Raw genomic sequence first — 57671 nt, forward strand, 5'->3', positions numbered from 1 at the left:
TCGCCAAAGCGTTCAGCGAGCCCCTGGGCTGGTAGGGGTGCGGGCATCCGCAGCGCAGCAGCGCAGCAGGCAGTCCCCCAGGCTGAGGCTCCGATGCGTCTAGCTCTGGTCGGCGGTGGGCCTGCGCCTTTACGGTCATCCGCATGGGACTAAGGGATCTGGGGCCATCAGGACCGATCGGCAATCCGTACTACGGGGCCGAGAGGTCCCCGCTGGACGGGCCCGAACCGGAGTTCCTCCCGGGCGGGGACTTCGGATCGGGGCGCGAGGACGCGCTGGATGATGGGTGGCGCACGCATTTCGGCCCCGAGCAGCATGCGCCCGAGCCACTGTTGCCCTCCTTCGATCGGACGATCAAAGGGCCAGGAGAGTGTCCTGGAGGCGCATCTTCTCCGTGATCCGCACGGTGCGCGCGCTGACACGTCGATGACGGTCACGGAGCAACGACGGACCGCGCTGCGAAAGGTCCAGGCATGACGCCGAACGACGACCGGGAGGTCGACAGCGACCGCGCGACGGACGGCCACTGGGAGGCCGACGACGACCGGAAGATCGATCACGACACCCCCGCGGACGACGACGCCCCCACGGACGACGACACGCATTGGCGGTCCCACTTCGTCGAGGCCGATGCCCCTGCCACAGTCCCCGAGCCGGGCGGATTCACGACGTGGACGAAGGTCAAGGTGGGGTTCGCCTTCGGCATGATCTTCCTTTTGGCGGCTGCTGGGGCCTACGTGCTTATCGATGAGTACCGCCCGTACGGGGGCCAGACGGACACCTTCCGCAAACTGGTCGTCGCTGAACTCTGCATCGTTGTAGGTACCGTCATCGCCCTGATCATGTGGATCCGCCAGAATCGGTCCCGTTGTCGGCCATGACCTGCGGACCCGTCGGTACTGTGGGGTACGGGTCATGCGGGCGTACGGGTCACGCGAGGCGGTAACGACCGCCGTCGGGCGAGCGCTCCAGGACACCCGAGTCCACCGCATCCCGCCGCACCAGCGCCGGGTCCGGCGCGATCATCGAGATCCCTGCGTTCAGCTCCGCCTCGCTGAGTGCACCGTCGGCTCCGAGTCGCTCGAACACCATGCGGGCGATGCGGCCCGAGGCTGCGATCCGGTCGACCTCCCGTGGAGGGAGGGATTCCAGCCGGGGCACCTCCAGGATGGCGTCCGAGGAGCGCATCAGGCTGAGGGCATCGACCACCTCGCGCAGCAGCGGGGCATCCACCTGCCCGTCCGCCTGCAGCCAGTCGATGCGGGCCAGGGGCCCGTCGGGGCGGCTGTCCTGTGTTCCGACAGGATTCTCCGTCCCGGCGGGACGTTCCCCTCCCGTGAGGCGCTCGCCGAGGGCAGCGCGCAGCTTCGGGGACGACAGCATCGAGAACAGCATCCTGGCGCGGCCCAGGGCGGCGTCGAGATCCATGGCGGGGGCAGGGGTCATGGCATCAGCCTTCCAGCTCCAGCACCCGGATGGCGAGCTGGACCCGGTTGGTGACCTGCAGCTTGTCGAACAGCCGTCCCAGGTGGGTCTTCACGGTGGCGAGGCTCAGGTACAGCTCCTCGCAAATCTCCTGGTTGGTCATGCCGCGGGCCACCAGGCGTCCCACCTGCCACTCGCGCTCGGTGATGCCCGGGGGAGCAGGCGCGGGCCGGCCCGATGCGTCGTCGGCATGGGCGCCGCCGTCGCCGGCGCCCGGCCCTGCGGACGCCAGCCGCACCAGACGCGCCAGCACCTCGGGGGAGAAGCGGGCCCGGTCATGGGCGGCGTCGAGCACCGCGGCGACCACCTGCTCCGGCGGGGTGTCCTTCAGCAGGAACGACACGGCTCCGGCGCGCAGCGCATCCAGCAGGAACTCGTCGGTGTCGAAGGCGGTCAGCATCACCACTCGGGCCGTGGAACCCTGCTCGCGCAGAGCCCGCACCGCCTCGATGCCGTCCATACGCGGCATCCGCACATCCATCAGGATCACGTCAGGCTGCAGGTCGCGGGCCTGGCCGAGGCCCTCCTGGCCGTCGGATGCCTCGCCCACCACCTCGATGCCCTCGGCACCGTCGATCATCAGCCGGAGGCCGGCACGCATCAGTGCCTCGTCGTCCACCAGCAGCACGCGGGTACGAGAGGGACCCTCCGGTGGGCGGGGTTCATGGTCGCTGAGGCGCTCGTGGTCCCCCGGGTGTTCGCGTCTCTGTGAGCCGTCCGCGGGGGGAGGGGTGTCGTCGCTGGTCACCATGGCATCCATGCTTCCACGCGGAACGTGGTCCCGTCGTCCTCGATGCGGACGTCGCCACCCAGCAGGCGTGCCCGTTCCTGGAGCCCGATCAGCCCATGCCCGGTGGACAGCACGGGGCCGGCTAAGTCATCGGCAGCATCGGCCGGTGCCGTCGAGTCGGTCGACGGGTGAGGGTTCACCGCGGTCATGACGAGCCGGTCCTCGCGCCGGTGAAGGAGGACCGTCAACGGCGCGCCGGGAGCGTGCTTGGCCGCGTTGGTGATCATCTCTGTGAGGACGCGGGAGAGGGCGACGACGGTGGACCGGCCCCGTCGGTCCAGCGCCTCCGCGTCGACGTCCTTCCAGGTCAGCGTCACCGGCTGACCCCGCAGTCGGGCCCGGTCGACGATGTCCTGCAGCGCCGGAGCGGTGGCCAGTGGCTGGGATCCCTCGTCGGAGCGCAGCGCCACCAGCACCTCCCGCAGCTCGGCATTGGCCTGCTGGGCCGCATCGCGCACGGTCGTGGCGATGGACCGCAGCTGCTCCGGCGGGAGGTCCGTGCGGTAGCTCATGGCCCCGGCATGCATGGCGATCGTCGCCAGGTGATGGGAGACGCTGTCGTGCATGTCGCGGGCGATGGCCGTGCGCTCCTCCGCTCGCATCTGCGCCTCAGCCGATGCCCGGGCCCGCTCCATCGAGGCGCGAGCCTGCTCGGCCGATGCCCGGGCGTGCTCTGCCGCCTCCCGGGCCTGCTCGGCGGCGATGCGCTCCCGCTCCGCGGCCTCGGCCTGCTGTCGAAGTGATGCCACCAGTGCCGCCCGGGTCCCGGAGAGTCTTCCCAGCACCAGCGCGGTCACCGCGATCGCGATGCTGATGATCACCGTGATGCTCCAGGTGCCGTCCGCCCCGGTGCCGCGCGCCATCGAGTCCAGCGACAGCAGCCCCAGCGTCGCCGCGAGGAGCAGCGCGATCGCGCACAGGTCCAGCCACAGCCGGCGCTTCCGGCCCAGGCGGTACAGCGCGATCAGGCCGGCCGGCAGGCCGGCCAGGCTGAACCCTGACAGGGTGACCGCCAGGAGGTGCAGGGCAGTGCCGGTGCGGGTGTGCGCCAGGAATCGCAGCGGCCCGATCAGCACCCCGATGAGCAGGCCGATCAGCAGATCACCGAGGTGCAGGGCCACCAGCCCGTCAGGCGGGTTGTCGGCGAACTCCGCGAGCACGGTCCCGAAGGAGAGCAGCAGCAGGAGAGTGCCGAACAGTACGGCACCGAGGGACTCGGCAACGGCCACCAGCCAAGGACGCAGTCGTCGCGGGTCAGGGTGGGTGCTGGCGGTGAGGGGGCCGTCGCGCCTGTCGGTGTGCGCGCCGAGGCATCGGCGGGCGGAGGCACAGGAGTGCTCGCGACAGGGGAATCGGGCATGCACCACAGCCTACGGAGACCTATGTCGTGGGGGATCGACCATCTGGCTGATGGCGACGCGAGCCGATCGGGTCCCCGGTCCAGTCCATCCGGTCGATCCGGGCCAGGGTGTGTGCGCGGGAGGGTGGAGTCATCGCAGACCGCGAACCCTTTCGATCAAGGAGGCCCCGATGAGCACCTCGACCACCGTGCGCACCGCTGATGCCGTGACCACCCCTGGCGTGCGCACCGCTGATGCCGTGCGCACCGCTGATGCCTTGCCCACCGCTGATGCCGTGACCACCCCCTACGCCGACCCCGTCCCGACCGCCCCGCGCATGGCGCAGCCGTTCCACCGCGCCGCCCGCGCGATCCCGCGTCCGCATTACTGGTGGCGTCCATTGGTGGCGCTGGCGGTGTTCGCCGTCTCCTACGTGCTCATGGTGCTGGTGCCGGTCATCGGCGTGTTCCTCCTGACCCTTGCGCAGCCGTCCCTGGCATTCAGCGAGTCGATGGGTGATCCCCGCAACCCCATGGACATGGTCGTCGGCCTTGGCGTCATCGCACTGATGATGCCCGCGGTGCTGCTGGCCACCCGCGTCGCCTACGGTCGCGTGGGGATGGCGAACTCCGTGCGTGGGCGCTTCCGCTGGGCACTGCTGGGCAGAGCGGCCATGGTGATCGTGCCGCTGTACCTGCTGCTGAACGTGGGAGGCACCGTGGTGATGGGCACCACGCCCCTGGAGATGCCGGCTCTCACCGCGCCAGTCATCGCCGCCGCCGTGATCATCGTGCTGGTGGTGCCGCTGCAGGCCGCCGGCGAGGAGTACGCCTTCCGCGCCCTGCCGCTCCAGGTGTTCGGCACCTGGCTGCGCTCTCCGGTGTGGGGGATCCTGATCCCGGTGCCGCTGTTCATGGTCAGCCACGGCTACGACTGGGTCGGTCAGATCGACATCGCCCTGTTCGCCATCACGATGGGCCTGCTGGCCTGGAAGACGGGTGGCCTGGAGCTGCCGATCCTGCTGCACGTGGCCAACAACTGGACGCTGTTCCTGCTCGCCCCGTTCATGTCCGAACCGCTCGCGCAGGGCGCGGTGCCGCCCATCGCGCTGCTGTTCTTCACCGTGCCGATGCTGCTGATGACCGCTGGTCTGTGGTGGTGGTACTCCCGCCGCGAGGGCCTGCGGATCTGGGAGCCGACGCGGGGCACCCTGCACCGGCACGGGTCCCGGTCGGCTGGTGTGGCGCCGGCTCCCGCCGCCGATCAGCACCGGTCCCCGGAGCATCGCGAATCGGCAGTGGTCCCCGTCGGCTGAGTGCTCAGTCGCTGGGACCTGGAAGGGCCGGGAGGGTGACTGTCAGCGTGAGACGGTCACCCTCCTGGTGTGCTGCCACCTCGCCGTTCAACTGGCTGGTCAGCACCTTCACGATCGACAGGCCCAGTCCGCTGGTGCGGCCGGACCGGGAACGATCGGCGGTGTAGAACCGCTCGAACAGTCGCTGGGTGTCCAGCTCGGTGCCCGGTACCACCCGGTTCGACACCTCCAGTGCGACAGCACCTCCCATGCCCTGCTCCGCGACCGGGACCAGCCGCACCTCGAGCACCTCCCGGCCGTGCTGGACCGCATTGCGCAGCAGGTTCTGCACGATCCGCGTCAGCAGCGCCTGGTCTGTGCGCAGCAGCAGGGCCGACGGCGGCTCGAACCGCACATCGAGGCCGGCCCCCTCCAGCTCGGCCGCCATGCGCAGCAGGTACTCGCCGACCAGGACCCCCACGTCCAGATCGACCGGCTCCACAGGAGCCTCCTCCTCCAGCAGATAGGTGTACTCGTACAGCCGCTCCACCAGCGCCCCCAGCTCGGCGGCATTTCGTCGTGCCCGCTCCAGCTGCTCGCGCTGCGCGGGGTCGAGGTCGGCGCGGGCGATCAGCTGCAGGTGCCCCTGGACCGTGGTCAACGGCGTGCGCAGGTCATGGGACACATCGGCGATGAAGGAGCGGAACCGGCGCTCCTCGCGCAGGGCCCGCGTGGAGGCCTCCTCCGACCGGCGCACGGTGTCGTTGATGCGGGAGACCAGCTGCTCGAGGTCCCGGTTGACCAGCGCGAGCGTCACCGCGCCGTGCCGCTCGTCGACCAGACGATGCCCCAGCTGGTCCGAGACCGCACGGATCTGCCGGACCAGCACCACCAGGTAGGCGGTCACCACCACCAGCAGCACCGCGAGCACCACGACGAGGGCGATCACCACGGGTGCTCCCTCCGACGCTGCGTGGGCCTCACTTTATGTCGGCCCGGCGCAGTACCAGCCACGAGGCGAGACCCATCAGCGCCAGGAACACCAGCGACACCGCGACCGCCGCCAGCATCTCCCCGCCCGTGGACCCCGGCGCCGGGGTGTGCTCGGAGGAGAACGGGGTCAGGCGCACCAGGACGTCAAGGCCGGCGACGTCGGCCGCCGCCCCGCCTAGCAGGTCCGCCACGAAGCCCCAGGCGAACCCTGCCGCCATCACCACCAGCGGGCGCTTGAGCCAGAACGCCAGCGGCAGGCACACCGACAGCTTCGCCGCCGTCAGCACCGCGCTGGTCAGGGTCACGGTGATGATCGCGCCCACCTCGGAGCCCGTCAGCTCGCCCGTCTGCGCTGCCAACGCGGAGAACGGTGTGGGGACCGCGGGGGTGAAGTCCTCCCCGGTCGCGCGGGCCAGCAGCGCCGCCAATCCGTAGGGGAGGGACAGGGCGGTCACGGACAGCGCCGCGATGACCGTGGTCGCCGTGACGACCGTGGCGCGGTCCGCCGCCAGCAGCGCGTTGTGCACCGACCGCGTCTCGAAGGGCAGGGAGACCACCGCCCCGTAGATCAGGGACCCCAGCAGCGACACGAACATGACGTCGCTGAGACCGGCCACCCCGTTGGCCTCCGCCGGCCCCAGGGACCCGGTGGCCAGCTGATGCTGCAGCACCATGTAGAAGGCCGCCGCGACGGCGCAGGCCAACAGGCACAGCGGCACGGTCAGGCCGTGGCGGACCATGTAGAGCTGGGCACGAAGCTGGTTGATCATGACCGGTCACCTCCGATGACGGACAGGAAGAAGGACTCGAGGCTCTCGCCCTCGCGGGCCAGGCGGGTGGGCCACACGTCGGCGGCCACCAGGGTGCGCAGCACCTGATCGGGGTGCTCGGTACGGTCGTGCAGGCGCACCGTGCGGTCCGGCATCACCGTGAACGGGACCTCCGGCAGATCCCGTTCCAGCACGGTGACCAGGTGCTCGGTGTCCTCGGCGGCGATCTCGAGGGACCGCTGGGTCTGCTGCTCGAGCTCCTCCAGCGTCAGGGTGCGCTTCACCCGGCCGCCGTCGACGATGATGTAGTCGCTCGCCGTCTGGAACAGCTCGGGCAAGTTGTGGCTGGAGATCAGCACGGTGATGCCGCGCTCCGCGGCGAGGTCACGGATCAGGCGGCGCACCTCCACCACCCCCTGCGGGTCCAGACCGTTGACCGGTTCGTCCAGCACCAGCAGCTCCGGCTCCGCGATCAGCGCCAGCGCGATGCCCAGACGCTGACGCATCCCCAGCGAGAAGTTCTTGACCTTCTTCCGGCCGGTGTCGGCCAGGCCCACCTGCGCGAGCAGACGCTCCTCCACGGCGCTGTCCGGCACACCGCGCAGCAACCGGTGGATCCGCATGTTCTGCTGCGCCGTCATCCCGCCGTGCAGCGGCGGGGACTCGATCAGCGACCCCATGCGGGCCAGGTCCTCCTGCCGGGGCGCACCAGCACCGGAGCCGAACAGCTCGATGCTGCCGGCAGTGGGGATGCTGAGCCCCGTGACCAGACGCATCAACGTGGTCTTGCCGGCGCCGTTGCGGCCGATCAGTCCGTACACGCGGCCTCGACGCAGCCGCAGATCGACCGACGAGACGGCCTCGTGATCGCCGTAGCGCTTCGTCAGGCCGCGAGTGACCAGTACGTCCTCGCTCATGCGTCCTCCTCCTCGGGTGGGCAGGGCCCGTGGTGGCGGGCCGATGCGTCGAACCTACGAGGACGAGGTCAGGTGGCCGTCGGGACCGGGCACCAAGAGGTCAGGATTGCGTGAAGATCCGCGTCGTGCATCCCGGGGCCAGAACCTGAGCCAGCACCCCGGACCCCTGGGCGGTCGCGGTGCTCAGGCGCCCGTCGGCAGTGCGCGCATCCGGTAGCCCAGGCCCCACACCGTCTCGATCGGGTCCTCGTCCGGCCCGACGGCGCGCAGCTTGGTGCGCAGGTTCGACAGGTGCGTCTTGACCGCGGCGTCGTCGGCGACGAACGGCTCCTCCCAGACCGCCTCGTAGATCGTCGGCCGCGACAGCACCCGGCCGGGCTGCGTCATCAGCAGCTCGAGGATCCGGAACTCGGTCGCCGTCAGCTCCAGCTCCCGGTCGCCCCGGGTCGCCCGGGCGTGCTGAGGGTCCACGACCAGGTCACCGTGGACCAGCCGGGGTGCGGGGCGGTCCGGGGGAGCGGAGCGGCGCAGCAGCACCTCCACACGAGCGGTCAGCTCCTCCAGGTCGAAGGGCTTGGTCACGTAGTCGTCGGCCCCCAGGCGCAGCACGTCCACCTTCGTGTACACGGCGTCCTTCGCGCTGAGCACCAGCACCGGCAGGTCCGAGTGCCGACGGAACTCGGCCAGCAGCACCGACCCGTCGACGTGCGGGAGCATCAGGTCCAGCACCACCAGGTCGAACGGCGGGGCGTGTGCCGTCGCGACCGTCGGGGGCACGGCAGTTCTCGGCCCCGCCGCTGCGGGCGATCCGGCGGCGAGCACCTCGCGTGCCTGCAGGCCGTCGTGCACACCGTGCACCTGGTGGCCCTCGGCGCTCAGGGTGTCGACCAGCAGGCGGTGCACGTCGGGGCTGTCCTCCACGACGAGGATCCGTGCCATTGGGGGACCTCCCGGGTCGGTGATGCGCCGATGATCAGAAGTCCGGCGTCGTGTTCATCCTAGGGAGCGGACCTCCGCAGGCCTGCCCTCGACCAAGGGAGCGGGGCTCCGAGGGCCTGCCCTCGACCAAGGGAGCGGGGCTCCGAGGGCCTGCCCTCGACCAAGGGAGCGGGGCTCCGAGGGCCTGCCCTCGACCAAGGGAGCGGGGCTCCGAGGGCCTGCCCTCGACCCTTACCCCTCGGCCGTCGCTCCACGTGCGGTGAGCACCAGGCGACCCCGGTCGGTCTCCGGGAAGTGGTCGATCATGGCGCGCAGGGCGACGGCATCGATGTTCGCCCCGAACGCCTCCGCATAGGGCTGCAGGCGCACCCCCTCGGCGAGCGGGCCGATCACCAGGGGATCGAAGCCTAGCTCGTCGATGAACTCCGCGACGATCTCGGCGTGCGGGGAGGGACCGGCGATGGCGATCGCTGCCCTGGGCTCGGTGTCCTGCCCGGTCGCGGTGGCCCTCGCCCCCTCGGCCCTCGTGGGGGCTGCACCGGCCGCGACACCGTCGGTCCCCGAGGTGTCCGCGCCCGCTGTGGCCCCGTCGACCCCCGAACCCTGCCGCGGCCGAGCCAGGTCCTCCAGGTCGTGGTAGCCCATGTGGTTCAGCGCCTTCACCACGGTGGCGCCGGGCAGCTTCTCCTGGATGAACTCGCTGGTGGAGGCCGACGGGTCGGAGAACTCCTCGTTCTCGCCGTCGGTCTCCCACCAGTAGTTCATGGCGTCGATGACGAGCTTGCCGTCCAGGGCGTCGGCCGGGATCGAGGCGTACTTGCCCAGCGGCAGAGCCAGGATCACGATGTCGGCCTGCTCGGCGGCCTCGCGTGCAGTGACCGCACGCGCACCGGGAGCAAGGATCTGCACGATCAGCTCGATCTTCCCGGGGTCGCCGGAGCCTGCGATCAGGACGTCGTGGCCTGCGGCGACGGCCAGGCGCGCCAGGACGGTGCCCACCTTCCCTGCGCCCAGGATGCCGATGGTCCGGTGGATTCTCTCGCTCACGATCACCACCCAACGCCGACGAAGGCCAGGATCTTCCCCGCTCTGCCCTGCCCTGCCCCGCCCTGCCCTTCCTGCCCTGCCCCGCCCTTCCGCCGAGCCGTCGTTTTTGGGGCGTATCCCAGCGTCATTCACCGCAAACGACGCGGCTCGATCTCCCAACACCGTGGAGCTGTGGGGCCGTAGGGCTCAGGGTCGTAATCTCCCAGCAACGGGGAGCTGCGGGGCCGCAGGGCTCTGGGTCTTTCGGCGCGGACCCTGCGACGACGCTTCACCCTTGCGATATGACGCAGCTTCACCCGTGCGATATCTGGTGCACCTCACCCCTCCACCCCTGCCGACGCAGAGCCACGGCCACTCGACACACCGCCTCCCAGCAGCCATCCCTTAGGTCGCCGGCGGTGGTGCGCACCTCGATCCAACCGTGATCACGGCGCAGGTCGCCTCGGCGGATGTCCTTGGCCAGCTGTCTGCGGTCCAGGTGGCCAGGACCTTCATGTTCGAGAGCAACTCGCCACTGTGGCCAGTGAAGATCGGGTTCGCCCAGGTCCATCGTCCCTTCGTAGGCCCGCACATTCGCCAGCGGCTCCGGCAGGCCGGCACGAACCAGCGCCAGGCGCAGGCGCGTCTCTGCTGGAGAGTCGCTGCCCACCCGCATCAGCTCTACGGCCTCGCGCAACGTCCTTGCGCCACGACCGGACGAGGCGCTCGCCAGGTCACGCAGCTGGCCGAGCGTGGCGTAGGGACTCCTGCGTTTCTCCGCCCAGTACCGAGGACGCCGAACCAGGTGATCCCCGATCTGGACAAGGAGGTCACGCCGAAGAACCGCCGCCAGGTCCACAAGGGTGCGCGTGTGGGTCGTGAGGCGGAGATCGCCGATCGCGACGATGTCCTCATCCTCCCGCCTGTGTTCACCCCATCGCACGAGGGCATTGCTGGTGCGCCGACGATCGGGCGCAGCGAGGTGGAGTCGACGATCCGGTGGCGGCGCTGCATCGGAAATCTCGGCCGGAAGAGCGTTCGTGGGCGAGGCCGACTTCGTCATGGGCGGCCTGTCCAAGGGGTAGGTGGAAGGCTTCGCCGGGGCGAGAGCAGTCTGGAGATTCTGCGGGAGCGGGAGGCCCCAGTAGCGCGCCGCGCTGAGTCCATGGGCGAAGACTTCGGGATCGGCGCGGCAGTACGCGGACAGGATGTCGACCTCGGTGTGCAGTTCGTCGCGCTGCCCGTACAGCCCCCGCGCGATCGCGATGAGGTCACTGGCGTTCAGCCGGTCACGAGTCACGCCGTGCCGGACGGCCTCAGTGGCAGTGAATACGGGGTACTCGAGCGACGGGGGGAGTGGAGTCGGGTGGCGGGGCATGGCGCCATCGTCGAACAAGGCCCAATCCGGTATGCCGAGTAGTCCCCAGTGCCCTGGTCAGAAGGTCATCGTAGGGTTCCTCCCCATGGTGAGGTCGCCGCACCCCGCCTGGCCCCACCGTGTGGAGACAACCCCTTCTCACCCAGCCTGGTCCCACCGAGCCGTTGATCTTGGGGGGTATGGGCTCGAATAGGCCCTAAAATACGCGTCTCGGTGCGAGGGGTGCCGCGGAGGCGTGGGGCGCGAGGGGCCGCGGGGGCGTGGGACGTGTGGCCCAACGGTGCGAGGGGGTGCGAGGAATACCCTGGAGCGCCTCCCTGCACCTCGCACCTGCCCCCACGTGACCTGCGAGTCAGAATGCCCCGCCAGTAACCGTGCTCACTGCGGTCCCAGCGCCCGCCACCTACAGTGGACGCCGACATGTGCCGACTCTTCGCTCTCCACGCCGACCAGCCCGTCACCGCCCAGATGTGGCTGACGGATGCCCCCTACTCCCTGGTGAACCAGTCCCGCTTCAACGCGGACGGCACCGGCCTCGCCTGGGTGGACGAGGCAACGGGGCAGGTGCAGGTCAGGAAGCGACCCATCGCCGCCTACGCGTCCGAGCGCTTCGGCCGGATCGCGCAGCAGGTGCGCACCCGCTCGATGATCGCGCACGTGCGACTGTCCAGCGGCACCCAGCACACCACTGAGAACACCCACCCCTTCGTGCAGGACGGCATCGTCACCGCCCACAACGGGGTCCTCGAGGTCACCCCCGGCATGAAGCAGCGCGTGCGGCAGCTGGGCACGGCCCACCACGTGCACGGCACCACCGACAGCGAATGGATGGCCGCCCTGGTCACCGGCGAGGTCGCCGCCCACGGCGACGACCTGCACGACGGGGTGGTGGCAGCGCTGGACTGGATCTGCCGCAACGTGCCCGTGTACTCCGTGAACCTGCTCGCCATGCGCGGGGACGAACTGATCGCCGTGCGGCTTCCCGCCACCAACGAGCTGTGGGTGCTGGAGCGCTCCGCCACCGCGGCTGATCCCCGAGAGCCCCTCGAGCAGTCCTCCGACTCCCTGCGCGTGGACAGCGAGGACCTGCAGGACGTGCGCTCCGTGGTGATCGCCAGCGAGCCGATGGACGACGACGCAGGCTGGCGCCTGATGGACCCGGGAGAGCTGATCCACGTCGGCCCCGGCGCGACCATGACCAGCGAGCGTCCCTTCGGACCCCTGGCCAAGGCGCTCACCATCGATGACCTCGGCCTGTCGGCTGCGGCCTCCCAGGCGCACGCCGCCCAGGCCCGTGAGCACGAGCAGCGCCGCCAGCGTCTCGCATCGCGGCGCGCAGCATGACCGCGTACCACCGCATGGCCACCCTGCGCGAGCCCTGGTCGGCATGGTCCAAGCCTTTGCTGACCGTGTTCGCCGCCTTCGCGTCGTACGTGATCATGGCGTCCGCGCTGCTGGTCACCGTGGTGCTGCTGCTGGCCCTGGTGCCCGGGGTCAACGTCGCCCTGGGCGTGACCAGCGGCGACCCCGCCAGCCCGCTGGACGTGGGCCTCGCTCTGGCGATGGGTGCGCTGTGGCTGCCGGCCGGTCTGATCGGCGTGCGCGCGGGCGGGTGGCGTCCCATCGGCACCGCGTTCTCGGTGGCCGCCCAGCGCCGCAGCGTCCTTTCGACCCCTGCAGCGCTGGCCGTCATCGCCGGCGGCGTGATCACGGTGGGCGTGGCCGCGCTGGCCGGATCCTTCGTACCGGTGGAGGCGGGCCCTGACGCGCCCGGCCCGTCGACCGGTGCCGTGCTCGCACTGGTACTGGTCACCGCCGTGCTCGCGCCCCTACAGGTGGCGGGCCTGGAACTGACGATGCGCGGACTGGTGATGCAGGCCCTCGGCACCTGGCTGCGCAGCCCCGTCCTCCCGATCCTCGCGGCGATGGGCATCGTGCTGATCGGGCGTGAATGGAGCGCCGCCGTGCTGATTCCCGCCCTCACCCTGGCCGCCTGCGCCGGCATCCTCGCCTGGAAGAGCGGCGGCCTCGAACTGCCCTTCTTGCTCACCCTCACGACGACCGTCGTCGGCATCCTCACCTCCGGCTTCGCGGTGGGCACCGGTATCGGTTCGGGCGCCGCGGCGATGGTCGCGGCGTCGGCCGCCCCGGGCAGTTCGAACGCGGCCCTGGCCGGCGGAGCGTCCGCCTCCGCGGCGCTCGCCGGTGGAATCGCTGGGGCCGTGGCCCTGGTCGTGGGCACCGCGGTGGCCTGCGTGCTCATCGGCCGACGCGACGGGCTCACCCTCGCCGAGCCGGTCACCCGAGCGGCCGACGAGCCGCTGCCGCCGATCGTCGCGGTCTGAGCCGCCCCGGCCGAGCTGCGCTGGGGCGCGCGTCGTCGCCCCACAGACGTGCAGCCTCACCCCACCTCGCGGAACCCGAGGTGCAGGTAGAGGGCACGCGCTGCGGGCGCGGTGTCGTCCACTCGGAGGGCCACCGGCTCGCGTACGGCACCGACAGCGGCAGTGACGAGAGCACGGGCAATCCCCTGTCGACGCGCGGAGGGAATCACGAACAGGTCAACGATGAACGGTCCGGGTGGTGCATCGTCCCAGGGGGCGTCCCTGACGGTGAGGACCGCGCCGAGCAGTTCGTCCCCCCGCCACGCCCCGAGCGAGGCGTCCGGCAACCACAGCCCGTACTCCCCCTGCCAGGCAGCGCGCACGTCGGCTGTGGCCTCATCGATCGTCATCTGGGACGAGGAGCCGTGATGGCTGAGCCGGTATGCCCCTGCGGCCGCGTCGAGGTCCTGCTCCCGAAGCTCGCGAAGGTCGACCGGCTGGGGCAGGGGGACCAGTTCCGTCGGATCGGCCCTGTGCTCACGGACCATCAGGGAGTTCGCCATGCGTCGACCGTAGCCAGCTGTGGCCGCCACGGCCACATGATTTATCGCCCGTCGCCCGTCGCCCGTTGCTCGTCGCCCGTTGCTCGTCGCCCGTTGCTCGTCGCTCGTTGCCCGTCATCGGCCCCGGCCCCTCGGCCCCGCCTCGGTACGACGCGGCGGCACGGCTCAGCGGGGGATCGCCTCAGCTCCGGATCGCGTCGATCACCTTGATGCGGGTGGCGATGATCGCGGGCAGGGCGCCGGCCAGCACACCCACCAGGGTCGCGGCCAAGAGTCCCGTCACCACCGCGCCCACGGGGAACGGCGGCAGGTCCACCAGGCCGATGCCGCGGAAGTAGTCGGTGACGAAGGGGGCCTTGACCAGGGCCACGGCCCCCATCACGCCGATCGCGCCGGCGACCACGGTGGCCACCACCGATTCCATCAGCACCCCGAAGAAGATCCGCCCGCCGGTGGCACCGTAGGAGCGACGGATGCCGATCTCCCGCACCCGGTACCGCACCGTCACCAGGGAGATGTTCACCAGGCCCATCGCGCCAAGCAGCAGGATCGCCAGCGCCACTGCGATAAGCGCCTGCTGCAGCACCTCGAAACCCTCCATGGGGGCGGAGTGCTGGCCTGCCCCGAAGCTCCCCGCCGGGGTGTCGGCCAGCACCTGGGTCAGCCGGTTCGACACGGCCTCGGCCTGCTCCGGGGGCACCCATGCCCGGTACTCCGCGATGATGGCCCCTGGCTGGTCCATGCCCGGCATCTCGTCGATGCTACCCGCAGCGGTGTACGCGCGGGGGCCCCAGTCCGTGGTGGGATCGGCGGGGAGCACCCCGATCACCACCGCCTGCACGGCCTGCTGGTTCCCGCTCTGCCCGTAGAGGGTGATGGGCTCGGTGCCCATGGCGGGGCGGCCCAGCAGCTCGTACGCCGGCTGGTTGACCACGATCGCGGGGGCCAGCCGGTTCTGGTCGGAGTCGGCGATCCACCGTCCGGCCTCGGGACGCACCCGGTAGATGTCGGCGTAGCCCGGGTCCACACCTTGCAGCTCGATCGTCTGCACCCCCTGGCGGGTCTGTGCCCGTACGGCGGTGTTGATGACGCGGGTGCGGTGCTCGATGCCCAGGCGGTCGATCTGCTCCAGCACGATCTCGTCACGCTCGTCGGCCGTGAGCTCCGGATCGCCTCCGCCCATGTGGTTCACACCCACCACGGAGGCGCGGCCGGCGGACTTCTCCACCGATTGCTCCAGGGCGCTGCCCAGCATGCCGCCGGCGCCCATCACCGCGGTCAGGATGAACACCGACAGCGCCACGCCGATCAGTGCCAGCATGATGCGGCCCTTGTTGACCCGCAGTTCGCCGTAGGCCTCGACGATGGGGGCGATCAGGCCGGCCATGCCGCGTCACCGCTCGCGCGCGGGCTGGCCTCGACGGCGGGGGCCGACGCTCCGACACCTGCCGGGGTCGACGCTCCGACGCCCGCTTCGGCCAGGTCCTCCACCTCGCGGCGGCCGGAGCGGATGCCCACGGTGGCCGACAGTGCCTCGCGGGCATGGTCGCTGGTGACTGGGTGCAGCACGCCCCCGTCCAGCAGGTACGCGCGCTGAGAGAGGGCGGCGACCTGCAGGTCGTGGGTGATGGTGACCAGGGCGGCATCGGAGTCGCGGGCGATCTCGTCCAGCAGAGCCATCACGGCCTCGCCGGTCGTGACGTCGAGCGCACCGGTGGGCTCATCGGCCAGGATCAGGCGGGGCCGACGCACCAGGGCCCGTGCCACCGCCACCCGCTGCTGCTCACCGCCGGACAGCCGCGTGGGCAGCTGGTGGGCGCGGTCGGCCAGGCCCACGCGGTCCAGCATCTCCATGGCCGAGCGCTCGCGACGCCAGAACTGTCGGGCGGTGCCGTACATCATCGGCATCATCACGTTCTCCAGCGCGGTGCGCCGCTCCAGCAGGTTGAACTGCTGGAACACGAAGCCGATGGAGGCGCCGCGCAGCCGGGCCCGGCGGGCGTCGGACAGCCGCGACACGTCGCGCCCGTCGAACAGCAGCTCCCCGGTGGTCTGCCGGTCGATCAGCCCCAGCAGGTTCAGCAGGGTCGTCTTGCCGGACCCGGATCGGCCGACGACGGCCACATGGTCCCCCGTGTCCACGGTCAGGTCCACGCCCTGGAGGATGTGCAGCATCTCCCGGCTGGGCAGGCGCACCGAGCGGGTGAGGCCCCGCAGCTTAAGCAGCGGTGCGCGTCCCTCGTGGGGTGCGGTCACCACATCCCACCGCCGAACATGGCGCCCTCGGGGTTGTCCACGCCGGGCACAAACTGCAGGATCTCCTGGCCCTCCTGCAGGCCCTCGACGATCTGCACCACGCCCTCGCCGCGCAGGCCCAGCGTGACCGGAACCGGGGTGGGCTCGCCCGTGGCCTCATCGAACACGTACACGGTGCCGTCGGTGCCGTTGCCCTCCACCGCCGTGGTGGGCACGGTCATCACACCGCTGGCGGAGCCCAGGTCCACCGTGACCTTCACCGACAGCCCAGGCACGATCTTGGTCCCCTCGGGCACGGGGCAGCGCAGCTGAGCGGCGGAGATGCCCGAACCTCCGGGCTCCATCCCGGGCATGTCGAAGCCGGCGTCTTCAGGCTGCTGGGGGGCGGTGGGCTCCTCCACCTTCTCGTCCTCGATGATCGAGGGGGCGGCGCAGGGGACGGCGTCCTTCGCGGTGGGCAGGTCGGCGGTGGCCTTGATCTCGGTGTCCAGCAGGTCCAGCTGCTGCTCCGGGGTGAGGTCGGCGACGATGGAGTAGGTGCCCGGGGACAGGGTCGCCACCGGTTCGCCTGCGCTGGTGGCCTGCCATTCGGCGAGGGTGAGGCCGGTGATCTTCCCGGCCTCGGGGGCGGTGAGGTTCAGGTACAGGTACTCCACGGCGGGCGACGGGTCCGCGGCGGGGGCCGGGGCGGCGATCGGCTCGCCATCAGGCCCCACCTCCCCGGCATCGGAGCCGATGGCCGGAGCCTCGGGCATGGACGGTTCCTGCGGCACCCGCACCTGCAGGATGCGGTCGCCCTTGGCCACGGTGTCACCGTTCTTCACCCAGATCTTGGTGATCTCCCCGGAGGCCTTGGCGAGCACCGGGGTGCCGGCGTCGGGCTGGACGATCGCGTCCAGGGCCATCGTCGAGGTGATGTCGCCGCTCTCGGGGACCACGGTCGCGTACTGGTCGAACTCGGCGGTGGGGTAGAGCTCGTCGCCCTCGCCGGCCACGGCGTTCGCGGGGAAGAACGCCAGTTTGGCCAGCGCCAGGGCTATCACGGCGAAGATCAGCATCCACACGATGGGGAAGACATAGCGGCGGACGGATTCCATCTCGCGCCTTTCGATCAGGGACGGCGGCGCATCGCTGTGCCGCCGAACGGGGAAGGGTGCACATCGCTGTGCTGAGGCCAGTGTGATGCGTGGCCGGTGCGGGGGTCAACAGACTGAGGTAGGGGATCTGGGCGGGGACGTGACCGGTGCGTACCCGGGCGTACGCCTGATGTGCACCCTGGGCGCGCGCCCTGGAGTCACCCCCTGGACGCATCCCCTGGACGCCCCCCCGACGCCCCCCGACGCGCCCCCTGGAGGCGCCCCCTGGACTCGCCCTCGACGCTCCCTCGACGCGCTCCCGCCAACCGAGACGCGGATATTGCGGGGTATTCGCGCGGATAAGCCCCAGAATCCGCGGCTCGGTGGTGCATCTGGGGCAGGAGGCTCGGTGGTGCATCTGGGTTCGGCGATGGCATCTGGGCTCTGTGGCGTCCGGGGCGCCGCCTTTAGGCTCGGAGGCATGAGCCCCGCCGACCCCGCCACCGCTCCGGATTCCGTCACCTCCGCTGACCCCGTCACCTCCGCTGACCCCGCGACATCTGAGGACGCCGCCACTGCTCCGCGCCCCGCCACTGCTCCGGACCCTGCTACTGCCCCGAACCCAACCCCCGTGCCCGACACGCTGCTGCTGGTGCCGCTGCGCCAGCGCATCACCGAGCGCCACCTGGGCGTACGCGCCATCCACGTGATCCGTCCGGGCCAGGCCACCGTGTCCCACCTGTTCCGGGCCGACACCCCCGAGAACCTCTACTCCATCTCCAAGACGGTCACGGCCCTCGCCATCGGCATCGCCCAGCACGAGGGCCTGCTGGACCTGGACGACCTGCTGGTGGACCACCTGCCCGCCCCCGAGGGTGGCTACGGCGAGGGAGTGGACGGCATCCGGCTGCGGCACCTGCTCACCATGACCTCGGGTTCCCCTGTCACGGCCTTCCTCGATGACGAGCGCGAGCATCCCCACCTGACCGATCACTTCCTGGGCACGGACCTCTCCGCTGCACCCGGTGACGGGTTCGTGTACTCCAACGGGTCGATCTTCATGCTGTCCCGGGTGATCACCGAGCGCACCGGGCAGTCGATGCGCGACTGGCTGATGCCGCGCCTGTTCGAGCCGCTGGGCATTCGCAACCCACAGTGGTTCACCGACGTGGAGGGGTACACCTGGGGTGCCACCGGCCTGCACCTGACCAGTGAGCAGATGAGCCGCATCGGGGCCCTGCTGTTGGCCGAGGGCACTGCGCCCGATGACGCCGCCGGCGAGGCCGCTGCTCCTGATGGCGCTGCCGCGGAAGGTACTGCTCCCGATGGCGCCGCGGGTGAGGGCCGACGCCTGGTGCCCGCCGCATGGATCCGCTCCCTGCACGCCGACGACGCCTGGGTGCCCACCGGCGACCCGGAACCGGAGAGCGGGAAGTACGGCCTGGGGGTGTGGAAGTGCACGGTGCCCGGCTCCTGGAGGGCCGACGGTGCCTTCGGCCAGTTCCTCGTGATCCTGCCCGAGCAGAATGCGTGCGTGGCGATCACCTCGCACCTCGAGGGCGTACCCGGTGCGGAGATCCTGCGGGCCGTGTGGGAGGAACTGCTGCCGCTGCTATGAGGTTCTCGACCCCCCGGTAGGCCTGTCCTGTGCTCATCCTTGGCCAATGTGGCCTATTTCGCCTAACCTTCCAGGAAGTGGACCGATAAACCTCCGTGGAATCCGGCGTGTGCGCCCCCGGGGGCCGGCCCATCGGAGCGGGCGAAGCTGCCCGCCCCCGGCCTTGACGGAGGAGCCTTCCCATGAACGATCTCGCCGACCCCCGACGTTTCACCCCCTCCCGCCGTGCGCTGCTGGGCGCCCTCGGCATCGGCGCCGCGTTCCCGGCGCTCGCAGCCTGTGGCGGCGGTGACCCGAAGGAGGAGGCGGCCGAGGACGTCGCCGCCAACGCCGAGGTGGAACTGCCCACCTACACCGAGCAGACCGCCGTCGAGCCCGACATCCCCGGCGTGAACGGCTCCACCCCCGGGTACACCACCTACCCGCAGGACCTCCCGCAGACGGTCGATGCGCCCCCCGGCTCCGGCAGCACCTTCACCCTGATGGTGCCCACCTGGAGCGCGGTGAAGTCGAACCTCAGCAACGCGTACACCCAGGCCCTGGACGAGGCCCTGGGCGCGACGCTCGAGTACCAGATGACCACCGGCAACGACTACCGCGACAAGCAGGCCGCGGTGTTCGCCTCTCCGGACGACGTGGCCGACTGGGTCTCGGTGTTCGGCTGGAACCCCCCGGCCCGGTTCGACCAGGCCGTGGAGTCCGTGTTCCAGGACCTCACCCCCTTCATCGGCGGGGACAAGATCTCCAAGTGGAAGAACCTCGCCAACCTCCCCACCGCCGCCTGGCAGTTCGGCGTGTTCAAGGGCAAGCTGTACGGCATCCCGGTGCCCGGCGAGATCGTCACCGATGCGATCTTCTACCGCGGTGACATCTTCGAGGAGCTGGGCCTGGAGGCTCCCACCAACGCCGATGAGTTCCTGGCGGTGTGCGAGGAGATCACCGATCCGGGCGCGAACCGCTGGGCCACCAACGACATGAACACCGGCGCCCCGAACCTGATGTTCGGTGCCCCGCCGGACTGGCGCATCGACGACGGCAAGCTCGTGTACCGCTGGGAGACCCAGGAGTACCGCGACGCCCTGGAGTTCCAGATCCAGCTGTTCGAGAAGGGCCTGGTGCACCCCGACGTCGCCGCCGACACCGGGGACGCCAAGCAGCGCTTCGAGTCCGGCCAGGTCGCCATCCACTACGACGGTGTGGGTGCCTGGGGCGAGTCCACCAAGCGCGTCCAGGCCTCCAACCCGGACTACCGCCAGGTGCCGATGAGCGGCCTGTCCGCCAGCGGCGGCGACCCGATCCGCTACAAAGGCAGCGCCGCGAACTTCTTCAGCTTCCTGAAGAAGTCCGACGACACCGCCCGCATCGAGGAGCTGCTGGGGATCGCCAACTACCTGGCCGCCCCCTTCGGCACCAAGGAATGGGAGCTGGTGAACTTCGGCGTGGAGGGCACCCACTTCGAGCGCGGCGAGGGCGGTGTTCCCGAGGCAACCGAGGCACTGGCCAACGAGCACCCCGGCGTGCTGTCCACCCTGGTCACCGGCCCGGTCGCGAAGTACGACTTCACCGACCCGGACCACGTGAAGGAGTACTGCGAGTGGATGGCCGGGGAGACCCAGTACATGGTCGAGGGCCCCTTCTACGGCCAGCAGGTGCCCAAGCCCGCCGAGTACGCCTCCCTGGACCAGCCCATGTACGACCTGGAGAAGGACATCGTTCGTGGCCGCAAGACCATGGACGACTTCGACGCCGCGGTGGAGACCTGGCGCAGCAACGGCGGTGACCGGATGCGCGAGTACTACCAGGGCATCTACGACGAGCTGGAGAAGTGAGCAGCGCATCGACCACGCCGGCGGGTGACGTGACACCGTCGGGGGCAGGACCGGGATCAGCGCGGGATCCGGGGGCCGACGTCGGCCGGCGATCGAAGCGGGGCTCCAAGGGATCCGGCAGCGGCCTCGAACGGCGCAAGATCCCGCTGTCCAAGCGCCTGCGCCGCGACTGGCCGCTGCTGGTGATGGTGCTGCCCGCCGTCGCGCTGATGATCGTGTTCATGTACGTGCCGATGTTCGGCAACATCATCGCCTGGCAGCACTACTCGCCGTACGTGTCGCTGTTCGAGAACCCCTGGGCGGGCTGGGAGAACTTCCAGCGGGTGTTCCGCACCCCGGCCTTCTGGGACGCGGTGGTCAACACCCTGATGATCACCGGCTTCCAGCTGGTGTTCTTCTTCCCGGTGCCGATCGCGCTGGCGCTTCTGCTGAACTCGGTGCTCACCCCGTGGATCCGCACCACCATCCAGTCGATCGTGTACCTGCCGCACTTCTTCTCGTGGGTGCTGGTGGTGACGATCTTCCAGCAGATCCTGGGCGGTGCGGGCCTGATCAACCGGATCCTGCGCGCCAACGGCATGGAACCGATCGAGATCATGACCAACCCGGACACGTTCCTGCTGCTGGTCACCTCCCAGGCCGTGTGGAAGGACGCCGGCTGGGGCATGATCATCTTCCTCGCGGCTCTGAGCACCATCGATCCCTCGCAGTACGAGGCGGCCGCGGTGGACGGCGCCGGCAAGTGGCGGCGCATGTGGTCGATCACCCTGAATATTCGCCTCGCTGGGGTCCGCTGATCGAGGGTTCGGGTGCCACGTCGCTGCCGTAGCGGTGGCGTCGTTCGGGACCACCAGTGGTGTCGTTGGGGCCGCTCTGTCTACGCTCCTTCCGCCGTGTGTATAGGGCACGCGGCGGAAGGAGCAATCTGGAATGGTACGGAAGATCAGGGCGAAGCTGGTGCTCCAGCTGCGCGCAGAAGGTCTGTCGGGGCGAGCGATTTCGTCCTCGCAGGGCATGTCCCGCAAGTCCGTGAGGGCGGTGTTCGAGGCCGCTGACGCTGCAGGGATCGGGTGGGGCGATATCGCGGACGTCGCCGATGAGCAGGTGTATGCCCGGTTGTTCCCGGGCCGGGGCGAGCACGAGAGCGTGTTCGCACAGCCGGACTGGGAACAGGTCCATCGAGAGATGGCCAGGGTCGGCGTGACGCTGAAGCTGTTGCACGGCGAGTACTTCGACGCGACCACGGCGGCTGGGGATCCGGCGATGGGGTATGACCGGTTTTGCCGCACCTACCAGCACCACGTCATGGTCACCGGTGCCGCTTCGAGAGTCGGTCACAAGGCCGGCCAGAGCGTGGAGGTCGACTGGTCCGGCCCCACGATGGAGCTGGCCGATCCGGTCACCGGCGAGGTCTCGAAGGTGTTCTTGTTCGTTGCCTGCCTGCCTTTTTCTCGTTACGCGTTCTGCTTCCCGGCGCTGGATATGCGCCAGGAGTCCTGGCTGCGAGCGCACGTAGCGATGTTCGAGGCGCTGGGCGGGACGGTCCCGAGGATCGTTCCGGACAACCTCAAGACCGGTGTGGTGAAGCACCCCCGCGAGGGCGAGATCGTCCTGAACGATGCGTATCGCGAGATGGCAGCGCATTACTCGGCGGCGGTGCTCCCGGGGAGGGTGCGGAAACCGAAAGACAAGGCGAGCGTGGAGAACACCGTCGCGCACGTCGCGACCTGGGTCATCGCCGGGCTGCGGGATCAGCGATTCACGTCCCTGCCCGAACTTGCAGCCGCCATCGGGCAGCGGATGGAGGCCTATAACGCGGAGCCGTTCCAGAAGCGGCCCGGATCCCGCGCCAGCGTGTTCGACGCGGAGGAGCGGCCGCTGCTGACGCCGCTGCCGGCGGTGCCCTACGAGATCTCGACATGGCACTACGGACGACGAGTGGGCAGGAACGGGCACGTCACGTTCGCGCGGAACTTCTACTCCGCGCCGTTCGCGCACATCGGCGCGAAGGTCGATCTGCGCATCACGGCCCGGACGCTGGAGATCTATCAGGGCAGCCAGCGACTGACCAGTCACCTGCTGCTCCCGGAGACCGCGAGCAATGAGTACCGCACCAACGACGCGGACCTACCTGCGGGCGAGCGTTTCCAGGCCTGGGACGCGCAGAGGGTGCGGGCGTGGGCAGATCGGGTCGGGCCGGCCACGGTGATCGTGATCCAGCGGATCTTCGAGTCCGTGCCGATCGTGGAACAGGGCCTGGATCCCGCGTTGGCGGTGCTACGGCTCTCTCGCCGCTTCTCCGTAGATCGGGTCGAGGCGGCCTGCGCACTCGCGCTGACGGGACGGGTCCGTTCACCGCGCTATGCGCATCTGCACCCGATCTTGGCCACCGGGCAGGACAAGGTCGCCGCCCTGCGTCCACCCCGCGAGGAACCCGCGGAAGACGGCGGATACGTCCGTGGCGCCGACTACTACGCCGGAGGTGTCCGGTGAGCGTGATCGATAACGACACGAAGCGGAAGCTGCGCGAGATGGGCGCGACCGCGCTGCTGGACGCGATCGATGCCCAGGATGAGGCTCACGTGCTGGGGATGTCGTTCCAGGAACGGCTCCAGCTGATCGTGGACGAGGCGCATTCCATCTTCAATCATGGAAAGGTCGAGGGTCTGATCCGCCGGGCGGGGCTGCGTTATCCCGGAGCGGACCTGCGGCGGCTGGATCTGGTCGAGGAACGGGGACTGAACCGGAACGTGATCGCGCAACTGGCAACCTGCTCCTTCATCCAGCGGCAACAGAACGTGGTCTTCCAGGGCTTCACCGGCTCAGGGAAGTCCTACCTCGGCTGCGCGCTGGCGAAGCAGGCCTGCCAGCACCGGCTCCGAGCCCACTACATCCGAATGCCCGACCTCGAAGAGGCCTGGGCCCTGGCAAAGGACAAGCCGCAGGGCCAGACGAAGTTCCTGCGGAAGTACTCCACGTTCTCGCTGCTGGTGATCGACGAGTGGCTGCTGGACCATCCTGACGAGGGAATGCGTTCGATGCTGCTGGAACTGCTCGAGCGCCGCTATGACACCGGCTCGACCGTGTTCTGCACCCAGTACCCGAAGAAGGACTGGCACGCCCGGCTCGGTGGAGCAGTCCACGCCGATGCGATCATGGACCGCATCGTGCACAACACAATCTGGATCGACACCGGCGACAGGAACATGCGAGAACACACCGCACTGCCCCAGTGACCCGATGCCGGCGGGAGCCAGTGGTCCCCACCGCGGCGGCTACTGGCCCCCGTCGGCACGATCGGCGGTCCCCAAGAGCAAGATTCGGTGGCTCCCACGACTACGAATACTCAATCACCCTGCCCGCGATCCGGCCCACCATCATCCTGCTGCTGATCCTGCGCCTGGGCGATGCCCTCACCGTCGGCTTCGAGCAGCTGATCCTGCAGCGCGGAGCCGTAGGCCCGGGCGCTGCCGAAGTGCTGGACACGTACGTGTACTACCAGGGCGTGATCGGCGGTGACTGGTCGTACGCGGCCGCCGCCGGCCTGGTCAAGGGCATCGTCTCGCTGCTGCTGGTGCTGGGTGCGAACAAGCTCGCCCACGCCTTCGGTGAAGCCGGTGTCTATCGGAGGGAGAAGCGATGACCGCCACCTCACCCGGCTCCGGCTTCGCCGACCAGTCCCCGCCCGTGGCGCAGGGCGCCGGTGGGGAGCAGGCGGCCGACGGGTCCCGTCGTACCCCCGGAACCGGCGGCTGGCTGGGCCGACGCGACGGACCACTGTCCACGGGGCCCGGCGGCCCCGGTTCGCCGAAGAAGCGCGCGAAGGCCCAGCGTCCCGCCTGGGACGAGGAGCCCACGGTCCTGGAATCCGCCGGCAAGACGGCGGTGCTGGGGCTGATCATCCTGGCGGTGCTGCTGCCGCTGTACACGGTGGTGCTCACCTCGCTGTCCACCGATGCCACGATCAACGAGGCCGGCGGCATGGTGCTGATTCCCGGCGAGCTCACCCTGAGCGCCTACAGCGCGATCCTCAGCGGAGGCGTGGTCACCAAGTCGATCCTGGTCAGTGTGGGTGTCACGGCGGTGGGCACGCTGCTGAGCACCGTGGTGTCGGTGATGGCGGCCTATGGGCTCAGCCGCACCGACTCGCTGCTGCACCGGCCGATCCTGTTCCTGTTCATCATCACGATGTTCTTCTCGGCCGGCATGATCCCCACCTACCTGGTGGTCTCGGGCCTGGGCCTGATCGACTCGTACCTGGCGCTGATCCTGCCGGGCGCTGTCTCGGCGTTCAACATCCTGATCCTGCGTGCCTTCTTCATGGGCATCGACAACGGGATCCTGGAGGCGGCCCGCATCGATGGCGCCGGGGAGTTCCGCATCCTCACCACCATCGTGCTGCCGATGTCCACCGCGGTGATCGCGGTGGTGGCCCTGTTCTACGGGGTGGGCTATTGGAACGCGTTCTTCAACGCCATGCTGTACCTGCAGGACAGCGGCAAGTGGCCGTTGCAGATGGTGCTGCGCTCCTACGTGCTGGAAGGGGTGGAGCTGCCCGGTTCGGAGCTCACCCCGGCCGGTGTGGGCAGTGCACAGCAGCCCTCGAGCCTCGCGGTGAAGATGGCGATCGTGGTGTTCGCGCTGGTGCCGATCCTGATGGTGTACCCCTTCGTGCAGAAGCACTTCACCAAGGGCGTCATCTTCGGGGCGATCAAGGGCTGATCACCGCCGAGGGATACCGTTAACCCATGGACTGGACCGCCCTCGCCAACTTCGCGCTCGTCGTGCTCTTCGTGCTGATCGGCGGCGTGTTCGCCGGAACCGAGATGGCGATCGTGAACCTGCGCGAGTCGCAGGTCAAGCAGCTGGAGGAGAGCGGGGCGCGCGGGGAGAGCACCGCCCGCCTGGTGCGCGACCCCAACCTGTTCCTCTCTGCCGTGCAGATCGGCGTGACCGTGGCCGGGTTCTTCTCCTCCGCCTACGGCGCCTCCACGATCGCCCCGTCCCTGGTGCCGTACCTGGTCGATGCCGGGCTCAGCGAGGCCACCGCCGGCACCGTGGCCCTGATCGGGATGACCCTGGTGGTGGCGTTCCTGTCCCTGGTGCTCGGCGAGCTGGTTCCCAAGCGCCTGGCTATGCAGAACGCCCTGGCGATGACCAGGATCGTGGGGCCTCCGCTGAGCGTGTTCGGGAAGCTGATGCGCCCGGTGATCTGGCTGCTCTCGGCCTCCACGAACCTGGTGGTGCGGATCCTGGGCGGCGACCCCGATGCCGACCGCGAGGCCGTCTCCGCCGAGGAGATCCGCTCCATGGTGCGCAGCTCGGACGCCCTGGACCAGGCGGAGTCCCGCGTGCTGGCCGACGTGTTCGACGCCTCCGAGCGCACCGTGGTGGAGGTGATGCGCCCCCGCCCCCAGGTGCACTTCCTGGACGGCGACGACACGGTGGCGCAGGTGCGCAGCGAGATCCGCTCCACCGGCTACTCCCGCTACCCCGTTACCGGGGAGGACGTGGACGACGTGCTGGGCTTCGCCCACGTGCGCGACATGCTGCTGGTGGACGACCCCGCCACCACCAGGCTGCGTGACCTGGCCCGCCCCATCGAGCACATCCCCGGCACCGTCGAGGTGCTGCGGGCCCTGAACCGGATGCGCGCCCAGGCCGACCAGATCGCCGTGGTGGTGGACGAGTACGGCGGCACCGACGGCATCGTCACCCTCGAGGACCTGCTGGAGGAACTGGTGGGGGAGATCTACGACGAGTTCGACGCCGACGCCTGGAGCCCCGGCAACCCCGACCGCCTCGCCGTGCCCGGCGGTGACATCGACGGCGGCCTGATCCTGCAGGAGTTCGAGGCGCAGACCGGCATCTCCCTGCCCGACACCGGCGGCTACGAGACCGTGGGCGGGTACGTGATGGCGCAGCTGGGCCGCATCGCCGAGGTGGGCGACGAGGTGCCGGTGGACGGCGGCCGCATCGAGGTCACCGCCATGGACGACCGCCGCGTGCAGACCGTGCACCTGCTCCGTGACGACGCCGAGGGCGGAGGGGCCGACGGGCCTGTGGCTACAGCTGGCGCCGGACGACCGGCAAAGGGGTAGCGACCCGGGGACCCCTGCCCGGAACCACCCGGTCGGCGGCCGTGGAGGTGGCGGCGTTAGGCTCGAGGCAAACCTGTCGACATCACAAGGAGTCCTTCCATGGCACGCACCACCACCTTCGCCGAGCTTCTCGTCACCCAGCTGCGGGACATGGGGGTGGAGCGCATCTACGGAGTGGTCGGCGACTCGCTGAACCCCGTGGTGGACGCGGTGCGCACCACAGACGGCATCGAGTGGGTGCACGTGCGCAACGAGGAGGCCGGGGCCTTTGCCGCCGGCGCCGAGGCACGCCTGACCGGCAAGCTCGCCGTGTGCGCCGGCTCCTGCGGCCCGGGCAACACCCACCTTATCCAGGGCCTGTTCGACGCCCACCGCGACAACGCCCCCGTGCTCGCGATCGCCTCGCACATCCCCAGCCCCAAGATCGGCACCGGCTTCTTCCAGGAGACCCACCCGGAGATCCTGTTCCGCGAGTGCTCCCACTTCTGCGAGATGGTCAACTCCGGTGAGCACGGCGCCACTCTGCTGCACATCGCCGCCCAGACCGCGATCGCCAAGCAGGGCGTCTCGGTGCTGGTGCTGCCCGGTGACGTGGCCGACGAGGAGGTCTCCGGCCCCCTGACCCGCGACCTCGCCACCGAGCTGGGCGCCGTCCAGCCCGCCCCGGGCCCCGTGGGCCGCCTCGCCGAGCTGATCAACAAGGCCGACAAGGTCACCCTGTTCGTCGGCGCCGGCGTGAAGGACGCCCGCGAGGAGGTGCTGGCGCTCGCCGGGACACTCAAGGCCCCGATCGGCCACGCCTTCGGCGGCAAGGAGATCATCCAGTACGACAACCCCTACGACGTCGGCATGAACGGCCTGCTGGGCTACGGCGCCTGCTACGAGGCGATGCACGAGGCCGATCTGGTGATCCTGCTGGGCACCGACTTCCCCTACAGCGAGTTCCTGCCCGAGCCGGACGACGCGAAGCTGGTGCAGGTCGACGCCGACGCCTCCCGCCTGGGCCGCCGCGCGCCCCTGGACCTGGCCCTGCACGGCGACGTGGCCCTCACCATCCAGGCGCTGCTGCCGCTGATCAAGGCTAAGAAGTCCAACCGCTTCCTGTCCAAGATGCTCAAGCAGCACCACAAGGCCCTCACCGGGGTGGTCGCGGCGTACACCAAGAACGTCGAGAAGATGACCCCGATCCACCCCGAGTTCGTGGCCGCCACCCTGGACGAGCTCGCCGATGACGACGCGATCTTCACGGTGGACACCGGCATGTGCAACGTGTGGGGCGCCCGCTACATCACCCCCAACGGCAAGCGCCGCCTGTTCGGCTCCTGGCACCACGGCACCATGGCCAATGCGCTGCCGCAGGCCATCGGCGCCTCGGCCGCGTTCCCGGACCGCCAGGTGATCTCCATGAGCGGCGACGGCGGCCTGGGCATGCTGATGGGTGAGCTGCTCACCGTGAAGCTGCACGAGCTGAACACCAAGATCGTGGTGTTCAACAACTCGAGCCTGGGCATGGTGAAGCTGGAGATGCTGGTGGAGGGCATCCCGGACTTCGAGACCGACCACGAGCAGGTGGACTTCGCGGCCGTCGCCCAGGGTGCAGGGATCCCCTCGGTGCGCATCACCGACCCGAAGAAGCTGAAGAAGGACCTCGCTGCGGCGCTGGCCACCCCCGGGCCGATGCTGATCGACGTGGTCACCGACCCCGACGCCCTCTCGATGCCGCCGAAGATCACCGCGCAGCAGATCCGCGGCTTCGCCACCGCCTCCACCAAGGTGCTGCTCGGCGGCGGCGTGGGCAAGATGGTGGACATGGCCGCCTCCAACATCCGCAACATCCCCCGCTGACCTGTTGGCCTGCTGATCCGCGGGCCTCGTGGACTGGCGGCCTCCAGGCGTCCCGGTGCCTGACGTGTCGACGTCCGCATGCACCGAGACGTGGTGTTTCGGGGGTATCCGACGGAATACCCATGAAAGAACACGTCTCGGTGCGGCTGACCGGTGCTGCCTGGCCCCGGTGCGCCCACTCCCGTGATGTGTCTGCTTTCTCTGGGATTGTCGGGCCGGGTTACCGATGGTGCACCTTAGGATGAACAGGACCGATCGCCCGCCCGCCTCCGCCAGGCGGTGATGGCGTACTGCTGAGGGAAGGGCGACTGAGTGACCATCGAGGATTTCCTCCGGCTGCTGCTGCGCAACGCGTTGCTGCTGGTGCTGCTCACGGTGCTCGGTGCTGCGGCCGGGTACGGCTTCTCCTACACGAAGGCGCCGGTGTACCAGGCCAGTGCACTCGGATTCGTGCGTGGTGCCGCGGGCAGTGACCCGGTGAACTCCACCCAGGGGCAGTACTCCAAGGCGCAGTTCTTCCTGCCGCTGTTCCAGACCCGCGCGGTGGGTCAGACCATTGTCGATGAACTCGGCATGGACGCGAGCCCCGATGCGGTGGCCGGGTCTCTGGCCACCTCGCTGGACCCGAACGCGCCGATCATCACCGTGACCGCCTCGGCCGGCAGCCCAGAAGAGGCCAGCGCGATCGCCAATGCCTCCATCGAGGCCGTCGCCGCGGAGGCCGAGAAGCTGGAGCCCGGCACCGGCAGTCAGCTGGTCCCGTACCAGACGGCTCTTACCCCCGGTGTCCCCGTCTCCCCGGACCGTATTCGGTACGCCGCTGTGGGTGCCGCGGCGGGCCTGCTGGCGGCGATGGCGCTGGCCGTTCTGCGCAATCGCAACGACTCACGCCTGCGCACCGTGGACCAGCTCGCCGATGAGGTGAACGTGCCTGTCCTCGGCGTGCTGCCGGACGTGAAGGACTTCTCCCGCCCCAAGAGCGGCATCCTGCCCGAGCCCAAGACCTTCCAGGCCCGCGAGGCGCTGCGGAAGTTCCGCACCAACCTTCGCTTCGTGGACGTGGACAATCCGCCCCGCTCCATCGTGGTTACCTCCAGCGCCCCGGCAGAGGGCAAGTCGGTGGTCTCCGGCAACCTGTCCCGCGTGATCGCCGGCACGGGCCAGCCCACCCTGCTGATCGACGCAGACCTGCGCCGCCCCCAGGTGGCCAAGCAGTTCGGCCTGGATGGCAGCGTGGGCCTGTCCCAGCTGCTGGCCGGCGCGGTGAGCGTGGAGGACGTGGTGCAGCCCATCCCGGGCACTCGTCTGTCGGTCCTGCCGGCTGGGCAGATCCCTCCGAACCCCTCGGAGCTGCTGGGCTCGCGCCGCATGCACGAGCTGATCAAGGAGCTGTCGCGCACACACTTCGTGGTGATCGACGCCCCGCCGGTGCTGGCGGTGACCGACGCCCAGCTGCTGTCCCGCCATGCCGATGGCGCAGTGCTGGTGGCGGTCACAGGCCGTACTCGCGTGGAAGGCCTGCGCCGCGCGATCGACTCGATCCACAACGTCTCCGGCAAGGTGTTTGGCGTGGTGCTGAACCGTGCCTCCACCAGCCGCCTGAAGCGCATCGCCTACGGAGACGCCGAGTACGGCTACTCCCCCTACGGCGACAGCTCCAAGCGCTACGCCTACGGTTCGGCGGCCGGCTTGGAGACGGGACCGGCGGCAGAGCTGGAGGTCCCGGACGATGTGATCTCCGCACCCGTTCCGGAGACCCTCGCGGCCGATGAGGACCCTGCAACCGAGCACGGCCACCGCGCACGGGGCGGCAAGCGTGCCGCCGCCCCTGACGAGGACGACCGGAAGTGATCTCCCGGCTCGGTGCGGTGATCCCCGTGCACGGGCCGGTCGAGCCTGTCCTGCCTCTGCTTAACTCCCTGGTGGGGGAGGGTGTGCCGCAGCAGGACCGCCCTGCGCGGGTGGTGCTGGTGGACGATGCCTCTCCTCAGCCGATCGACGCCTCCGCGCTGCCCGCGGGTGTTGACCTGGTGCGCCGTGAGAGCAATGGTGGCTTCGGTGCCGCGGTGAACACGGGCCTGGAGGCGCTGGGAGATCTGGAGCTGGCGCTGGTGCTGAACTCCGACCTGCGCATCCCTGACGGCTTTCCCCGCGACATCGTGGAGCACGCTGCCCCGTGGCAGCCGGCTGTGGTCGGCTGCCGCAATCAGGACGAGCAGGGCCGCTCCGGGTACGCCGCGCGCATCTTCCCCTCCACCAGCCATCAGGTGGTCGAGTGGCTGGTTCCGTTGGCCTCCCAGCGTCACCGCGACGTGCTGCACCGCGCGGTGGGCCACGACATGGCCGCCGAGCGCGGCACCGGCATGATCCCCGTGGACTGGGTGAGCGGCGCCGTGATGCTGCTGCCCCTGGCGCAGGTGCGTGAGGTGGGGGGCCTGGACGAGCTGTACTTCATGTACGCCGAGGAGGTGGACCTGCAGCGTCGCCTGCGCGCGATCGGCGTCCCCTCCCTGTACGACGCTGACCTCACCGTCACTCACGTGGGCGGCGGCTCCTCCGGTGGGGAGGGCCGGCGGCGGCAATGGCTGCTGGCCGGCCGCGACCGCTACGCGCGGTTGCACGGGCGCCCCCGCACCCTTCGTACGGGTCTGCGTGCCGCCACCCTCGCCAATCTCGCCTGGAACACCGGGCGCAGAGTGGCTGGGCGGGACGTCGCTCCCTTGGCTGCGTTCCGCGAGCAGTGGGGCGTCATCTCCGATGCGGCTCGAGGAACCGTCGCCGAGAGGAACCGACGATGAACGCCACCGGTAGGACCAGCGCCACCGTTCCCCGGAAGATTGTGCTGGTCACGCCCACCTTTCACGACTACGCCACCAGCATCGCGCAGGCCTTCGAGCGGGCGGGGCATGAGGTGGTGACCCTGCGCTACGACGCCTACGTGACCGTGAAGGACAAGGCGCGCCTGAAGGCCACCGTGGAGCTGCCCAGCAAGCTGCACCTGCCCGGCGACCATGCCGGCCGCGAGAAGCGTCGTGTCACGGACTCCGTGCTGGCTGCCCTCACCGAGGCCCGCCCGGACGGCGTCGTGGTGATCAAGGGCGACATGCTGGACGACCGCTTCTGGGCCCACCTGGACGCCCACCGCATCCCGCGGATCCTGTGGCTGTACGACGACCTGCACCGCCACCCCTACACCCCCGAGTTCCTGGCACAGCTGGGGCCGGTGGTCTCCTACTCCGAGCAGGAGGCTGCGATGCTGCGCGAGCAGCACGGCGTGGACGCCACCTGGGTTCCTGACGCTTTCGACCCGCACCGTGCGCAGCCCACCGGCCGCCGGGTGGACCGGATCGCCTTCGTGGGCGCAGCCCACGCCGACAGGGTGCGGATCCTGCAGGACCTCACCGATCGCGGCCTGCCGGTGCACGCCTGGGGCCGGGACTTCTCGCACCACCCGATGGACCGCCTGCGCACCTGGGGCTGGAAGCGCCCTTCGATCCCCGCCTCCCGCGACATCCCTCTTACCGAGGCGTACCAGGTGGTGGGGGAGTCCTCGGCCTCGGTGAACATCCACGGCCCTCAGACGGACCACCCCATGCGCACCTTCGAGGTGCCCGGCATGGCCGGGGTGTCCCTCGAGGACCGCGCATCGGTGGCTCGGTTCTACGATGTGGGGACCGAGGTGGAGGTGTGGGAGAACCTCGACCACCTCGCTGAACTGTGCGAACGTTCCCGGAAGGACCGCGTGTGGTCCGAGGGGATGCGGGAGAAGGGGCGGGCCCGTACCTTGGCGGAGCACACGTTCGACCATCGGATCACGGAGGTGGACGCACTATGGCGCTGAGGTACCCACGATCGATGGAGGACTGGGCGGCTTGGCAGGCCTCCCGGCAGCGGCTGCGCCGCACCAAGCACCGAGTCTTCGGAGCAGTGAACAGCCTGCGCGGCACCGAGCCGGAGATCCCCCGCGTCACCCTGTACCGCCGGGTCTCGGCCGACGGGGACCTGCTGGTGGAGGACGGCCGCACCAAGCCCCTGCTGATCGCCCTGGACTCCGCGTCCCCCACCTCGGTCGCCTCTGTGGCCGATGTGATCCCCTATAGCCGCGGTGATGTGGCGGTGCTTGCCCCACGCGGCATGGATGTGGGCCTGCCCGGTGCCGAGGACTGGTCCCGTCGGGACCTCCCGGCCGACGTGGGCGCGGTGCTCACCTCCGTGGACCCGTACGCCGTGATGAGCCTGGGCGCGCACCTGAGTTCCGGCGCCCTTGCTGACGGTATCGCCCAGAAGCTCGGCGTGCCGCACTACGTGGTCCAGCACGGCGCACTCACCCCGTACTCCCCGCCCCTGCCGGAGGGAGCGCGCCTGCTGGCCTGGACCCAGGCCGACGCCGACTTCTGGACCGCCGGACGCGACGACGTGGAGACGACAGTCGTCGGCTCGCAGCTGCTGTGGCGCGCCGGGCACGAGACCACCGCTGTCCCGGTGGACCGAACTCCTGTGTTCCTGGGCCAGCTGCACGGCGCGGAGCTGCCGCGCTGGGTGACTGGCGACGCCGCGCAGAAGTTCTGCCTCCGTCACGACGCGATGTACCGTCCCCACCCCTCCGAGACGGACGTGCTCTCGCGCCTGCAGCATCAGGTGTGGCAGAGGCGAGGCATCGAGTTCGCTCCCACCGATGTGCCGCTGCGGCAGGTGGCGGAGCCGGTAGTCGCGGTGTTCTCCACCGGCATCCTCGAGGCCGCAGCCCGCGGCGTGCCAGCCTGGGCCTACGCGCCGCGCGCCCCACGCTGGGTGCACGAGTTCTGGGAGCGCTACGGCATGAAGCCCTACGGCGGGGACCCCACCCCGGCCCTGCCCATCGGCACCGGGGAGCCGGCCGTCGCTATCGCGGGTCTGGTCGATCCACTCCCGGGTGAGGAGCCGGGCCCGTCGGCCGGCCCTGTCCCGTCGGCAGGCCCTGGAGGTCCTGAGTGAGTGTGCTGTGCGTGATCCCGGCGCGCGGCGGCTCCAAGGGGATCCCCCGCAAGAACCTGCTGCCCGTGGGTGGCAAGCCGCTGATCGCCTGGACGATCGCCCAGGCGCTGGCCACCACCGAGGAGTCCGACCTGATCGTCGCGGTCTCCACCGAGGACGAGGAGATCGGCCGCGTGGCCCGTGAACACGGCGCCCGCGTGATCGAGCGGCCGATGGAGCTGGCACAGGACTCCACCGCTACCGAGCCGGTGCTGCTGCACGCCATGGACGTCGCCGAAGCGCAGGGGATCGACCTGGAGGCCGTGATGCTGCTGCAGGCCACCTCACCCGTGCGCCTGCCCGGCACCCTGGACCGGGCCGTCGCGCAGTTCCGCGACAGCGGCTGCGATTCCCTGATCGGCGTGCTGCCCCAGTCCCCGTTCTTCTGGCACCTGCCGGCAGCAGACGGTGAGCAGCCCCGGGCTGACTACGACTGGACGGCGCGCCCTGCAGGACCGGGCCTGGGGGGAGAGGATGCGAGAAGCCGGCAGGCGCCGCACCCTCGCCGAGCACACCTTCGATCATCGCCTCGAGGAGGTCGATTCGCTGTGGCAGGACTGATCCACCCTAGCTCCCTGGAGCGCTGGCGGGAATGGCAGAGCACGCGGAACCGCGCCCGACAGGTGAAGCACGCCGTCACCAGTGCGGTGCGCTCGCGTCGCGGAACCCAGCAGATGCCCGGCCTGGTGCTCCACTCCCGCGAGGGAGAGGGTGGCACCCGCCTGCTGATCGGCCTGGACTCCGCCTCCCCGACCTCCCGCGCGAGCCTGCTGACCTCCCTGCCCTACCTGCGCATCGGCGTGGACGTGCTCAGCCCCGCCGGCCTCGACCTGCCCGAGCTCGCCGGCGACGAGTGGACCCATCAGCGGATCGAACCCGCCACCACGGAGGAGGAGCAGCGCCGCCGCCTCGCCGTCGTGCTGGACAGGCGCGGGATCGGCGCCGTGCTCACCCTTGGCCAGCACCTCGCCGCGGGCCGCGCTGCGCACGAATGGGCGCTCGCCACCGACACCGCCTCCGCCGTGGTCCAGCACGGTGCCCTGACTCCCTACGCCCCGCCGCTGCCACCCCGCACCACGCTGCTGGCCTGGAGCGACGCCGACGCGGAGTTCTACCGCTCCGGCCGCGACGACGTCGAGGTGCGCACCGTCGGCTCCCAGCTGCTATGGCAGGCCGGCAAAGAGAGCGAGGGCGACGTGACCGGGCAGAAGCCCGTGTTCCTCGGCCAGATGCACGGCGCCGAGCTACCGCGCCGCCTCACCGCCGGGATCGCGATGTCCTTCTGCCGCGCCGAGGGCGCGCTGTACCGCCCGCATCCTTCCGAGGTGGACGTCCGCTCCCGCGCAGCGCACACGCTGATGATGCGCCGCGGCGTCGAGTTCCAGGACACGTCGATCCCGCTGCACGAGGTGGGAGCCCCGGTGGTCGGGATCTTCTCCACCGGCGTGCTCGAGGCCGCCGCTCGTGGCATCCCTTCCTGGGTTGCCGGCGAGAAGGTGCCCGCCTGGGTGCGCGAGTTCTGGGACCGCTACGACATGCGCCGCTGGGGCGGGGAGCCCACCCCCGCGCTGGCCACCGGGGCCGACGAGCCCTCCCGCCTCATCGCCCAGATCCTCGAGGGCGCCGGATGAGCACTCTCGACGCACTCCTCGCCCGGGAAGACTCGAAGGGGCTTCCGCCGCGGTGCCTACAGACCGCGAGTGGGTACCCGCCGATCGTCAGCCTTCTCAAGGACGTGCTATGACCGCGCAGCCCACCCCGACGCGAGTAACCAGCTCTTCACGGATCCCGGGGATCACGAAGTACAGAGTCATCGCGCTCCCCGACTCCGACCGTCTGACGCAGTTCTTCACACGCCCCGGGGCCGACATGTTCGAGGTGTTCCCCGCCGTGGACGGCCGCTACGGGATGGGAGTCGAAGGATTCAACTCGCGTCGCGCTTCGGAGCTCTACGGGCGGGAGACCAGCGCTCCCGAGAAGGCGATCACATTGAGCCATCTCGGCGTCATGCGCGAGTTCGCTCAAGAGCAAGGATCGGACGACGACTTCTTGGTTGTCGCCGAGGACGATGCCCAGCTCGGGGATGACTTCGAAGAGATCCTGAGCCGGCTGATGGAGACGAGCCGTGGCCTGGGGATCGTGGTCCTCGCTCATCCGCAAGGCATCGCAGGCAGCCGCCAGGCCGTGGAGACGAACGGTTGGAAGCTGTTCCTCTCGCCTCTCGCAACACGCCTTCGCAGCTCGAGCGGCCGGACCTACCGCCGCGGCCACTACTCCGGTGTGCTCTGGGGTGCCGTGCTGTACGTCGTCCGTCGCGATGCGGCACGACGATACGCCCAGATGGCGGACTCGACCGGAGGGCCAGCGTGGCTCGCAGATGACTGGTGGCGGATCTCCCAGTACGCACACGTGGACGTGCAGGTCCTGCTACCGAACCTGGCGTACTGGACGGCGGAGTCGACGTTTCGCGGCGTCTCAGCCGAGCGCGACGAGGCCCCCAAACTTGGGGCTCGGGTACGTCAGTCTCTCGCCCTGCGCACACGCGTGAAGGTGCTTCGCAACGGCACAGCGGTGGCGCTGAGGGAGATCGCCGATCGCGTGGAGACGGGGGAGTGGTATCGATGACCGCCCTGGTCGTGATTCCCGCGCGGGGCGGCTCCAAGGGCATCCCGCGCAAGAACCTGCTGAGCGTGGGCGGGCGGCCGCTGATCGCCTGGACGATCGCGCAGGCCCTCGAGGCGCAGCAGGACGATGACGTGATCGTCGCCGTCTCCACGGAGGACGCGGAGATCGCGGAGGTCGCCGCCGCGCACGGCGCGCGCGTGATCCAGCGCCCCGCCGAGCTCGCGACCGACGACGCCCCCACCGAGCCGACGGTCCTGCACGCCATGGACGTGGTCGAGGCCGAGGGCACGGCGCTGGACGCCGTGGTGCTGCTGCAGGCCACCTCACCCGTGCGCCGCCCGGACACGATCCGCCGGGCGCTCGCCATGTTCCGCGAGAAGGGCGTCGATGCGCTGGTGGGCGTGGTGCCGGAGTCGCCGTTCTTCTGGCGCCTTCCGGAAACGCCCGGGCAGAGCGCCCGCGCCGCCTACGACGTGGACGCCCGACCCCGCCGCCAGGAGCTGACCGCGCAGCAGATGCACTACTTCGAGAACGGCAGCCTCTACGTCACGGCGCCGCACATCTACCGCACCAAGAACAACCGCATCGGCGGGCGCACGGACCTGTTCGTGCTGGACGAGGTGGAGGGCGTGGACATCGACACCCTCACCGACGTGGCCGCCGCCGAGAGCATGCTCGCCCGCCTCGGATGGAGGACCTCGTGATCCTGGACCGCACCACCGCTCCCTACACGGTCGACGTCACCGCGACCGTGCTCGAGGCGCTGCGGCGCATCAGCGCGAACAAGGCCCGGGTCGCGTTCGTCCTGGACGAGCACGGCGTCGTGCGCGGCACCCTCAGCGACGGCGACATCCGCCGCTGGCTCGTGGAGCACACCGCCCCCGACCTCGCGGCGCCCGCGGTCGAGGCCGCGAACCCGCGCTTCGTCTCGGTCCCCGAGGGCACCCCGGTCGCTGAGATCACCCCGCTGTTCCGGGACGGCGTGGACCGCATCCCCGTGCTCGACGCGCGCGGCCGCCTCGTCGCCGTCGCCACCCCCGGCGCGCGCACCCTCACCATCGGCCGCCGCACCGTGGGCGAGGACCATCCCGCCCTGATCATCGGCGAGATAGGCAACAACCACCAGGGCGACGTCGAGCTCGCCAAGACCCTCGTGGACCACTGCGTGGCGGCCGGCGTGGACGTGGTGAAGTTCCAGCTGCGCGACATGGCGGCGCTGTACCGCTCCGGCGGCGCCGCGAGCGCCGGCGAGGACCTCGGCCCGCAGTACACGATGAACCTGCTGGCCAAGTACTCCCTCTCCGTCGAAGACATGTACCGCGTGTTCGACCACTGCGCCACGCGCGAGGTCGACGTGATCTGCACGCCCTGGGACCTGCCCTCGGCCGACGCCCTGCAGCGCTACGGCGTGCCTGGCTACAAGATTGCCTCCGCCGACCTCACCAACCACGACCTGCTCGCGCATGTCGCCGGCTTCGGCGCGCCGATGATCGTCTCGACCGGCATGAGCACCGAGCAGGAGATCACCGGCGCCGTCGAGGTGCTGCGCGGCCAGGGCGCCCCGTTCGCGCTGCTGCAGACCCAGTCGACCTATCCCGCGCCCTACAAGGATGTGAACCTGCGGTACATGGACCGCCTCACCGAGCTGGGCGACGGCCTGGTGGGCTACTCCGGGCACGAGCGCGGCTGGCACGTGCCGGTCGCGGCTGTGGCCCGCGGCGCTCACATCATCGAGAAGCATGTCACCGTGGACAAGAACCTCGAAGGCAACGACCACAAGGTCTCCCTGCTGCCCGACGAGCTGGCGCAGATGGTCCGCCAGATCCGCGACGTCGAGGAGGCGCTGGGCACCGACGGCCCGCGCGCACTCTCCACCGGCGAGCTGATGAACCGCGTGAACCTCGCCAAGTCGCTGGTCGCCGCCCGCGACCTGTGCTCCGGCGCCGTGGTCACCGCCGCGGACGTGGACGTCAAGAGCCCCGGCCGCGGCCTGCAGCCCAACCAGCGCGAGGCGCTGGTGGGCACCACCCTGCACCGCGACGTGCCCGCCGGGGACTTCTTCTACTCCGGCGACCTCGCCGGCCGGCCCCGGCAGCGCAGCGGCTACAGCTTCCGCCGCCCCTGGGGGCTGCCGGTGCGCTTCCACGACTTCCGCGCCCTGCTGGAGGTCTCCGAGCCGGACTTCCTCGAGTTCCACCAGAGCGCGAAGGACATGGACCTCGACCTCGGCGAGTTCTTCGCCCCCGGGGAGAAGCTCGAGCAGTTCTTCACCGTGCACGCCCCGGACTTGTACCCGGGCGACTTCCTGATCGACCTGGCCTCCCCAAACGAGGCGGTCTGTGAGCGGTCGATCCACGAGGTGCAGCGCGTGGTGGACCTGGCCCGCGATCTGCGCGAGCACTTCATCTGCGAGCAGGACCCGATCGTGGTGGTCACCATGGGCGGCTTCCTGCCGGACCGGCACGTGCGCCCCGAGGAGCGCCGGCCCATGTACGAGCGGGTGCAGAAGGCCCTGGAGCAGGTGGACGAGGCCGGTGTGCGGCTCACCGCCCAGACCCTCCCGCCGTTCCCGTGGCTGATGGGCGGCCAGCAGTTCCACAACCTGTTCATGGACCCGGAGGACACCGCCTGGTTCTGCGAGACCTACGGGCGCCGCCTCACCCTGGACGTGTCCCACACCAAGCTCGCCGCGAACTTCGCCAAGCGCCCCTTCAGCGAGTACGTGGAGGCGATGGGCCCGCACATCGAGCACCTGCACATCGTGGACGCCGTGGGTGTGGACGGCGAGGGCGTGCAGGTGGGCGAGGGCGAGGTGGACTTCCGTGACCTCGCCGAGCGCCTGGACCGCCTGGCACCGAACGCCCCGTTCATCCCGGAGATCTGGCAGGGCCACGTCAACAACGGAGAGGGCTTCTTCGTGGCCCTGGATCGGCTGCAGGAATGGTTCTGAGCGGAGGGCTCGTCGAGGAGGCGCTCGCGCTGTGGTGCGTGCCCGTCGCCGACCTCGGCGGCGTGGCCCGCCATGTGCTCGACGCCGCCCGTGCCGGGATCCCCGGCTGGCGGCTCGTGGTGCTGTGCCCCGTGGGGCCGCTCGCCGAGGCACTGCGCGCTCAGGGCACGCCCGTGGTGACCGGGCCGGTCTCCCCGGCCGACGGCACCGCCGTCGCGGTGCGCGCCATCCGCCGCACCCTGCAGCGCCTGCGCCCCGACATGCTGCACACCCATCTCGCCTTCGCGGACCTCGCCGGGGTCGCGGCGGTGACCGGGCTGCGCGCCGGCCGCGGGGAGCGGATCCGTCTAATCTCGACCGAGCACGGGATCTCCGGGGTCCGCGGCTACTACCAGTCCGGCGACCTGCAGGCCCGGGTGAAAGCCGGTGCGCATCGCGCCCGCCTGCTGCGCACCGACCGGGTGATCGCCGTCAGCGACTCCACCGCCGCGCAGGTCGCGGCGCAGTGGGGGAGCGGGCAGAAGCTCACTGTGATCCGCAACGGCGTCGACGCCCCGCAGCCCACCCCGCAGCCCCGCGCGGCCCTGCGCGTGCTGTCCCTCGCGCGCCTCGCCCCGGAGAAGAACATCGACCAGCTGATGCAGGCCTTCGCCCACGTCGCCCGCGAGCACCCCGAGGCCCGACTCACGATCGCAGGCCGCGGAACGGAGGAGGGCGCGCTGCGCACCCTCGCCTACTCCCTCCACCTCGAGGACCGGATCGACTTCCCCGGCCATGTGGATGCGGGCGAGGCACTGCGAGCCCACGACGTGGTCGTCCAGCTCTCCGCCTGGGAAAACCTCTCGTACACGCTCCTGGACGCCGCCGCCCACCGCCTCGGCGTGGTCGCGACCGACGTGGGCGGGAACGGAGAGATCCTGCCGGGGCGGTGCCTGGTCACGGCAGACGAGGCGCGCTTGCCGGAGTCCGTGGCCGCGCGGATCGTCGAGCAGGGGCTCGACCTCGCGGCGCGGCCCGTATCTGCGGAGCACGGGCTCACCGTCGCGGAGATGACCGCGGCGATCGCGGACGTGTACCGGGAGGTGGCCGCATGAGCCACCGCACCGCCGCACGGGAGGCGACGATCGACCGCACCGCCACCGCGATCGGCTCCCGACTGCGCACCGAGACCTCGGGTGTGCTGTCTGCGGTCGGGAAACTGCGCATCCCGGAGTTCGTGCTGTTCTTCGGCCTGATCTTCGAGGGATCGATGTTCGGCTTGCCGATCCCGCTCAACCAGGTAGTGATGGTCGGGATCATCCTGCTCGCGATCAGCCGTCGGCCGCAGGTGGAGCTCGGCCGGCTGCAGATGCTGGTGCCGCTGCTGGTGATCGGCTTGTTCTACATCGGGTTGATCTCGATGTTCGCGGATCCCTCTGAGTTCGCGTTCGACTGGAAGCGACGGCTGATCAGGCTGGCTCTGACGGCGGTACTGCTCACGGTCCTCGCCTCGGGCCGCATCGACTTCCGCTCCGGTCTGGCAGGTCTCGGCGTGGGGATGCTGTTCAACGCATTCGCGTTCTACAGCGGGTTCGCGCCGGACAACTACGGGGGATACCTCTCGGGCTTCTTCGAGGACAAGAACGTGGCGGGCATGGCCTATGTCGTCTTCGGGGTGCTGATGCTCGCTGTGGTGGAGCGTCGCTGGGCGAGGGTGCTGCTGGTCCTCCTCATCGGAGTCCTCGTCTGGGAGACGGGCTCTCGCACGTCGATCGCCGCTCTCGCGGCGGGGGTGGGATGGATCGTCCTGGCGCCGAAGCTGTCGGTCCTCGGGCGGTGGCTGCTGGGGATCGTGATCGTGATCGGCGTGTCCCAGGTCGCGGAAGATTACTCCCAGATCGGGGTCTTCTCGGATCGAGAGGGATCGGATCTGCTGCGCAGTCGGATCGACGCGGCCTCCGAGGTCAAGGTGCACGACGCCGGCTTCTTCGGCTCGGGACTCGGCGAAGCCTACGTGGTGTTCGACGATGACCCGGGTAAGGTCTGGCTGTTCCACAACTCGTACTGGACGGCACTGGTCGAGGGCGGGTGGCCGTGGCTGCTCATCGTTCTCGGAGTGACCGTGGTGTTCGCTCTGCGCCCGTTCACTCGCGAGCTGAGCCGTCAGGAGATCGTCGCCCAGGCAGCGACCGTGACCACGCTGATCTGCGCCTGGCGCCTCGGCGAGGTGCTGTTCACCCTCCAGTGGGCCCTCGTCATCGCCATCGCTCTGTACACCCATGCGCGTGCGCGGGACAGATCGATGGCGGGCGAGCCCTCGGCGGACGAGGTGGGAGCTCGGTGAGCTTTCCTACGATCGCGATCGCCACGAACAACGGCGACATGGGCGGTGGCGAGGTCATGCTGCTCAACATCGCGACAGCGCTGCGGTCGATGGACATCGACGTGACGGTGCTGGCGCCGACCGCGCCAGGAGAGCTGCTCGACGAGGCACGAATGCGCGGCTTCGACGTGGTGCCGTTGAAAGCATCAACCCGACTCGGGTACATGCGCGCGCTCGCCGCTTGGCGGCTGCGGAACCTCACGGTCCCGCTGTGGTGCAACGGGCTGGTGCCGACCGCCGCGACGATCGGGATGGGGCCGAGGATCGCCCACTTGCACATCCTCCCCACCGGACTGAACGCGGTCGCAGCCCGGATCGGTCGCTTCGGCGCTGCACGGGTCCTGGTCCCCTCGCGCTTCATGGCCTCCCGGATCCCCGGCACTCAGGTGCTGGAGAACTGGACCGAAGACATCGCCTTCCTGGACAGAGAGCTTCGACCTGAAGGGCTGCTCCGCGTGGGGTTCCTCGGCCGCCTCACGAAGGACAAGGGCGTGCACGTGCTCGCTCGCGCGATGGCCGAGGTGATCGCACGGTCGGAGTGCGAGGTGCGTCTGGTCCTCGCCGGCGAGAACAGGTTCGGGGACTCAGAAGACGATCGAGAGATCCAGGCCACCCTCGAGCCCCTCACGGGAGCCGTGGACCTTCTTGGCTGGGTGCGCCGGGAAGAGTTCTTCGACCAGGTGGACCTGGCAGTGTTCCCCTCCGTGTGGGAGGAGCCGTTCGGGCTCGTTGCTGCTGAGGCGATGGCGCGAGGGGTGCCGTTCGTGATCTCGGATGCCGGCGCACTTCCTGAAGTGGCGGGTGAGCACTTCCCGTGGATTGCTCAACGAGGTAACTCTGCAGACCTTGCCGAGATCATCCGCGGGGCACTCGCTTCTCTGGACGCGTCCGGGCGAACTCTCGAGAACAGCCGCGCACGCTGGGAGACGTGCTACTCCCCGCGGGCCGGATCCCGCAGAGTTGCCGAGCTCCTCGGGTCGATGAAAGGACGGTTCGACGTAACGACTGCAGGAAGAGGACGAAATGCGTGACCAGAGAGTTTGTCTGGTCTCAGGAGGCGATGAGGTTCGGCTCCGCTCCTATGTGAACCACCAGATCTACGCCCAGGAGCATGGGCTGGACTACCGCTTGGAGATCGGTCTAGGCGAGGGGGTGACGAACAAGTTCTTCTACAAGACGACGATCCTCCGCAGGATCCTGCCCAGATATGACTGGATCGCATGGATTGATGATGATGCGTTCTTCACCGACTTCACCCGGAACACGATCGCCGAGCTGGTCGATGCTGCCGAGTCCGAGGGCAAGTTCCTCGTCATCGCGGAAGGACCGGAGGAACCTAACGGCTTCTGGTCTCGCATCAACACCGGAGTCATCCTCCTGAAGAACGACAGCCGAGGCGAGCAACTGCTGGACCGCATGTGGAACGCGGACCTCGGCGCTGTCAGGGACTGGTGGGATGACACGCGGGATGGCGTCTTCACCGGCGGCGATCAGGACCAGATGTGGTGGGTGCTGCAGGAGACCGGCCTCATCTCGGAGACGACGATAGTCGGACACCGCGAGCTGAACTCGCGGGGCCATTTCTACGAAAACTCGTTGGACGAGGCTGCGGTCATGCACTTCTGCGGGCATCGGGACAAGCCGCTCGGAATCGCAAGGTTTGCTGAACGATTCCACGTTGGGCATGAGCTCGTGCCCGAGGAACTGCTGGACAAGTACAGCGTCACCGTCAGGTCGCCGATGAGTAGGACGGAGCGGTCCGTGAGGGCGTTGCGCCAGGAAGCGATCGGTCGGGCCAAGCCGTATCTGAAGCCGATGGTCGTCCGCTGGCGTGAATATTCACGAGCGAGAGCGGGAAAGGGCGGGGTACGGTGACGAGGAAGCGAGAGGTCGATGCGACCGTCATCGTCCCGTCGTACCGAGGAGTGGATCGGCTGCCGCTGCTGCTGGACAGCCTGGCCGCCCAGAAGAGCGGTACGCCTCCCTTCGAGGTCATCGTCGTCGTGGACGGTGTCGATGACGGCTCGGTGGCGCTTCTCGAGAACGAGTCGAGGCTCGACCTGCGCAGCATCGTCTTCCCGGAGAATCGCGGGCGCGTCGGCGCGCTGAATGCAGGTTTCGAGGCAGCTCGCGGTGACGTGCTGATCCGCTGTGATGACGACCTCGTTGTCCCACCCGACTATGTCGCCGTGCACGTCGAGGCGCACACCTCGAGCGGGACCGTCGGTGTCGTCGGCCCGACCCGGGACATCCATGTCCCCAGCCGATACGCACGCGCTTACGGCGAGGACGCGGCGAGTAGGTCTTTCGCCCACGTACTCAGCCGGCCGTCGGCCGAGAGGTGGCGACTCTGGGCCGCGAGCTGCTCGGTCACCCGGGAGACCTGGGAGTCGATCGGGATCTACGACGACAGGTACAAGGGCTACGGCTGGGAGGACGTCGACTACGGCTACAGGCTCCACGCTGCGGGCCTTCCGATCGAGGTGGTGGAGGCCGCGACGGCAGAGCACCACGGGCCGGCCCGCACAGCCCGTGTCCGCGCGGTGAAGGCATTCGAAGCAGGAGGGGCACGTGCGACCTTCCGAAGGCTGCACCCGGAGGCTCCGATCGGGTCACCAGCAGCCGGAGACGGGCTCTGGGGGGCGGCGGTTCGTCTCACCGCGTCGTCCATGCAGTGCAGGCGAGCGGTGGAGCGACGAGCTGGGTGGGTGGACCGAATGCTCCCCCTTGTCCCGACTCCCGTGGGTCGAAAGCTCGTCGCACTCGCCGTCGAGGGAGCCGGCCTGGCAGGGGCGAAGCGCTCCGACGACGATGGGGGAAGACCCCGATGAGTACACGGATCGCGATCGCTCACGACTACCTCACGCAGCGTGGGGGAGCGGAGCGAGTGGTGCTCTCCCTCGCCACGGCGTTCCCCGAGGCGGAGATCCACACGCTGTTCTACGAGCCGGAGCAGACCTACCCGGAATTCCGGGAGATGCGGATCCGCACCAGCGGTCTGAACCGCATCGGCGCGTTCCGGCGGGATCCCCGGATCGCCTTGCCTCTCCTCGCCTCAGCCTCGTCGCGGATGAGGGTCGATGCGGATGTCGTGATCGCCTCGTCCTCTGGATGGGCGCATGCCTTCCCGACGAGCGGTCGGAAGGTCGTGTACTGCCACTCGCCAGCCCGCTGGCTCTACCTGCCCGACGACTACCTCGGTGAAGCCTGCCCGCTCGATCCGAAGCGGATCGCGCTCAAGGCGCTCACTCCGTACCTCACGAGATGGGACCAGCGCGCCGCACGGACGGCGGACCAGTACCTTGCGAACTCGTCCGTCGTGCGTGAACGGATCCAGCGCGTCTACGGGATCGACGCCCCCACACTGTTCCCGCCGTTCAGCCCCGCCGTCGCCGAGGGAGAGCAGGAACCGATCCCGGCTCTCGCCGGGTGGGCCGGGGAAGACGGGACCGAAGGCGGCCACTACCTGGTGGTCTCGAGGCTCCAGCCGTACAAGCACGTCGACGCCGTCATCGAGGCGTTCGGCGACATGCCGGGGCGACGGCTGCTCGTGATCGGCCGTGGGCCAGAGAAGCAGCGACTATTGGAGATGGCGCCCGCGAATGTACGCCTGGTCGAGGGGCTGTCTGACGCGCAAATGCGGTGGGCGTACGCCCATGCCACGGCGCTGATCGCCGCGAGCCACGAGGACTTCGGGCTTACGCCGCTCGAGGCGGGAGCTCATGGAATCCCGACCATCGCGCTGCGTGCGGGCGGGTACCTCGATACGGTGCAGGACGGCATTAACGGAGAGTTCTTCGACTCTCCGGAGGCCAGCACGATCCGCCATGCGATCGAGCGCTTCTCCAGGGCCTCCCAGCTCGATGCCCACGCTATCCGCGCGAGAGCGGAGCAGTTCTCCGAGGAGCGCTTCCATGCCGAGCTGCGCACGATTACTGATGACCTCAGAAGGAGCGCGTCCCGGTGACAGTTCAGCAGAGCCCGAAAACGCCCGAGGCGCGGGACGAGCGGAAGACCGGGACGCTTCGCCTCCTGCTGCGGCTTCTCGATCGACCGACACGGTGGCGACTCGTGATCGCCGCGGCGCTCTCGGGCGCCCTTGCACTCCTGGAGACCGTGGCGATCGTGACCGTGCTCCCGCTGGTCCAGATCGCCACCGGGGCGCCGCTCGATGACGGGGCGACCGGAATGGTGTGGGATCTGCTGGGCCGACCGGGACGGGGAACGTTCGGCATGATCCTCGTCGGTGTCGTGGTGGGGCTCTTCATCCTGAAGGACGTCCTCGCGGTGGCCTTCGTCTGGTGGCAGTCCGGGTTCGTGATGGACAAGCGGGTAGAGATGTCCACCAGGCTCTTCCGTGGATTCCTTCGTGAACCGATGGCGGAGTTCCGCCGTCGGAACATCGGCGAGTCGATCCGCACCATGAACGCGGCAGTCGGGCAGGTCTTCGGCTCGGTGAGCTCGGTGATCACGATCGTTTCGACGGGCCTCACCGTCACCGCGATCGTTGCTGCGCTGCTCGTTACCACCCCGGTGCAGGCACTCCTCGCCATCCTCTACTTCGGCTTTGCGGCTCTCGCATATCTTCGGATCGTCCGTCCTCGTCTCTCGCAGGTCGGCGAGGACATCATGGAGGGTTCGAAGGCGGCGACCATCGCAGGCCTCCAGGGCCTGCAGGGCTTCAAGGAGGTCAAGGTCCGCGGATCCGCGAAGTTCTTCATCGGGCGCTTCACCAACGGTCTCCTGTTGAACGAGCGTGCCGCGCGCGAAGGCAACTTCTTCAGCTCGATCACCAAGTATCTCTTGGAGATCCTGTTCATCCTCGGGGTCGGGGCTCTCCTCGCCGTCAGCTTCCTCTCCGGTGCCGAGAACCAGGCTGTGGGCTCGCTGGCGCTCTTCGTCGCGGCAGGATTCCGGCTGCTGCCAAACATCTCCTCCCTCGTGGGGGCGGTGAATGGCTTCCGAATCGGTAGAGCGTCGGTCCTCCTGGTCGAGGAAGAACTGCGAGGAGCAGGTGAGTCTGCGGAGGAGGCGCAACCCGGGCAGGACGTACCGATGACGCTCACCAAGTCGCTCACGATCGACGGCGTCCGGTATCGCTACCCCGGAGCCGAGCACGACGTGCTGAGGGGAATCGATCTGGACATCCCCGCAGGGAGCTCGGTCGCTTTCGTCGGGTCATCGGGTGCAGGGAAGACAACCCTCGTGGATATCGTGCTCGGCCTGCTCAGCCCGACCGATGGTGCCGTGAAAGCCGACGGCGTGGATATCGCCGTCAGTGAGTATTCGTAGTCGTGGGAGCCACCGAATCTTGCTCTTGGGGACCGCCGATCGTGCCGACGGGGGCCAGTAGCCGCCGCGGTGGGGACCACTGGCTCCCGCCGGCATCGGGTCACTGGGGCAGTGCGGTGTGTTCTCGCATGTTCCTGTCGCCGGTGTCGATCCAGATTGTGTTGTGCACGATGCGGTCCATGATCGCATCGGCGTGGACTGCTCCACCGAGCCGGGCGTGCCAGTCCTTCTTCGGGTACTGGGTGCAGAACACGGTCGAGCCGGTGTCATAGCGGCGCTCGAGCAGTTCCAGCAGCATCGAACGCATTCCCTCGTCAGGATGGTCCAGCAGCCACTCGTCGATCACCAGCAGCGAGAACGTGGAGTACTTCCGCAGGAACTTCGTCTGGCCCTGCGGCTTGTCCTTTGCCAGGGCCCAGGCCTCTTCGAGGTCGGGCATTCGGATGTAGTGGGCTCGGAGCCGGTGCTGGCAGGCCTGCTTCGCCAGCGCGCAGCCGAGGTAGGACTTCCCTGAGCCGGTGAAGCCCTGGAAGACCACGTTCTGTTGCCGCTGGATGAAGGAGCAGGTTGCCAGTTGCGCGATCACGTTCCGGTTCAGTCCCCGTTCCTCGACCAGATCCAGCCGCCGCAGGTCCGCTCCGGGATAACGCAGCCCCGCCCGGCGGATCAGACCCTCGACCTTTCCATGATTGAAGATGGAATGCGCCTCGTCCACGATCAGCTGGAGCCGTTCCTGGAACGACATCCCCAGCACGTGAGCCTCATCCTGGGCATCGATCGCGTCCAGCAGCGCGGTCGCGCCCATCTCGCGCAGCTTCCGCTTCGTGTCGTTATCGATCACGCTCACCGGACACCTCCGGCGTAGTAGTCGGCGCCACGGACGTATCCGCCGTCTTCCGCGGGTTCCTCGCGGGGTGGACGCAGGGCGGCGACCTTGTCCTGCCCGGTGGCCAAGATCGGGTGCAGATGCGCATAGCGCGGTGAACGGACCCGTCCCGTCAGCGCGAGTGCGCAGGCCGCCTCGACCCGATTGAGTATTCGTAGTCGTGGGAGCCACCGAATCTTGCTCTTGGGGACCGCCGATCGTGCCGACGGGGGCCAGTAGCCGCCGCGGTGGGGACCACTGGCTCCCGCCGGCATCGGGTCACTGGGGCAGTGCGGTGTGTTCTCGCATGTTCCTGTCGCCGGTGTCGATCCAGATTGTGTTGTGCACGATGCGGTCCATGATCGCATCGGCGTGGACTGCTCCACCGAGCCGGGCGTGCCAGTCCTTCTTCGGGTACTGGGTGCAGAACACGGTCGAGCCGGTGTCATAGCGGCGCTCGAGCAGTTCCAGCAGCATCGAACGCATTCCCTCGTCAGGATGGTCCAGCAGCCACTCGTCGATCACCAGCAGCGAGAACGTGGAGTACTTCCGCAGGAACTTCGTCTGGCCCTGCGGCTTGTCCTTTGCCAGGGCCCAGGCCTCTTCGAGGTCGGGCATTCGGATGTAGTGGGCTCGGAGCCGGTGCTGGCAGGCCTGCTTCGCCAGCGCGCAGCCGAGGTAGGACTTCCCTGAGCCGGTGAAGCCCTGGAAGACCACGTTCTGTTGCCGCTGGATGAAGGAGCAGGTTGCCAGTTGCGCGATCACGTTCCGGTTCAGTCCCCGTTCCTCGACCAGATCCAGCCGCCGCAGGTCCGCTCCGGGATAACGCAGCCCCGCCCGGCGGATCAGACCCTCGACCTTTCCATGATTGAAGATGGAATGCGCCTCGTCCACGATCAGCTGGAGCCGTTCCTGGAACGACATCCCCAGCACGTGAGCCTCATCCTGGGCATCGATCGCGTCCAGCAGCGCGGTCGCGCCCATCTCGCGCAGCTTCCGCTTCGTGTCGTTATCGATCACGCTCACCGGACACCTCCGGCGTAGTAGTCGGCGCCACGGACGTATCCGCCGTCTTCCGCGGGTTCCTCGCGGGGTGGACGCAGGGCGGCGACCTTGTCCTGCCCGGTGGCCAAGATCGGGTGCAGATGCGCATAGCGCGGTGAACGGACCCGTCCCGTCAGCGCGAGTGCGCAGGCCGCCTCGACCCGATCTACGGAGAAGCGGCGAGAGAGCCGTAGCACCGCCAACGCGGGATCCAGGCCCTGTTCCACGATCGGCACGGACTCGAAGATCCGCTGGATCACGATCACCGTGGCCGGCCCGACCCGATCTGCCCACGCCCGCACCCTCTGCGCGTCCCAGGCCTGGAAACGCTCGCCCGCAGGTAGGTCCGCGTCGTTGGTGCGGTACTCATTGCTCGCGGTCTCCGGGAGCAGCAGGTGACTGGTCAGTCGCTGGCTGCCCTGATAGATCTCCAGCGTCCGGGCCGTGATGCGCAGATCGACCTTCGCGCCGATGTGCGCGAACGGCGCGGAGTAGAAGTTCCGCGCGAACGTGACGTGCCCGTTCCTGCCCACTCGTCGTCCGTAGTGCCATGTCGAGATCTCGTAGGGCACCGCCGGCAGCGGCGTCAGCAGCGGCCGCTCCTCCGCGTCGAACACGCTGGCGCGGGATCCGGGCCGCTTCTGGAACGGCTCCGCGTTATAGGCCTCCATCCGCTGCCCGATGGCGGCTGCAAGTTCGGGCAGGGACGTGAATCGCTGATCCCGCAGCCCGGCGATGACCCAGGTCGCGACGTGCGCGACGGTGTTCTCCACGCTCGCCTTGTCTTTCGGTTTCCGCACCCTCCCCGGGAGCACCGCCGCCGAGTAATGCGCTGCCATCTCGCGATACGCATCGTTCAGGACGATCTCGCCCTCGCGGGGGTGCTTCACCACACCGGTCTTGAGGTTGTCCGGAACGATCCTCGGGACCGTCCCGCCCAGCGCCTCGAACATCGCTACGTGCGCTCGCAGCCAGGACTCCTGGCGCATATCCAGCGCCGGGAAGCAGAACGCGTAACGAGAAAAAGGCAGGCAGGCAACGAACAAGAACACCTTCGAGACCTCGCCGGTGACCGGATCGGCCAGCTCCATCGTGGGGCCGGACCAGTCGACCTCCACGCTCTGGCCGGCCTTGTGACCGACTCTCGAAGCGGCACCGGTGACCATGACGTGGTGCTGGTAGGTGCGGCAAAACCGGTCATACCCCATCGCCGGATCCCCAGCCGCCGTGGTCGCGTCGAAGTACTCGCCGTGCAACAGCTTCAGCGTCACGCCGACCCTGGCCATCTCTCGATGGACCTGTTCCCAGTCCGGCTGTGCGAACACGCTCTCGTGCTCGCCCCGGCCCGGGAACAACCGGGCATACACCTGCTCATCGGCGACGTCCGCGATATCGCCCCACCCGATCCCTGCAGCGTCAGCGGCCTCGAACACCGCCCTCACGGACTTGCGGGACATGCCCTGCGAGGACGAAATCGCTCGCCCCGACAGACCTTCTGCGCGCAGCTGGAGCACCAGCTTCGCCCTGATCTTCCGTACCATTCCAGATTGCTCCTTCCGCCGCGTGCCCTATACACACGGCGGAAGGAGCGTAGACAGAGCGGCCCCAACGACACCACTGGTGGTCCCGAACGACGCCACCGCTACGGCAGCGACGTGGCACCCGAACCCTCGATCAGCGGACCCCAGCGAGGCGAATATTCACTGGGCGGGACGGTCCCGAGGATCGTTCCGGACAACCTCAAGACCGGTGTGGTGAAGCACCCCCGCGAGGGCGAGATCGTCCTGAACGATGCGTATCGCGAGATGGCAGCGCATTACTCGGCGGCGGTGCTCCCGGGGAGGGTGCGGAAACCGAAAGACAAGGCGAGCGTGGAGAACACCGTCGCGCACGTCGCGACCTGGGTCATCGCCGGGCTGCGGGATCAGCGATTCACGTCCCTGCCCGAACTTGCAGCCGCCATCGGGCAGCGGATGGAGGCCTATAACGCGGAGCCGTTCCAGAAGCGGCCCGGATCCCGCGCCAGCGTGTTCGACGCGGAGGAGCGGCCGCTGCTGACGCCGCTGCCGGCGGTGCCCTACGAGATCTCGACATGGCACTACGGACGACGAGTGGGCAGGAACGGGCACGTCACGTTCGCGCGGAACTTCTACTCCGCGCCGTTCGCGCACATCGGCGCGAAGGTCGATCTGCGCATCACGGCCCGGACGCTGGAGATCTATCAGGGCAGCCAGCGACTGACCAGTCACCTGCTGCTCCCGGAGACCGCGAGCAATGAGTACCGCACCAACGACGCGGACCTACCTGCGGGCGAGCGTTTCCAGGCCTGGGACGCGCAGAGGGTGCGGGCGTGGGCAGATCGGGTCGGGCCGGCCACGGTGATCGTGATCCAGCGGATCTTCGAGTCCGTGCCGATCGTGGAACAGGGCCTGGATCCCGCGTTGGCGGTGCTACGGCTCTCTCGCCGCTTCTCCGTAGATCGGGTCGAGGCGGCCTGCGCACTCGCGCTGACGGGACGGGTCCGTTCACCGCGCTATGCGCATCTGCACCCGATCTTGGCCACCGGGCAGGACAAGGTCGCCGCCCTGCGTCCACCCCGCGAGGAACCCGCGGAAGACGGCGGATACGTCCGTGGCGCCGACTACTACGCCGGAGGTGTCCGGTGAGCGTGATCGATAACGACACGAAGCGGAAGCTGCGCGAGATGGGCGCGACCGCGCTGCTGGACGCGATCGATGCCCAGGATGAGGCTCACGTGCTGGGGATGTCGTTCCAGGAACGGCTCCAGCTGATCGTGGACGAGGCGCATTCCATCTTCAATCATGGAAAGGTCGAGGGTCTGATCCGCCGGGCGGGGCTGCGTTATCCCGGAGCGGACCTGCGGCGGCTGGATCTGGTCGAGGAACGGGGACTGAACCGGAACGTGATCGCGCAACTGGCAACCTGCTCCTTCATCCAGCGGCAACAGAACGTGGTCTTCCAGGGCTTCACCGGCTCAGGGAAGTCCTACCTCGGCTGCGCGCTGGCGAAGCAGGCCTGCCAGCACCGGCTCCGAGCCCACTACATCCGAATGCCCGACCTCGAAGAGGCCTGGGCCCTGGCAAAGGACAAGCCGCAGGGCCAGACGAAGTTCCTGCGGAAGTACTCCACGTTCTCGCTGCTGGTGATCGACGAGTGGCTGCTGGACCATCCTGACGAGGGAATGCGTTCGATGCTGCTGGAACTGCTCGAGCGCCGCTATGACACCGGCTCGACCGTGTTCTGCACCCAGTACCCGAAGAAGGACTGGCACGCCCGGCTCGGTGGAGCAGTCCACGCCGATGCGATCATGGACCGCATCGTGCACAACACAATCTGGATCGACACCGGCGACAGGAACATGCGAGAACACACCGCACTGCCCCAGTGACCCGATGCCGGCGGGAGCCAGTGGTCCCCACCGCGGCGGCTACTGGCCCCCGTCGGCACGATCGGCGGTCCCCAAGAGCAAGATTCGGTGGCTCCCACGACTACGAATACTCACTTGAGGCGGGAGCGGTGGGTGTGCCGACGCTTGCTCAAGCGACACGCCCGTACCGGGAAGCGGTGACCCCGAACGTTGACGGCGCACTGGTGGAGCAACGCACACTCGATGCGTGGACGGAAGCGATGGATCGTCAGCTGTCTCTGCCGGCTGAACGGCGAAGGATGGGGAAGAACGCTGTCCGGTCAGTTGCTCGTCACAGCAGTGAGGCCGTGGCGGACGACCTGCTGAGGTCGTTGACGGACTTGGCCGTCTCATCCGTTCCCGGGTCGTCCGTGTTCCCGGACGAGGCCTCTGCTGAGGGAACTCCTCTCGAGAGCACCCCCACGGCCAATCCGATGCGAAGCAAGGTGCCCCTGGGGCGCCGAGCGATCCTCAAGGCCCTGGCCGGTGAGGCTCGTACGCCAACACGCTGATCCCGGGGGAGGGGGCTACCGACGGGCGGCGACGATGTCGTCCCAATGGATTGAATCGGTGACAGAGAACGGCACGGTGACATCGCCCGGCTGCCAGGCGTTCTCGGGGATCTTCTCGCCGGAGAGCATGCCGTGCCATGCGGCACGCAGCTCGCTCTCATCCATCGCCCCGAGATGGCGCCAGTGCCACCCCGCATCTGCGTCCAGCTCTGCCGCGTCGAGCGCTCGTGAGCCATGCTCCACCTTGGACCTGAACTGCTCGAAGCTGCGCCAGGGGAGATGGACGATGCCGAGACCCGGGACGATGTCTCCGGGTCGCATCACACGGTGGTTCCCCATGCCGATCACCGTTCCTCGCATCGGGCGGAAGGCCATCTTCGGGTCATGGTGGGCCGTCGGATCCAGTCGCCATGCACCGTCCTGAAGCGGATCGGGAAAGGCGTTCACGAGTTCGGCGACGACGATGGGTGCGGCAGTGCTGCGCAGTACGTCGGCAATGGAGCCGCCCTGTCCCATCCAGCGCTCATCGGCGTCGAAGGGGAGAACCCAGGTGGCGCCCGCTCGTCGTGCGGCATCAGCGAGGACGGTCATCTTCGCGGACTGCTCGAACGCGGTCCAAGAGTCGTCGCCGACGATCACCGGATAATCCCGGCCGACGGAAGCGAGTACATCCCGTGTGGCGTCGGTCGATCCGTTGTCCACGCAGAGCACGCGGTCCACGCCTTGTGATGCCAGCTGAGTGAGCGTGCCCTCCAGGACGTCAGCCTCGTTCCGGACCATGGCGATGCCCCAGATCTCGCCCCGGCCCGCAACCGGCAGCGGGGGAAGGGTGATCCCCTTTGCGGCACGTCGCAGTGCATCACGACGGCGAACTCGGAAGGCGACGGCGTCGGAGGCTGCAGCCGCGCTTCGGCGAGCGACGAAGAGACGATGCTTGGCGGCTCGTGCGGTCGCCAGTGGATCGAATGACGACAGCGCGTTCATCCGGTTGCTCCTCGGCGCGGTGAATACTCGGTGCGGGGCCAGGACGGGTCGAACATTGGGGCGATGGGGTTGCCATCCGGTGCGATCTCGTGATGGGACGGCGCGATCGCAAGATGCTCGTCGTCGAACGAGGAGGCCAGGTGGCTACCCCAGTAGGAGAATGTCGAGTTCGCGAGGACCAGTGAGGTGGCTGAGGACAGGGCGGCGAGATCGTCGAACGGCGAGGATCTGCCCTCCAGTGTCCGGATGTCGCCGAGCGCAGGCGTGAGCTCCCGACGGCACCAGTCGACGTCGTCGGAGACGACCAGGACGTCGTCGACAGGACGACCGGCCTGTCGCACAAGCTCGACCGCACCGGCGACGTGGCTGTGGATGTCCAGGCCGAATCGTGCGAAGAACTCGGGCACCTCGTAGTAGTCGCCACGACGCACGTTCACGACAAGAGTCTCTTGAGCGATCTGAGCTCGGATCCGTGACCGTCGTGCACGGAAGGCGTCGCTGCTGTCCACGAGCGCCAGGCAGAAGTCCCGGTTCTGCGCGCGATCGAAGTCGTGGTCGAAGAAGAAGCGGGTCGCGAACCGTCGGCGATCGAGGATCGAGACGTCCGTCTGGTCGATCGTGAGGTCCCTGAGGAGCGGGAACTCGTCGATCCAGTCGGGCATGGTGGCGGAACGCAGCACGGCGGCACGTCGTTCGGCGCGTTGTTCCAGATGGGCCCACTGCCAGAGGTAGAGGTTGTTACCGCCTCGGATGGCGTCCGAGGATCCTTGGATGGTGCGTGCTCCGGGACGCTCGCGCACGATGTCCAACAGGCGCCGTGCCGCGCTCTCCGCCGCAGACCTGATCATCGTTTGCACCCTCCCGTCTCGAGTTCGGAGAGCTCATCCTGGAATCGTGCGGACGGTGCGAGTCCGAGCGCGAGAGCGATCTCGTGGATCCTCCAACGCCAGTCCAACGTTGCACGTGCATGAGCATGCGTCTGCTCAGGTATCGACGGTGACCAGCGCTCGACGGCCTCGCAGATCTGCGCGATTCCGCGGGAGAGATCTAAGGAGTCGATCTCGATCGTGCTCGCTGGACCGAGCGTCCGATCGGCGGCTCTCGGCGCGACCCCCACGACGATTGCGCCGGCGCCGAGCGCATCGGTCCAACGGCCGGTGACGTAGTCCCTGGTCGGATGTGTGTAGTCGGCAGGGCTGACGAGATTGGAGAAGGCGAGCACGAACTTGGAGCGCAGTAGGGTCGAGCGCACGTTCTGCTGATTCACTGCAGGATCCGGGTCCATGGCAGGCCGACCCTCGAACGTCAGCCCCACTGCCGCAGCGGCTTCCGCGGTGCGACGGTCGTTGTCCCAGGCGGCTGGCTGTCGCCCGATGCGGAGCAGGTCCACGGGGCGTTCGGTCGGCAGCTCGTCGATCGCGAGCGTGTCCGTGCCCCACGGTGCCCAGTGGATCTGGGTCCCCGTCGTGGACGCCCACTCGTCCTGCAGCTCGCGGTCGGTGATGAAGATGTGGTCGAAGTGGCCACGATCCCGGGCCATGCGCGAGATGCGATCGCTCCAGAACGAGTCGATGACCCAGGCGGCAGTCGTGCGATATCCGGGCAGCCAATGGCGGAGGCGGGCGGCGTAGGCGAGGTGCGCCGGGTTCGAGGCGAGCACGAGAAGCGCTCGGTCTCCTGAGCGTCGCCTCGGGAGCTGGCCGAAGAGTTTTCGGGCGATCGAGACCTCGCCCTGGTCCTGCAGGGTGACGAGGTTGCCCTCGAGGAGCCGTGCGGTGAGATCGGCGAGCTGGTCGATGGGTCCCCAACCGGTGCCGCCCGCTCGGATGTAGAGGATGTCCACGCTCATCGCCTCTGACCCTCCTGCGGAGCGATCTCGGCGGTGCGAGGGGCGGGGGAGCGGCGCAGGATGCGGAATGCGAGGATCCCCTGCAGTGCACCGACGTTCCCGCCGAGGATCCGTGCGGTCCGCAGGCGATCGGCCCGGCGCTGTCGACGCAGGAGCCCCGGGAGATGGTGTGCCACCTCGCGCAGCGAGTACACGGTGCTCGGACCGGACATCCCCTGATCGCGATAACGTGTCCAGAGCAGGATCCGCGCGTAGTTCTGGATCCGCTGCTGCCGGAACAGGGGGCGGGGCGCGTCTTTCAACCGGTAGTGCACCACAGCGCGAGGGCGCACGATGACGCGCACGCCGGCGAGCTGGGCACGCCAGGCGAAGTCGGTCTCCTCCGCCCCGCCCGGGTACGAGTGATCCATCCCGTGCAGCGCGAGATAGCGGTCCCGTCGGACGGCGAAGCCGTTGCCGGGAACCGTGGGGAGGAATCCCGCATACGGCGGCGGGTCGGATAACTCGTCGGCCGCTGGGTCGGGGTCGGGGTCCGGGCCGATGTCGTACGCGCGGAGCACCTCCGCATCATTGAAGCGCTGGTGGTGCAGGGCACCCGCGACGAGGACGTCGGCACCGCGGGTCAGCGGCGCCGACAGCTCGCGCACCCACTGCCGGGACACGAGATCGTCGGCATCGCAGAACAGCAGGATCTCTCCCGCCGCGGCGGCGGCGCCCTGGTTCCGGGCATGGCTGGCACTCGCCGGGCCCGAGGCGTCGACGACCCTCAGGTCCAGGGATCCCGCGTCGTCGAGGGCAAGCCGTGCCGTGCCGTCGGTGCTGTTGTTGTCGCAGACCAGGACTTCGAAGGGGTCGGCGCCCTCCTGGGCGCGCAATGCCTCGAGCTGCTCGCCGAGCACGCTCGCGGCGTTGTGCGCGGGGATGATGACGCTGAGGCGTGGAGGAGTCCCGACCACGTCAGCCCACCTCCCCGCCCTGCTCGTGCGACTCCAGGTCGCGCAGCTTCCGAGCGGGCACGCCCGCATATACGCTGTCGGGGAGGCAGTCGGCGGTCACCACGGCCCCGGCGCCGATGATGCTTCCGGCACCGACTGTGATGCCTGGGAGCACTATGACTCCTGCTCCGATCCATGCGCCGTCGCCGACGGTGATGCCACGGTGGGCGCCATCTGCGGCCCGTCGAGCGGACGGGCCGATCCCGTGATTGCCGGTCACGAACATCGCTCGAGGTCCCACGGTGACGTTGGTTCCGAGCTTGATCGGGCCAACATCGAAGTAGGCCTGGTTGTTGATGAAACTGCCTGCACCGACGTGGACCGAGCTCGGATTGCAGAAGGTGACGCCATGGCCGAGGGCGACGCCGTCTATGCCGGAGTGACCCAGCCGAGCTAAAAGCTGAGCTCGATGTCTGATCGGCACTACCGAGGACCCTGCGGCCTGGAAGAGCGCGCGTCTCACGGATCCTGCGAGCGGCATCTTCATGCGGTCATCGTCCCTTTCGGAGGGTCGTCGTGGTGAGCGGAGGGCGGGTTGAGCCCGAGTCCCGGCGTCGACGCGGGTGCCGTGCGCGGCCATCCGAAACGGAGCGCTCCACTTGCGTTCCCGAGAGTATGGGACCACCGCATGACGATGTTGAACGGCAAGACGGAGCGACGGAACGGCATCAGGATCGTCGCCGCCAGGCAGCGCATGATGTCGATCGGCCAAGGCGGAATCGGCGACTGCGAGGACACGCCGTGGACGATGAGCAGCCGTTGCCTGGCCTGCGCGTCGTAGAACCCGCGGCGCATCTGCTGCCGCGCGGACCACTTCCCCCGATACCCGATGCGCACTGACTCCGCGACCGGGACGCGATGGCCGGCGCGCCGGGAGCGGAAAGCGAGGTCGTTGTCGTCGCCGTAGTGAGCGAAGCCCTGGTCGAAGCCGCGCAGCTCGAGAAGCGTCGACCGGGCCCCTCCGAAGTTTCCCGCCATCAGGACGGGGAACGGGCCGGTCTGCTTGTCCGCCGGCGCAGTCCACTCCGGGGGAGAGGCGTCGAACTCCCGGCGGACCGTCTCGAGGCCGTCTGAAAAGGGCGCCTCGGCCAGCAGGATCGACTCCCCGGTCCAGAGCTCGGTGTGCTGGGACGAGAGATATCCATTCCTCACCCAGGTCCGTGAGACGACGTCATCCGCATCGCAGAACTGCAGCGACTCGGCGCGAGA

General features: G+C 69.0%; 52 protein-coding genes and 2 pseudogenes (1 of these 54 running past the window's edge). 31 read left to right on the top strand and 23 right to left on the bottom strand.

Annotated features, from left to right (window positions below; translation table 11 throughout):
* Positions 1 to 473 precede the first annotated feature (473 nt).
* Positions 474 to 881: a hypothetical protein gene (locus JOD52_RS00005; protein WP_204408371.1), complete on the top strand. Its 408-nt coding sequence runs from the start codon at positions 474 to 476 to the stop codon at positions 879 to 881.
* 49 nt (positions 882 to 930) lie between these two features.
* Here JOD52_RS00005 and JOD52_RS00010 read toward each other — a convergent pair whose 3' ends face one another.
* The 3 genes from JOD52_RS00010 to JOD52_RS17655 are packed head-to-tail and all read right to left on the bottom strand — an operon-like array spanning position 931 to position 3504.
* Positions 931 to 1446 carry a DUF2087 domain-containing protein gene (locus tag JOD52_RS00010; RefSeq protein ID WP_204408372.1) on the bottom strand — a complete coding sequence of 172 codons (516 nt, stop codon included), beginning with the start codon at positions 1444 to 1446 and terminating at the stop codon, positions 931 to 933.
* 4 nt (positions 1447 to 1450) lie between these two features.
* A complete protein-coding gene (locus JOD52_RS00015) occupies positions 1451 to 2236 on the bottom strand; it encodes a response regulator transcription factor (RefSeq protein WP_239551658.1) in 786 nt (261 codons plus the stop codon).
* Positions 2230 to 3504 (bottom strand): histidine kinase, encoded by a 1275-nt coding sequence (locus JOD52_RS17655; RefSeq protein ID WP_204408374.1) that lies wholly within the window; start codon positions 3502 to 3504, stop codon positions 2230 to 2232. Before JOD52_RS17655 ends, JOD52_RS00015 begins: the two co-directional genes overlap by 7 nt.
* A gap of 301 nt (positions 3505 to 3805) precedes the next feature.
* Between JOD52_RS17655 and JOD52_RS00025 the strand changes: the two genes are divergently transcribed.
* Complete coding sequence (locus JOD52_RS00025; RefSeq protein ID WP_204408375.1) at positions 3806 to 4930, top strand: CPBP family intramembrane glutamic endopeptidase; 1125 nt, start codon at positions 3806 to 3808, stop codon at positions 4928 to 4930.
* Between the two features lie 4 nt (positions 4931 to 4934).
* Here the strand turns inward: JOD52_RS00025 and JOD52_RS00030 are convergent, their stop codons facing one another.
* The 6 genes from JOD52_RS00030 to JOD52_RS00055 form a co-directional block, all read right to left on the bottom strand.
* Positions 4935 to 5861, bottom strand: a complete 927-nt coding sequence (locus tag JOD52_RS00030) for an ATP-binding protein (RefSeq protein ID WP_204408376.1) — start codon at positions 5859 to 5861, stop codon at positions 4935 to 4937.
* 28 nt (positions 5862 to 5889) lie between these two features.
* Positions 5890 to 6672 (bottom strand): hypothetical protein, encoded by a 783-nt coding sequence (locus JOD52_RS00035; RefSeq protein WP_204408377.1) that lies wholly within the window; start codon positions 6670 to 6672, stop codon positions 5890 to 5892.
* Positions 6669 to 7589: an ATP-binding cassette domain-containing protein gene (locus JOD52_RS00040; protein WP_204408378.1), complete on the bottom strand. Its 921-nt coding sequence runs from the start codon at positions 7587 to 7589 to the stop codon at positions 6669 to 6671. Before JOD52_RS00040 ends, JOD52_RS00035 begins: the two co-directional genes overlap by 4 nt.
* A 183-nt stretch (positions 7590 to 7772) precedes the next feature.
* Complete coding sequence (locus JOD52_RS00045) at positions 7773 to 8528, bottom strand: response regulator transcription factor (protein ID WP_204408379.1); 756 nt, start codon at positions 8526 to 8528, stop codon at positions 7773 to 7775.
* A 231-nt stretch (positions 8529 to 8759) separates the two neighbouring features.
* Complete coding sequence (locus JOD52_RS16850) at positions 8760 to 9575, bottom strand: NAD(P)-binding domain-containing protein (RefSeq protein WP_259884583.1); 816 nt, start codon at positions 9573 to 9575, stop codon at positions 8760 to 8762.
* A gap of 292 nt (positions 9576 to 9867) precedes the next feature.
* Positions 9868 to 10932: a hypothetical protein gene (locus tag JOD52_RS00055; protein ID WP_204408380.1), complete on the bottom strand. Its 1065-nt coding sequence runs from the start codon at positions 10930 to 10932 to the stop codon at positions 9868 to 9870.
* A gap of 420 nt (positions 10933 to 11352) precedes the next feature.
* Between JOD52_RS00055 and JOD52_RS00060 the strand changes: the two genes are divergently transcribed.
* Both JOD52_RS00060 and JOD52_RS00065 read left to right on the top strand, forming a co-directional pair.
* Positions 11353 to 12276, top strand: coding sequence for a class II glutamine amidotransferase (locus tag JOD52_RS00060; protein ID WP_204408381.1), 924 nt, complete (start codon positions 11353 to 11355; stop codon positions 12274 to 12276).
* Positions 12273 to 13277, top strand: coding sequence for a CAAX protease (locus JOD52_RS00065; protein WP_204408382.1), 1005 nt, complete (start codon positions 12273 to 12275; stop codon positions 13275 to 13277). The genes JOD52_RS00060 and JOD52_RS00065 overlap by 4 nt, the downstream gene beginning before the upstream one ends.
* A gap of 56 nt (positions 13278 to 13333) precedes the next feature.
* Here the strand turns inward: JOD52_RS00065 and JOD52_RS00070 are convergent, their stop codons facing one another.
* The 4 genes from JOD52_RS00070 to JOD52_RS00085 form a co-directional block, all read right to left on the bottom strand.
* Positions 13334 to 13819 carry a GNAT family N-acetyltransferase gene (locus JOD52_RS00070; protein ID WP_204408383.1) on the bottom strand — a complete coding sequence of 162 codons (486 nt, stop codon included), beginning with the start codon at positions 13817 to 13819 and terminating at the stop codon, positions 13334 to 13336.
* 181 nt (positions 13820 to 14000) lie between these two features.
* Positions 14001 to 15206 (bottom strand): ABC transporter permease, encoded by a 1206-nt coding sequence (locus JOD52_RS00075; RefSeq protein ID WP_204408384.1) that lies wholly within the window; start codon positions 15204 to 15206, stop codon positions 14001 to 14003.
* Positions 15194 to 16078 (bottom strand): ATP-binding cassette domain-containing protein, encoded by an 885-nt coding sequence (locus JOD52_RS00080; protein WP_204408385.1) that lies wholly within the window; start codon positions 16076 to 16078, stop codon positions 15194 to 15196. The genes JOD52_RS00075 and JOD52_RS00080 overlap by 13 nt, the downstream gene beginning before the upstream one ends.
* On the bottom strand, positions 16072 to 17172 hold the full coding sequence (locus JOD52_RS00085; protein ID WP_204408386.1) for an efflux RND transporter periplasmic adaptor subunit: 1101 nt from the start codon (positions 17170 to 17172) through the stop codon (positions 16072 to 16074). The genes JOD52_RS00080 and JOD52_RS00085 overlap by 7 nt, the downstream gene beginning before the upstream one ends.
* A gap of 460 nt (positions 17173 to 17632) precedes the next feature.
* On the opposite strand from JOD52_RS00085, the gene JOD52_RS00090 reads away from it, so the two are divergent.
* The 24 genes and pseudogenes from JOD52_RS00090 to JOD52_RS00215 all read left to right on the top strand — a co-directional run bounded on the left by JOD52_RS00090 (position 17633) and on the right by JOD52_RS00215 (position 46786).
* Positions 17633 to 18769: a serine hydrolase domain-containing protein gene (locus JOD52_RS00090; protein WP_017823352.1), complete on the top strand. Its 1137-nt coding sequence runs from the start codon at positions 17633 to 17635 to the stop codon at positions 18767 to 18769.
* A 182-nt stretch (positions 18770 to 18951) separates the two neighbouring features.
* Entirely contained in the window at positions 18952 to 20598 is a 1647-nt protein-coding gene (locus JOD52_RS00095; RefSeq protein WP_204408387.1) for a type 2 periplasmic-binding domain-containing protein, read from the top strand.
* Positions 20595 to 21395 carry an ABC transporter permease gene (locus JOD52_RS00100; protein ID WP_338124027.1) on the top strand — a complete coding sequence of 267 codons (801 nt, stop codon included), beginning with the start codon at positions 20595 to 20597 and terminating at the stop codon, positions 21393 to 21395. The genes JOD52_RS00095 and JOD52_RS00100 overlap by 4 nt, the downstream gene beginning before the upstream one ends.
* 133 nt (positions 21396 to 21528) lie before the next feature.
* On the top strand, positions 21529 to 23091 hold the full coding sequence (gene istA / locus JOD52_RS00105; protein WP_204408388.1) for an IS21 family transposase: 1563 nt from the start codon (positions 21529 to 21531) through the stop codon (positions 23089 to 23091).
* Positions 23088 to 23834, top strand: coding sequence for an ATP-binding protein (locus JOD52_RS00110; RefSeq protein WP_338124028.1), 747 nt, complete (start codon positions 23088 to 23090; stop codon positions 23832 to 23834). The genes istA (JOD52_RS00105) and JOD52_RS00110 overlap by 4 nt, the downstream gene beginning before the upstream one ends.
* Before the next feature lie 107 nt (positions 23835 to 23941).
* Positions 23942 to 24241: pseudogene (locus JOD52_RS00115) on the top strand (sugar ABC transporter permease); the annotation flags it as partial.
* On the top strand, positions 24238 to 25320 hold the full coding sequence (locus JOD52_RS00120) for a carbohydrate ABC transporter permease (protein WP_204408389.1): 1083 nt from the start codon (positions 24238 to 24240) through the stop codon (positions 25318 to 25320). The pseudogene JOD52_RS00115 and the gene JOD52_RS00120, both read left to right, overlap by 4 nt.
* 26 nt (positions 25321 to 25346) lie before the next feature.
* A complete protein-coding gene (locus tag JOD52_RS00125) occupies positions 25347 to 26699 on the top strand; it encodes a hemolysin family protein (RefSeq protein ID WP_204408390.1) in 1353 nt (450 codons plus the stop codon).
* 99 nt (positions 26700 to 26798) lie between these two features.
* Complete coding sequence (locus JOD52_RS00130) at positions 26799 to 28544, top strand: pyruvate dehydrogenase (RefSeq protein ID WP_204408391.1); 1746 nt, start codon at positions 26799 to 26801, stop codon at positions 28542 to 28544.
* 312 nt (positions 28545 to 28856) lie between these two features.
* Positions 28857 to 30395, top strand: coding sequence for a polysaccharide biosynthesis tyrosine autokinase (locus JOD52_RS00135; protein WP_204408392.1), 1539 nt, complete (start codon positions 28857 to 28859; stop codon positions 30393 to 30395).
* A complete protein-coding gene (locus tag JOD52_RS00140) occupies positions 30392 to 31342 on the top strand; it encodes a glycosyltransferase (protein WP_204408393.1) in 951 nt (316 codons plus the stop codon). The genes JOD52_RS00135 and JOD52_RS00140 overlap by 4 nt, the downstream gene beginning before the upstream one ends.
* A complete protein-coding gene (locus JOD52_RS00145; protein WP_204408394.1) occupies positions 31339 to 32385 on the top strand; it encodes a CgeB family protein in 1047 nt (348 codons plus the stop codon). The genes JOD52_RS00140 and JOD52_RS00145 overlap by 4 nt, the downstream gene beginning before the upstream one ends.
* Positions 32376 to 33518 (top strand): hypothetical protein, encoded by a 1143-nt coding sequence (locus tag JOD52_RS00150; RefSeq protein ID WP_204408395.1) that lies wholly within the window; start codon positions 32376 to 32378, stop codon positions 33516 to 33518. Before JOD52_RS00145 ends, JOD52_RS00150 begins: the two co-directional genes overlap by 10 nt.
* On the top strand, positions 33515 to 35188 hold the full coding sequence (locus JOD52_RS17820) for an acylneuraminate cytidylyltransferase family protein (protein ID WP_420887409.1): 1674 nt from the start codon (positions 33515 to 33517) through the stop codon (positions 35186 to 35188). Before JOD52_RS00150 ends, JOD52_RS17820 begins: the two co-directional genes overlap by 4 nt.
* A gap of 109 nt (positions 35189 to 35297) precedes the next feature.
* On the top strand, positions 35298 to 36182 hold the full coding sequence (locus JOD52_RS00170; RefSeq protein ID WP_204408396.1) for a glycosyltransferase family 25 protein: 885 nt from the start codon (positions 35298 to 35300) through the stop codon (positions 36180 to 36182).
* Complete coding sequence (locus JOD52_RS00175) at positions 36179 to 36886, top strand: acylneuraminate cytidylyltransferase family protein (protein WP_204408397.1); 708 nt, start codon at positions 36179 to 36181, stop codon at positions 36884 to 36886. The genes JOD52_RS00170 and JOD52_RS00175 overlap by 4 nt, the downstream gene beginning before the upstream one ends.
* The gene (locus tag JOD52_RS00180; RefSeq protein WP_376983566.1) at positions 36883 to 39132 is read left to right on the top strand and encodes an N-acetylneuraminate synthase family protein; all 2250 of its coding nucleotides are present in this window, start codon (positions 36883 to 36885) and stop codon (positions 39130 to 39132) included. Before JOD52_RS00175 ends, JOD52_RS00180 begins: the two co-directional genes overlap by 4 nt.
* Positions 39123 to 40226, top strand: coding sequence for a glycosyltransferase family 4 protein (locus JOD52_RS00185; RefSeq protein ID WP_204408399.1), 1104 nt, complete (start codon positions 39123 to 39125; stop codon positions 40224 to 40226). Before JOD52_RS00180 ends, JOD52_RS00185 begins: the two co-directional genes overlap by 10 nt.
* Positions 40223 to 41455 (top strand): ABC transporter permease, encoded by a 1233-nt coding sequence (locus JOD52_RS00190; protein WP_204408400.1) that lies wholly within the window; start codon positions 40223 to 40225, stop codon positions 41453 to 41455. The genes JOD52_RS00185 and JOD52_RS00190 overlap by 4 nt, the downstream gene beginning before the upstream one ends.
* A 38-nt stretch (positions 41456 to 41493) precedes the next feature.
* Positions 41494 to 42525: a glycosyltransferase family 4 protein gene (locus tag JOD52_RS00195; RefSeq protein WP_420887410.1), complete on the top strand. Its 1032-nt coding sequence runs from the start codon at positions 41494 to 41496 to the stop codon at positions 42523 to 42525.
* 52 nt (positions 42526 to 42577) lie between these two features.
* On the top strand, positions 42578 to 43369 hold the full coding sequence (locus JOD52_RS00200) for a hypothetical protein (protein WP_204408402.1): 792 nt from the start codon (positions 42578 to 42580) through the stop codon (positions 43367 to 43369).
* Positions 43366 to 44325 (top strand): glycosyltransferase, encoded by a 960-nt coding sequence (locus JOD52_RS00205; RefSeq protein WP_204408403.1) that lies wholly within the window; start codon positions 43366 to 43368, stop codon positions 44323 to 44325. Before JOD52_RS00200 ends, JOD52_RS00205 begins: the two co-directional genes overlap by 4 nt.
* On the top strand, positions 44322 to 45461 hold the full coding sequence (locus JOD52_RS00210) for a glycosyltransferase (RefSeq protein WP_204408404.1): 1140 nt from the start codon (positions 44322 to 44324) through the stop codon (positions 45459 to 45461). The genes JOD52_RS00205 and JOD52_RS00210 overlap by 4 nt, the downstream gene beginning before the upstream one ends.
* A complete protein-coding gene (locus tag JOD52_RS00215) occupies positions 45458 to 46786 on the top strand; it encodes an ATP-binding cassette domain-containing protein (protein ID WP_204408405.1) in 1329 nt (442 codons plus the stop codon). Before JOD52_RS00210 ends, JOD52_RS00215 begins: the two co-directional genes overlap by 4 nt.
* 100 nt (positions 46787 to 46886) lie before the next feature.
* On the opposite strand, the gene JOD52_RS00220 is transcribed toward JOD52_RS00215, so the two are convergent.
* From JOD52_RS00220 to istA (JOD52_RS00235), 4 genes are read right to left on the bottom strand one after another with little or no spacing between them, the layout of a single operon-like run.
* A complete protein-coding gene (locus JOD52_RS00220; protein ID WP_338124028.1) occupies positions 46887 to 47633 on the bottom strand; it encodes an ATP-binding protein in 747 nt (248 codons plus the stop codon).
* Positions 47630 to 47926 (bottom strand): hypothetical protein, encoded by a 297-nt coding sequence (locus JOD52_RS00225; RefSeq protein ID WP_204408406.1) that lies wholly within the window; start codon positions 47924 to 47926, stop codon positions 47630 to 47632. Before JOD52_RS00225 ends, JOD52_RS00220 begins: the two co-directional genes overlap by 4 nt.
* A gap of 4 nt (positions 47927 to 47930) precedes the next feature.
* Positions 47931 to 48677 carry an ATP-binding protein gene (locus JOD52_RS00230; protein ID WP_338124028.1) on the bottom strand — a complete coding sequence of 249 codons (747 nt, stop codon included), beginning with the start codon at positions 48675 to 48677 and terminating at the stop codon, positions 47931 to 47933.
* Positions 48674 to 50236 (bottom strand): IS21 family transposase, encoded by a 1563-nt coding sequence (gene istA / locus JOD52_RS00235; RefSeq protein WP_204408388.1) that lies wholly within the window; start codon positions 50234 to 50236, stop codon positions 48674 to 48676. The genes JOD52_RS00230 and istA (JOD52_RS00235) overlap by 4 nt, the downstream gene beginning before the upstream one ends.
* Before the next feature lie 168 nt (positions 50237 to 50404).
* On the opposite strand from istA (JOD52_RS00235), the pseudogene JOD52_RS00240 reads away from it, so the two are divergent.
* From JOD52_RS00240 to JOD52_RS17825, 3 genes and pseudogenes are all read left to right on the top strand, one after another.
* A pseudogene (locus JOD52_RS00240) lies at positions 50405 to 51361 on the top strand (Mu transposase domain-containing protein); the annotation flags it as partial.
* Entirely contained in the window at positions 51358 to 52104 is a 747-nt protein-coding gene (locus JOD52_RS00245) for an ATP-binding protein (RefSeq protein WP_338124028.1), read from the top strand. The pseudogene JOD52_RS00240 and the gene JOD52_RS00245, both read left to right, overlap by 4 nt.
* Positions 52105 to 52238: 134 nt before the next feature.
* Positions 52239 to 52634 (top strand): glycosyltransferase, encoded by a 396-nt coding sequence (locus tag JOD52_RS17825; protein ID WP_420887417.1) that lies wholly within the window; start codon positions 52239 to 52241, stop codon positions 52632 to 52634.
* 15 nt (positions 52635 to 52649) lie between these two features.
* On the opposite strand, the gene JOD52_RS00255 is transcribed toward JOD52_RS17825, so the two are convergent.
* The 6 genes in view from JOD52_RS00255 to JOD52_RS00280 are tightly spaced (at most 1 nt apart) and all read right to left on the bottom strand, a layout consistent with a single transcriptional unit that may run on beyond the window.
* The gene (locus JOD52_RS00255; protein WP_204408408.1) at positions 52650 to 53618 is read right to left on the bottom strand and encodes a glycosyltransferase family 2 protein; all 969 of its coding nucleotides are present in this window, start codon (positions 53616 to 53618) and stop codon (positions 52650 to 52652) included.
* Positions 53615 to 54466: an alpha-1,2-fucosyltransferase gene (locus tag JOD52_RS00260; RefSeq protein ID WP_204408409.1), complete on the bottom strand. Its 852-nt coding sequence runs from the start codon at positions 54464 to 54466 to the stop codon at positions 53615 to 53617. Before JOD52_RS00260 ends, JOD52_RS00255 begins: the two co-directional genes overlap by 4 nt.
* Positions 54463 to 55467 (bottom strand): hypothetical protein, encoded by a 1005-nt coding sequence (locus tag JOD52_RS00265; protein ID WP_204408410.1) that lies wholly within the window; start codon positions 55465 to 55467, stop codon positions 54463 to 54465. The genes JOD52_RS00260 and JOD52_RS00265 overlap by 4 nt, the downstream gene beginning before the upstream one ends.
* Positions 55464 to 56423 (bottom strand): glycosyltransferase, encoded by a 960-nt coding sequence (locus JOD52_RS00270; RefSeq protein WP_204408411.1) that lies wholly within the window; start codon positions 56421 to 56423, stop codon positions 55464 to 55466. Before JOD52_RS00270 ends, JOD52_RS00265 begins: the two co-directional genes overlap by 4 nt.
* 1 nt (position 56424) lies before the next feature.
* Positions 56425 to 56949 (bottom strand): acyltransferase, encoded by a 525-nt coding sequence (locus JOD52_RS00275; protein WP_204408412.1) that lies wholly within the window; start codon positions 56947 to 56949, stop codon positions 56425 to 56427.
* Positions 56946 to 57671, bottom strand: partial view of a glycosyltransferase family 2 protein gene (locus tag JOD52_RS00280; RefSeq protein ID WP_204408413.1) — the 3' portion only. 252 nt of this gene lie beyond the right edge of the window; the window shows 726 of its 978 coding nt (coding positions 253–978); its start codon lies beyond the right edge, outside the window — the gene reads right to left on this strand; its stop codon occupies positions 56946 to 56948. Before JOD52_RS00280 ends, JOD52_RS00275 begins: the two co-directional genes overlap by 4 nt.

It is taken from the genome of Brachybacterium muris, assembly GCF_016907455.1.
Taxonomy (GTDB): domain Bacteria; phylum Actinomycetota; class Actinomycetes; order Actinomycetales; family Dermabacteraceae; genus Brachybacterium; species Brachybacterium muris.

Coding starts and splice junctions, on each gene's coding strand:
- JOD52_RS00015 (WP_239551658.1), bottom strand. CDS start 2,236: ATGGTGACCAGCGACGACACCCCTCCCCCCGCGGACGGCTCACAGAGA.
- JOD52_RS00010 (WP_204408372.1), bottom strand. CDS start 1,446: ATGACCCCTGCCCCCGCCATGGATCTCGACGCCGCCCTGGGCCGCGCC.
- JOD52_RS00170 (WP_204408396.1), top strand. CDS start 35,298: ATGACCGCGCAGCCCACCCCGACGCGAGTAACCAGCTCTTCACGGATC.
- JOD52_RS00150 (WP_204408395.1), top strand. CDS start 32,376: ATGGCGCTGAGGTACCCACGATCGATGGAGGACTGGGCGGCTTGGCAG.
- JOD52_RS00060 (WP_204408381.1), top strand. CDS start 11,353: ATGTGCCGACTCTTCGCTCTCCACGCCGACCAGCCCGTCACCGCCCAG.
- JOD52_RS00255 (WP_204408408.1), bottom strand. CDS start 53,618: ATGAACGCGCTGTCGTCATTCGATCCACTGGCGACCGCACGAGCCGCC.
- JOD52_RS00275 (WP_204408412.1), bottom strand. CDS start 56,949: ATGAAGATGCCGCTCGCAGGATCCGTGAGACGCGCGCTCTTCCAGGCC.
- JOD52_RS00035 (WP_204408377.1), bottom strand. CDS start 6,672: ATGATCAACCAGCTTCGTGCCCAGCTCTACATGGTCCGCCACGGCCTG.
- JOD52_RS00075 (WP_204408384.1), bottom strand. CDS start 15,206: ATGGCCGGCCTGATCGCCCCCATCGTCGAGGCCTACGGCGAACTGCGG.
- JOD52_RS00260 (WP_204408409.1), bottom strand. CDS start 54,466: ATGATCAGGTCTGCGGCGGAGAGCGCGGCACGGCGCCTGTTGGACATC.
- JOD52_RS00175 (WP_204408397.1), top strand. CDS start 36,179: ATGACCGCCCTGGTCGTGATTCCCGCGCGGGGCGGCTCCAAGGGCATC.
- JOD52_RS00225 (WP_204408406.1), bottom strand. CDS start 47,926: ATGCCGGCGGGAGCCAGTGGTCCCCACCGCGGCGGCTACTGGCCCCCG.
- JOD52_RS00210 (WP_204408404.1), top strand. CDS start 44,322: ATGAGTACACGGATCGCGATCGCTCACGACTACCTCACGCAGCGTGGG.
- JOD52_RS00085 (WP_204408386.1), bottom strand. CDS start 17,172: ATGGAATCCGTCCGCCGCTATGTCTTCCCCATCGTGTGGATGCTGATC.
- JOD52_RS00125 (WP_204408390.1), top strand. CDS start 25,347: ATGGACTGGACCGCCCTCGCCAACTTCGCGCTCGTCGTGCTCTTCGTG.
- JOD52_RS00185 (WP_204408399.1), top strand. CDS start 39,123: ATGGTTCTGAGCGGAGGGCTCGTCGAGGAGGCGCTCGCGCTGTGGTGC.
- JOD52_RS00005 (WP_204408371.1), top strand. CDS start 474: ATGACGCCGAACGACGACCGGGAGGTCGACAGCGACCGCGCGACGGAC.
- JOD52_RS00090 (WP_017823352.1), top strand. CDS start 17,633: ATGAGCCCCGCCGACCCCGCCACCGCTCCGGATTCCGTCACCTCCGCT.
- JOD52_RS00070 (WP_204408383.1), bottom strand. CDS start 13,819: ATGGCGAACTCCCTGATGGTCCGTGAGCACAGGGCCGATCCGACGGAA.
- JOD52_RS00130 (WP_204408391.1), top strand. CDS start 26,799: ATGGCACGCACCACCACCTTCGCCGAGCTTCTCGTCACCCAGCTGCGG.
- JOD52_RS00145 (WP_204408394.1), top strand. CDS start 31,339: ATGAACGCCACCGGTAGGACCAGCGCCACCGTTCCCCGGAAGATTGTG.
- JOD52_RS00120 (WP_204408389.1), top strand. CDS start 24,238: ATGACCGCCACCTCACCCGGCTCCGGCTTCGCCGACCAGTCCCCGCCC.
- JOD52_RS00195 (WP_420887410.1), top strand. CDS start 41,494: ATGGGCGGTGGCGAGGTCATGCTGCTCAACATCGCGACAGCGCTGCGG.
- istA (WP_204408388.1), bottom strand. CDS start 50,236: ATGGTACGGAAGATCAGGGCGAAGCTGGTGCTCCAGCTGCGCGCAGAA.
- JOD52_RS00025 (WP_204408375.1), top strand. CDS start 3,806: ATGAGCACCTCGACCACCGTGCGCACCGCTGATGCCGTGACCACCCCT.
- JOD52_RS00190 (WP_204408400.1), top strand. CDS start 40,223: ATGAGCCACCGCACCGCCGCACGGGAGGCGACGATCGACCGCACCGCC.
- JOD52_RS00265 (WP_204408410.1), bottom strand. CDS start 55,467: ATGAGCGTGGACATCCTCTACATCCGAGCGGGCGGCACCGGTTGGGGA.
- JOD52_RS00065 (WP_204408382.1), top strand. CDS start 12,273: ATGACCGCGTACCACCGCATGGCCACCCTGCGCGAGCCCTGGTCGGCA.
- JOD52_RS00095 (WP_204408387.1), top strand. CDS start 18,952: ATGAACGATCTCGCCGACCCCCGACGTTTCACCCCCTCCCGCCGTGCG.
- JOD52_RS00045 (WP_204408379.1), bottom strand. CDS start 8,528: ATGGCACGGATCCTCGTCGTGGAGGACAGCCCCGACGTGCACCGCCTG.
- istA (WP_204408388.1), top strand. CDS start 21,529: ATGGTACGGAAGATCAGGGCGAAGCTGGTGCTCCAGCTGCGCGCAGAA.
- JOD52_RS00040 (WP_204408378.1), bottom strand. CDS start 7,589: ATGAGCGAGGACGTACTGGTCACTCGCGGCCTGACGAAGCGCTACGGC.
- JOD52_RS00055 (WP_204408380.1), bottom strand. CDS start 10,932: ATGCCCCGCCACCCGACTCCACTCCCCCCGTCGCTCGAGTACCCCGTA.